Genomic DNA, 54,348 nt, shown 5'->3' with positions numbered 1-54,348 from the left:
ATGCACCCAACTCAGCGCCACCGCAGCCTGCAAAAAATAAACCGGACAGCAGGGCGTCAAGCCCGAGGGATTCACCCTACTGAGACGGGATCGCCTTCAGATAGGCGGCGATCGCATTGCGGTCTTCGGCGGTCAGGCGCGCCATGTTCTGCTGCACCTTGACCATGGAGCCGCCGACGCTGTCGAATTCCGGGGTGAAGCCGGTTTCCAGATAACCGGCAATATCGGCCGTCGTCCAGGCGCCGATGCTCTGAGAGCCGAGCGTGATATCGGGGATACGGCCCTCGCCTTCCGGGTTGGGGCCGCCGGCCAGCCATTTGTCTTTCAGGAAACCGCCGAGAGCATCGCGCGGGGTATGGCATTCGCCGCAATGGCCCGGCCCTTCCACCAGATATTGGCCGCGCAGCAATTCGGCATTGGCATTGGCAAGCTCGACGCGCGGCGGGGCGGAGGTGTCGAAATACAGGAACTTCCAGCCGCCGAGCGCCATGCGCAGGTTGAAGGGAAACGGCAGATCGTGATCCGGCGCGTCATTCTGGCTGGCCGGCAGGGTTTTCAGATAACCGAACAGGTCGTTGACATCCTTCTGCGTCATGCGCGCATAGGAAGCGTAAGGGAAGGACGGGTAAAGATGTTCGCCGTTCTTTCCCACCCCGCGCGTCATGGCATCGCCGAATTCCGCCAGCGTCCAGCTGCCGATGCCGTGCTGCGGATCAGAGGAAATATTGGGCACATGGAAGGTGCCGAAGGGACTTTTCAGCGGCTGCCCGCCGGCGAGCGTCCGCAACGCGTCACCCGTGGCATCCGGTGCGGCATGACAGCTTGCACAGCCACCCGCCCAGAACAGCGTTTCGCCATTGGCCAGATCCGGCTCGCCGAGGCTGACCCAATGGCTGGGCGCCTGACGCTGCGGCGCGGTGACCCAGGCGAAAATGCCATAGCCGGCAATGGCCGCGATCACGGCCCCGCCCACAAGCTTCGTCCAAATGGAAGACATACCCCTCTCCCCATTCCCACCCGAGTTGATCAGGTGTCTTTCAACGTGAAAAAACGCCGCCGGGAAGCGGCGTTTTGAAATTCGTGATTATTTCTTCAGACGATAGGTCTGGTGGCAGGTGCCGCAATCGGCGCCGAGCGTCTGCATGGCGGTGGTGACGCCCGCCTGATCGGTGGGGAGATTGGCAAGAACCGTATCGGCATCAGTACCGAGCTTGGCCGCCTTGGCCTTGAAGTCCTCGAAATTTTCCCAGATGGCCGGAGCCGCCGCGCTGCCAGTCTCGGTGCCGGCGGGGAACTGTTCGGGGAAAGCCTTGGCATTGGTGCTGATGGTCGTGACGGCAGCCTTGACGGCTTCGGCATCGAAGGGCTTCTGGCCCTTGGAGATGGCAGCGAGCGCACCCATGGAACCGCCAATCTGCTTCATCATGCCTTCGCGTTTTTCGACTTCGCCGGCAGCATAGACCGCTCCGGCGCAAAGACAGCCGAAAAGCATGGCCGCCGCGATGGTTTTCAGTTTCATACACTCTCTCCTTGATTCCGGCAGGTGCCGGACGCTTGATGGAACGGCGCGAGGATGCCCTTTCCGCATGGCGAAAAGAAGTCACATTGCGGTGAATTCCGCCGTGAAAACAGAAGTCTAGAGTATCAGGCCGAAAAGCATCTGACGGTTGTCCTACAAGACCCCGTGACAAAAAGACGGGCCTTGGCAGAGCATTCGTTGGTGTGCGGGGAATGGCCTCCCTGGAGCGGCAGTATCTGTTCCTCTTATTCGCCGAGGCTCCACGACAGGGCTTCCCAAAATGTCAGCAGAGCTGCGGCAACCAGCATGAAACCGGCAGCGCGACCGATGAAGATCGTGGCGCCGGGGGAAGACACCAGCCATTGCCGGCTTTTATCCGCCGTCAGCGCCAGCGCGCCATAAACGGTAAACTGCGTTGCCGCCACCATCGCGCCCATCACCAGCCCCTGCATCCAGATCGGACCATAGGCAGGTTTGAGAAATTGCGGGTAGACCGCCATCATGAACAGATAGGCTTTCGGGTTGGAAAGGCAGGTCAGCACCGCCCGCCAGAACGCTTTTTTCACCGAGGCGCTGGCCTGCGCCTCATCGCCATTCACGACGATTGCGCTGCGCATCAGGCCGATGCCGATCCAGACCATATAGGCAGCGCCGGCAATGAGAAGCGGCAGGAACAGCGACGGCATCCAGGTGGCGAGCAGGCCAACGCCAGCCGCGCCATAAAGCGAATGCACGATGCCGCCGGCGCTCATGCCGCTTGCGGCCGAAAGGCCGGTTTTCCTGCCGCCCGTCAGCGCACTTGCCAGCACGAACAGCATGTCCATGCCCGGCAGGATGATGATGCCGAACAGGAGTAGAAAGAAAAGCCAGAGATTTTCGGCGTAACTCATGTCAGTATCTCCCCAGACGGTTCACGGCACATTTAGAAATATGCATGTTTCTCAATGTGTTTTGCCGTTTATAGGAAAAGCCAACTGACAGCATTGTGTCAGTTGTCTTGAAAAAACGCCGGGAAAATGTCAATGCGCAAGGCGTCGAGACTGTTCGAGATCATCCAGATCCTGCGACTGGCGCGCCGGCCAGTCACGGCACAGACAATCGCCGACAAGCTGGAAGTGACGGCCCGTTCGGTCTATCGCGACATAGCCGCCCTTCAGACCATGCGGGTGCCCATCGAAGGCGAGCGCGGCGTCGGTTATATTCTGCGACCCGGCTTCAGCCTGCCGCCGCTGATGTTTTCCATCGAAGAGACCGAGGCAATCGTGCTGGCGCTCGCCATGGTTGGCCGCTCCAGTGATACCGAATTGCGGCAGGCAGCGAAAAAGGCCAGTGACAAGATTGCCGCTTCCCTGCCCGAACCCCTGTCCAAAACCCTGTCGGCCAATGCCCTGCATGCCTGGGGCAGCATCGCACCCGCGCCTGTCGGCATCGATCTTGCGACGGTCAGGCGTGCGGTGCGCGATGAAGAACGGCTCGAAATCAGCTATCGCGATGAAACCGGCACAGAGACCCGGCGGCAAATCCGGCCCATTGCCGTGATCTATTATTCGGAGACGGTGAATATCGTCGGCTGGTGCGAGTTACGGCAGGCGATCCGTAACTTCCGCTCGGACCGGGTCTTGACCTGCGAAAGCACCGGCAGCTTTTTCAAGCTGGAAGGTGAAAAGCTGCGGCAATTGTGGATGAGCGGCTGGCAGAACAACCAGCCGGGCATTCCATCCTCACAGCCGTAAGAGGCGATCCTCCTCGCGGCCGAAACCGCGAATGACGATCCGATCTTCGAAAACATCGGCGATGGCGAAAGTGTTCTGGTCGGGCGTATCCACCATGCCCTTGAAATTGACGAAGTGGGTGTTGCCCAGCACACCGTAATTGCCTTCGTGATTATGGCCATTGAACCATGCGACGGCTGAAGAATGGGCGCTGAGAAGATCGAGAATGCGGGGCGCGTCCCACATGTTGTGAGCGTTTTCTGGATAAAGCGGATAGTGGCACAGCACGACCACTTTTTCGCCGGCCGCGTCCGATTTTTGCAGGACGTTTCGCAGCCATTCGAATTGCTCGTCGCTGAGCGAGGCGTTCCAGTCCTGTGCATTGATCGCGCCCGCTTGCTGCAGGTGGTTCAGCCGCTCCTGCGCAAGTGCACGACGCGGATCGTCGAGCGGCGGGGCGAAGAGACTGACCTCGTTGCCATCGAGCACGGCGAAGCGGACATTGCCGATGGCGAAGTCATGCCAGGGCGTCGGCATGCCAAGGCGGGCATGGATGGCGGTCAGATGCTCCGGCGCGACTGAAAAATCATGATTACCCGGCAACAGGACCGAGGGATGGCGAAGCCCGTCATAAACGCTGAGGATGGCATCGAAATTGTCGAAACCGCGGTCGATGATGTCGCCAAGCGTCACCACGAAGGCGAGGTCCTCTTCGTTGAAGGCCGTGATCGCCTCGGAGAGCTTTTTCGGGCTTTCGGCATAATAGCGACCCATGTCCGGACGGGGATCGGCATTGGCATATTGGGGATCGGCGACGATGCCGAAGGAGAAGAGAGGCTTGCTTTTTTCACTCATGATGCGCCGCGATAAACCCGGCTGATGACAGGCTTGTGACATGTGGAAAACCAAAACCACAAAAACAAAACACCCGGCGTTACAGCCGGGTGTTCAATGAATGCTGGCGTAAACCTATCGTCGTCATGCTCGGGCCTGTCCCGAGCATCTGCTGAGGTCGCGGTCTATGCAATATCGGCAGATCCTCGGCACAAGGCCGAGGATGACGTCGCGCGTGCAGAAGCCGCCTTGACTGCCGGCAACCACGCTTTTTGCTACTTACTTGGCAGCGGCTTCGTAACGCTCCAGGACGTAGTCCCAGTTGATGAGGTTATCAACGAAGGCTTCGAGGTACTTCGGGCGCAGGTTGCGGTAGTCGATGTAGTAGGAATGTTCCCAGACGTCGACGCCGAGGATGGGATCAGCGCCATGAACCAGCGGGTTTTCGCCGTTCGGGGTCTTGGAGATTTCGAGCTTGCCGTTCTTGACGGAGAGCCATGCCCAGCCGGAGCCGAACTGGGTGGTGCCGGCAGCGATGAAGTCAGCCTTGAACTTGTCGTAGCCGCCGAGATCGGAAGCAATCGCCTGTTCCAGCTTGCCCGGCAGCTTGTTGCCGCCGCCGCCCTTCTTCATCCACTTCCAGAAATGGACGTGGTTGTAGTGCTGGGCAGCGTTGTTGAAGAGGCCGGCATTGGTGCCAAAGGACTTCTTCACGACTTCCTCGAGCGACAGGTCGGAAAGACCGGCTTCGGCAGCCAGCTTGTTACCGTTGTCGACATATGCCTTGTGGTGCTTGTCGTGATGGAACTCGAGCGTCTCGCGCGACATGTAAGGTGCAAGCGCGTCGTAGTCGTAGGGGAGTTCGGGAAGTTCGAAGGCCATGGTTTTTACTCCTTTTTGCAGCGGGTTACCGCTCCTAGAAACCGTGTGAGCGGACCATAGGAGCGAACCTCTGTTTGGGCAACCTGCGAAATATCAAAATGTTCCGACAAAAGAGAAAATTCGTCTCTAGCCGGCTGCCACCACATTTGTTTCACAACCCTGGCGTACCGTTTTCCACCCTATCGGTTCGCTTTTACCGAAAATGCAGGAAGGAAATTCCATGACGCGCTTCATCACCCGAAACATTCTCTTCTTCGCAGCCTTCGCATCCCTGGCACTCCCCGCCGCCGCATCATCGGATGATGCGTGGAAGGAATTCGTGGCGGATGTGCAGACCGCCTGCCTTGCGGGCGCCAAGGACATGATCGAGGATGCCAAGGCAGTGGTTGATCCCGTCGGCAGCGAGAATTACGGCCTTGCCATCCTTACCGGCAAGGCGAAAGGCGCGGATGCGACGGTCAGCCATATCTGCGTTTACGACAAGAAGACCAAGGCCGTGGAACTGGGCAGCGAACTGGCCGGCGATACGCTGAAGGTCGAAATCCCCGGCTCCACCAAGCCTTAATTCTTCCAGCGAGAGCGGGATTTCAGGCGAAACCCGCTCACGGTTTTCGCCATTCCGCCCTGACGACTCAGAAGCGCGGCGTGGTGTCACCCTCGCCCAGCGCACGCTGCATCAGCACCGTATCCAGCCATTGGCCGTGTTTCCAGCCGATGGATTTGAAGGTGCCGACATGCTCGAAACCGGCGGCACGGTGCACGCCGATCGAGGCGGCATTGGCCGAATCGCCGATGACCGCGATCATCTGCCGGAAACCGCGCGAGGTCGCCTCCGCAATCAGCGCATCAAGCAGCTTGCGGCCGATGCCCATGCCTTTCATGGCCGGATCGACGTAAACGGAATTCTCGACCGCCGCGCCATAGGCCGGACGTGCGCGATAGGCGCCGGCATAGGCATATCCGGCTACCTTTCCGCCGACATCGGCGACGAGATAGGGATAGTTGCCCTCCACCAGAAGGCAACGGCGCTCGGCCATCGTCTCCACCGTTGGCGGATCGATCTCGAAGCTGGCGCGGCCATGAAGCACGGCGTCCCGGTAAATTTCGGTAATGGCTGGAATATCCGTCTCTTCACAGGGGCGGATGGTAAGGCTGGAAACGGTGGGAAGGGTCATTCTCTTGTCCTGCGGATCATTCACGCCATCATTGTGCATTGCGGCGCATCCAAAATAAAGATTATCTATCTTATACAAACGATAAGGTTTTCTTTGATGATGGACCTCGATCTGCGGCAGGTGCGCAGTTTCATGGATGTGGCTGATCTCGGCAGTTTTTCCGCCGCCGCCGACAAGGCTGGGCTAACGCAGCCGGCCATCAGCCTGCATATAAGGCTGCTCGAAAAGCAGCTTGGCGTGCGGCTGATCGAAAGGGTCGGCAGACGCGCGCAGCCGACGGCGGCGGGCCGGGATTTTCTCATCCATGCAAGGCGGATTGCGGAAGAAGTGGCGCATGCCATCGATACCGTCGCGCCGCATCGCAGCGGGGTGACGGGACGCCTGCGCATCGGCACGGGCGCCACCGCCTGCATCTACCTCCTGCCGCCGGTGCTGGGCCGCATCCGGCAGGCGATGCCAGGCATCGAAATCATCGTGCAGACCGGCAATACCCACGATATCTTGCGGCTTCTGGAGGCCAATACGATCGATGCGGCAGTGGTGGCCCTGCCCGCCAGCGGACGCAGCCTCGATATCCGCGATATTCATCTCGACGAACTGGTCGCGGTTTTCCCGCATGGCGCCGTCGCTGATGCAACGGCACTCACCGCCGAAACACTTTCGACGCGGCCACTGCTGCTTTACGAGGGCGGTAATACGCGCAGGCTGGTGGATCAATGGTTTTCGACGAGCGGCCGCACCGTGCAGCCCGCCATGGAACTGGGCAGCGTCGAGGCGATCAAGAAACTGGCGGGCGCGGGCCTTGGGCTTGCCATCGTGCCGCGCATGGCGATGGAGCACGAAGGGGCGGCGTCCGGGCTTGAATGGCGCTCTCTCGTCCCGCCGCTCGAAAGGCGGATCGCGCTGGCGATGAGACGCGACAAACATATGACCGCGCCGCTGCGGGCGCTTGCCGCTGCGCTGCCGGATGTGCGGAAACGATGAAGCCCGCACCTGTTGCGGATGCGGGCCCGGGCAGTTGAGGAGGACACTTTTCTTCCGTCATGCCGGACTTGATCCGGCATCCAGCCACGGCGCGTCTGCGCCGTGAAAGGACTCTCTCGCGATCAAGGACTTGATCGCATTGGGCCCCGGATCAAGTGGTGACGGCGGGTGGATGCCAGTTCCTCGCCATATCCAACGCTGGATCGCCTTCAGAACTCCGCCCAGTCATCACCCCTCACGGCCAGCGCCGCATTGCCGCGTGCGGCAACCGGGCGGGCCTTCAGAGCAGGATGGGCCGGAGCGGGATAGGCCGGAGTGCGGCCGGGGCTTGCGGCGCGCCGCATCTGCCTTGCCGTCTCATGCAAGGCGGAGGCCTGCTGGCCGAGCTGGAATTGCGAAAGCAGCGCCTGGAGATTGGCGCATTCCTGCGCCAGCCCCGCGCCGGCCGCGTTCATTTCCTCAACCATGGCGGCATTTTGCTGCGTGGCCTGATCCATGTGGTTGACGGCGGTATTCACCTCGGAAAGACCGGCCGACTGTTCCTGCGCCGCCGTGGCGATGGCGTCCATATGGGTGTTGACGGAAAGCACCAGCTGTTCGATCTCGGAAAGGCCGACGCCAGTATCGGCCACCAGCCTGACGCCCTCGCCCACGGCGATGGCGGAGGTGTTGATCAGCTGCTTGATTTCCTTGGCGGCATTGGCGGAACGCTGCGCCAGTTCGCGCACTTCCTGCGCCACCACGGCAAAGCCCTTGCCGGCATCACCCGCCCGCGCCGCCTCAACGCCGGCATTCAGCGCCAGAAGGTTGGTCTGGAAAGCAATCTCGTCGATAACACCGATGATCTGGCCGATCTGGCGCGAGGAATGCTCGATGCGTTCCATGGCGGAGACGGCATCGCGCACCACCTTGCCGGAAAGATCAGCCTTGGTACGCGCATCGCGCACCGTGTCGCGTGCATCGCTGGCCCGCTTGGAGGTGGCGGTGACATTGGCTGTGATTTCCTCGAGCGCGGCGGCGGTCTCTTCCAGAGACGCGGCCTGCTGCTCGGTGCGGCGGGACAGATCGTCGGAGGCGGACGAAACCTCATGCGCGCCGCCGTTCACCGTCTGGACGGAGTGGCCGACGCTTGTCAGCGCCTCCCGCAGCTGGTGGACGGAGCTGTTGAAATCATGCCGCAGCGCCTCGAATTGCGGCGCGAACGGCGTAGCGATCTCGCAGACCATATCACCGGAGGCGAGCCGGCGAAGGCCGCCGGCCAGCGAGCCGGTCGCCTGATTGAGCCGTTCCTCGGCCTCGGCTTCGGCGCGCTGCTGCAATTCGACGCGGTCGCGCTCGGCCTTGTCGCGATTGGCGTCCGCCTGCATCTCCAGCTCGCGGTTGCGAATGGCCGCCTCGCGGAAGATTTCCACCGCGCGGGCCATTTCGCCGATTTCGTCGCTGCGTCTGGAGCCGGATACATCGACGGTCAGGTTGCCGGTGGACAATTCCATCATCGCTTTGGTCAACCGGCTGATCGGGCGGGTGACGCGGCCGATGATGACGGCAAGGCAGAGAATGCAGACCCCAAGCGTGAGGATGAAAGCCGCGAGATAGATCATCGCGCCGATGAAGGCCTGCTGCTTGGCCTTTTCAGCGCTTGCATTGAGAACCTCCATCGCCTCGGAGGCGATTTTCGCGACCGTATCGAGGCTGGCCGTGACCGTATTGCGCCACGTATCGATGGTGAAGGACGGCGTGCGGCCGTTATTCAGATCATCGACAAGCTTGGCGCGCTGCGTGACGAAATCGCCCTTGAAATAGGTCCGGTCGGCAGTGGCGTAGATATCCTTCAGGGCTTGCGGCGTTGATTCATGCGCGACGAGTTCGCCGGTGGCTTTCCACGCAAAGGCCGCGCCGGCATCGAAATTGCCGAGCTGCTGGATCTCCTGCGGGGTCAGCGGCCGCTGCTGGGCGACGACCGCATTGATGACGACGGTGGCGCTACCGCCGAGCGCGCGCGCCGACCAGCCATAGGATCTGAGCTGTATGAGACCGGTCAGGCTCTGGTCCAGCGAGCGAACCTCTCCCTCCACCGCGGTCGATCCCGTCTCAAGTGCGGTCAGGAAATCCTGGCCGAGCGCCAGCACAGTCTTGTCCAGCCCGTTTTCGCGACGGTCGAGCGGCAGGGTAACGTTGGCGTCGACCTTTTTGCGCAATTCCTGAAATTGCGTGTAGATATCCTTCACGCGGGCAAGCGGCGCCTGAAGGCCAGCCTGATCAAGTGCGGCAGACTGTTCGAGGAAGGCGCTCATCGCCGCATCCACCTTCTGGCGCGATGCCTGCACGCTGGCGATGGTATTGGCGGTCTTCGCCGGATCGACGGTCAGCGCCGAGGCACTGTTGCCGCGTTCGCTGCGGAAATTCAGCAGGGCGTTAAACAGCAGCCTGTCGAGCGAAACGAGCTGCGCGACGTCCGAAAACGTGCGGGCGCGATGAACGGATTGCCACATGGCGTTGCCGACAAAACCCGCAAGTGCGATGCCGACAACCAGAAAAAAACCCACAAGTATATTGCGTATGCTGAAAAACATTGGTGGCCCCCATAGCCTAAATCGATAATGCCGCAGACTACAGGGTGGTTTTCTAAAATTGGATTAAATTGCCCCTTAATTTTCAGGGTAAATATCGCAAGGCAAAATAAAAGCCGCGACGGTTATGGACCCATCGCGGCTTCTGAAAACAGGACTTTCTGAAGGCTCAGACGTCGGTGCCGAGACGCGCCCAGTCCATGTAAAGATCGAGCGCCTTGCGCGCCACGGGTCCGGCCTGCAATTCCCGGTCATCGAGCTTCACGACCGGCGATACTTTCGAATAATTGCCCGAGCAGAAGATTTCATCGGCCTCGCGGAAATCCTCGACCGACAAGGTCGCCTCACGCACATCGAAACCGGCCTGGCGCAGCAGGCCGATCACCCGCGAACGGGTGATGCCGGCAAGGAAAGTGCGGTTCGGAACGGGGGTGAGGACGACGCCGTCCTTGACCATGAAGATGTTGGCGGAGGCCGACTCGGCAACATTGCCGTTCATGTCGCGCATGAGGGCGTTGTCGAAGCCGCGCGAACGGGCTTCCAGAATGGCGCGGCCGCTATTGGGGTAAAGGCTGCCGGCCTTGGCGTCTGTCATCGCGGTTTCCGGCGAAGGACGGCGCAGCGGCGAGACGGTGAGCGTCAGCGGCTTGCCGGCATCCATCGGCGCTTCGAAAAGGCAGAGCGCAAAACGGGTGGAACTGGCATCCGGCGCCACGACGCTGCCGGGCATGCCGTGTTCGGCCCAATACATCGGCTTGATATAGATCGCCATCTTGCCGTCGAATTTCTTGACGCCTTCCAGCGCCAGGGTCTCGATCTCTTCCGCCGTCATGGTCGGCTTCATGCCCATATTGACGGCCGAGCGGTTGACGCGCTGGCAATGCAGATCGAGATCGGGCGCCACGCCATCGAACCAGCGCGCGCCGTCAAACACCGTGGAGGCCAGCCACATGGCATGCGAGGTCGGGCCGATGAGCGGCGGATTGCCGGGCAGCCATTGACCGTCAACATAGGTCCAGGTGGTTGATCGGGGTGCGGTATCGACGCTCATGATGGTCTCCTGTCTCAAGCGTTTCGTTCGGTAAAAACGCTCCGTCTTTTTTGTTCTGATGCATTGCCGGATGAAGAAGCTCTCAATCGGACATGTGCTGAAAATCGGCCGGAGTGAATGCTTCTCGCCTGATGAGGTCAAGTTTTAATTGCCGCGATTTCAGATTTTGATGGAAAATAACAAAGCGACACCCCGGGAAAGATGTTTTATGAGGCGAAACAAAAGGTTGGTGAATAGGTTCATCACAATAATTCATGCATCGGATGATGGCGGCGCTATTTCGCCCGTGCGATGCTCACGGTCTTACAGCTCTCTTGCAGGAGGAAATCATGGCATGGTCCGCCCAGCAATATCTGAAATTCGAAGATGAGCGGACACGTCCCGCCCGGGACCTTCTGGCGCAGGTGCCGCTGGAGCGGGTGCTGAACGGCTATGATCTCGGCTGCGGGCCGGGCAATTCCACCGAGCTTCTGACCGACCGTTTTGGCGTCAATGTCATCACCGGCATCGACAGCGACGACGACATGCTGGAAAAGGCCGCGGACCGGCTGCCGAATACACGTTTCGGCAAGGCCGATCTTGCCCAGTGGAAGCCGGCGCAGAAGGCGGACCTGCTTTACGCCAATGCCGTGTTCCAGTGGGTGCCGGATCATCTCACCGTTCTTTCGCAATTGATGGACCAGCTGGAAAGCGGCGGGGTTCTGGCCGTGCAAATGCCTGACAATCTGCAGGAACCGACGCATCGCGCCATGGAAGACACCGGCGCCAACGGCTCCTGGAAAGACACATTTGCCGATGGCAGGCTGCGGCGCAAACCCCTGCCCGCGCCATCCGACTATTTCAACGCACTGGCGCCGAAAGCCGCCCGTGTGGATGTGTGGCACACCATCTACAATCACCCGATGAAGGATGCGGAAAGCATCGTCGAATGGGTCAAGGGCACCGGGCTTCGCCCCTATCTCACCGCCGCCGGCGAGGAAAACCACGAAGCCTTCCTCGCCGACTACACGCGGCGCATCGAGGCGGCCTATCCGCCGATGGCGGACGGACGTCTGCTTCTGCGCTTTCCAAGGCTGTTTGTGGTTGCGGTGAAGAAGTAACGTTAGCCCGCGAAGGCATAGACCCTGAGACGGTGGTTGTCGGGGTCGGTGGCCGTAAAGGTATAGCCGAATTCCATTTTTGCGGGCTGCTGCAGCATGGCGACGCCTCTTGCCTGCCAGCCGGCGAAAGTCTCATCCACCTGAGCGTCGGTTTCGACACGGAAGGCAAGCTCGCCGCCACCGCCCGTCGCCGCTGCCTTCGGCTCCACCGTGTGGCGCGACCAGAGGCCGAGCTTCATGCCGTTCTGAAGCACGAAAAGCGAGAATGTGGGCGAGGATTCGACCGGCTCCGTACCCAGCAGGGTTTTGTAAAACTGCGTGCTTGCCGGCGGGTTATCGACATAGAGGATGGTGAAATCGGGGTGGGTCATGGTCGTTCTCCTGTGTTGCGGATGAACGATGTCTAGACCCGCCTGCTGTCAGTTTTTGTCAGCATGATCCCGCCGCCGCTGTTTTTCGCGCTCGCGCCATTCTTTCAGCAAAGCCTGCCGGCGGCGGGGATAGCGGCTGTCCAGAGGGCGGAAAGTTTCGATGCGATCGGCCCGGAAACTGCGAAAATCCTGCCGCGTCTCACACCATGCCAGCACCACCCGCACCAGATCGAAAAATGCGAGTGCGAAAGGCCAGATCACCCGCTCCGTCAACTCTCCCCTTTCGTCACGATAGGTTATCACGACCTTGCTCTCCTTGCGGATCGTATCGCGAATTTCGGCGAGATCGACGCGGATGGTTGCCATGGCTTGCCCGGGGCCGATGAGCAGCGTGGAATTGTCGAGTTCTTCGCGCAGGGCATCGGGAAGCACGGCGGCGATCTTGACGAGCGCAGCGCGGGCGGCCTCGGCCAGCCCTGCATCGGCACGACCCGCCACCCAGCGCGAACCCAGCACCAGCGCCTCGATTTCCTGCCCGGAGAACATCAGCGGCGGCAAAAGGAAGCCGGGGCGCAGCACATAACCCACGCCGGCCTCGCCCTCGATATCCGCGCCCTGCGCCTGAAGCGTCGCTATATCGCGGTAGAGCGTGCGCAGGCTGACGCCGGTCTGCGTGGCAAGGGCCGCACCGCTGACCGGCATGCGGTGGGAGCGAAGGATCTGCAACAGATCAAGCAGCCGTTCTGAGCGTGACATGCGACATTTCCTTCCATCCGCCCATTCGGATCGTGCCGCCGACATTCGCCGACGCGACCCGAGGGGTAACTCCGCCCGCTGCCGGGCGCAACCGCGCAAAAAGGAGTGGACAAGCCCGACGTGCCATCATGTAAATATGTGCGGGGATTTTCGCGTTCCCGCCACCATCACAGGCATTTTGAGTCTCCACCATGATCGTTCGTCCAAAACCGAACCTGCTGCAACTTTTCACCATCCTGCGCGGCTCCATCGTCGTCCGCATCTTTCCGCAGGTGCTTGCCGTTTTCCTGCTGTCGACGCTGGTTGTCTGGGCGCACAAGGTCCGGCCGGATCTGGTGCAGGCGCTGAACGGCGCGCCATTTTCGCTGCTCGGTATTGCGCTTTCGGTGTTCCTCGGCTTTCGCGCCAATGCCTGTTACGACCGCTGGTGGGAGGCCCGCAAGCAATGGGGCGCGCTGATGACCGTGGCGCGCACGCTGGCACGCCAGAGCACCATGCTCGAGAGCCGGCAGGATGTCGCCGGTCCCGTTGCCCGCCGGCGGATCATCGATCTCGCAATTGCCTTCTGCCATGCGCTGGTCTCGCATCTGCGCCCCGGTGACGCAACCGCCACCGCAGCCCGCCTCATTCCCGATGACATTTCGCAGACCTATGCCCGCAGCCGCAACAAGCCGGACATGCTGTTGCGCGAAATATCCGGCGCCTTCGTTTCCGCCAATGCGAAGGGGCAGATCAGCGATATACAGTTGCAGATGCTGGATGCCACCGTGCAGCAGATGACGGCCGCACAGGCCGCGTGCGAGCGTATTCGCCATACGCCTGTTCCCTTCGGTTATTCGCTGCTGCTTCACCGCACCGCGCATCTCTTCTGCCTGCTTTTACCGTTCGGTTTCACGGATCTGCTCGGCTGGGCCACGCCTTTCACCAGCACGCTCATCGCTTATACATTTTTCGGTCTCGATGCGCTGTCCGACGAGCTGGAAGACCCCTTCGGCTCCGGCTTCAATGCGCTGCCGATCAATGCGCTTGCCACCACCATCGAAATCAATCTGCGCGAGGCGATGGGCGAGACCGATCTGCCGGCCGACCCGCGCCCGGTGGATTACGTGCTGATGTGATATCGTCCCGCCGGGTTGAAACCGATTGCGCGGACACCAGTTAATGAAAGACGGCTTCCCCGCCCGGCCTCCCCCGCCGGCCATGTTTTCAGCAAACAGGAGAGACATCCATGTATGACGTCAGCGCGAATGGCGCGAATATTCCCGCCCTCGGTTTCGGCACCTTCCGCATTCCGGAAGACGATATCAGGCGCATTCTGCCGGAAGCGCTGAAACTCGGCTTCCGCCATGTGGATACCGCCCAGATCTACAAGAATGAGGGGGCCGTCGGTGAGGTCATCGCGCAATCGGGCATTTCCCGGCATGATATCTTCCTGACCACCAAGGTCTGGGTGGACCGTTACCGTCACGACGATTTTCTCGCCTCCGTCGATGAAAGCCTTGCGAAACTGAAGACCGACCATGTCGATCTGCTGCTGCTGCACTGGCCGAAAAGCGATGTGCCGCTTGCCGAGCGCATGGGCGCGCTGAATGCGGTGCGCAAGGCCGGCAAGGCGCGCAATATCGGCATTTCCAACTTCAACGTGGCGCTGACTGACGAGGCAGTGAAACTGTCCGATACGCCGCTTGCCACCAACCAGATCGAATATCACCCCTATCTCGACCAGACGAAGGTGATTTCGGCCGCGCGCAAGCACGGAATGTCGGTGACGGCCTATTATCTGATGGCCGATGGCAAGGTGCCGAACGATCCCGTTCTGAAGGATATCGGCGCGAAACACGGCAAGACCGCCGCGCAGGTGACCCTGCGTTGGGCGGTGCAGCAGCCGGATATCGTGGCGCTTTCCAAGACGGCGACGGAAAGCCGCCTGAAAGAGAATTTCGATATTTTCGACTTCGCGCTGTCGGAAGAGGAAATGCGGGCGATCCACGCGCTTGCCAAGCCGAATGGCCGCATCGTCAGCCCCGGCCACCTCGCGCCCGACTGGGACGACTGAGGCGACGGGGCCATTCGGTCCCGTTTATCGCTCGGTCAGGGCCAGCTTCGCACCCAGCGCCACGAAAGCGGCTGCGAAGCTGCGCCGCAGCCAGGCGAGGACCGCCGGGCGTGACACCACCTGCCGCCGGACCGAGGCGGCAAAGCAGCCATAAAGCGCAAAGACCAGAAATGTCATGGCCATGAAGATCAACCCGAGATCGACCATGCGCCATGTCGGCAAAGCCTCATCCGGCGCGATGAACTGCGGCAGGAAGGCAAAAAAGAAGATCGACAGTTTCGGGTTCAGCAGATTGATGAGGATCGCCTCGCCGATGACGCGGGTGGCCTTCTGGGGCTCCCTCGTATCGTCGATCTTCAGCGCACCGTCTTCCCGCAGCGTGTTCCACGCCATGTAGAGAAGATAGGCGACCCCCAGATATTTGACGATACCGAAGGCCAGCGCACTGGTGTGCAGTATGGCGGCAAGGCCGGTGATGGCGGCGAGCAGATGTGGCACGATGCCAAGCGTGCAGCCGAAGGCCGCGATGACGCTCGCCCTCGCCCCCTGCGAAAGACCGGCGGCCAGCGTGTAGACCACGCCGGTTCCGGGAGACGCGGCGACGATGAAAGATGTGATGAGGAATTCGGGTGTCATGGTGCGGGTGTGTCCTGTGGGTGGAGGACAGGAGCATGATGGTGCGTGGGGTGCGCGTCTTGGATGAAATTGCAGCACAGAGGCTCGAAGGCTCGCGCCGAAGTGGCGAGTCACAGTACCGGCCAGCCCACTCCATCCTCATTCCTGTGCTTGTCACAGGAATCCAGTCGACGCGCGTCTGCGCGGCGGGAGGACTCTTTTCAGCCCAAGGACTTGGGCTGGCTGGATTCCTGTGACAAGCACAGGAATGAGGGCGGAGAAAGCATCTACGAAAGCGCCGCCCGATAAACCGCCGGCGTCACCCCGAATTGCCGCACGAAGAACCGGTTCAGATGGCTCTGATCGGCAAAACCGGCGATGAAGGCCGCCTCGGCGGGCGGGGTGCCGCTGGCCAGCGCATGGCGTGCCACATGCACGCGACGCTGGAGAAGATAGCTGTGCGGGGTCAGGCCCGTCGCCCTGGCGAAAGCCCGCAGGAAGCGGAACTGGCTCATGCCTGCCTCGCTCGCCAGATCGGCAAGGCGGAACGACCGGGAGGGCTCGTCATCGATGCTGCTTTTCGCCCGCCTTATATTCTCGGATGCGGCGATTTCGTCGGGCTTCGCCGCCGTCTCCATCGCAGCCGCCAGAAGCATCAGCAAGGTCTCATCACTATCAAGGGTTTCGCCCGGCCGTTCCTTCGTAGTGACGGCAGAAAAGACAGCGTTGAACCGCTCCGCCAAAGGCCTTGCATCAACGGGATAGGCGAATTCGAAAGAACCTCGATCCTTCTCGCCGATATCGGCAATGGCGTCACGAACGATATTGATATCGAGATAGAGCATCCGCCAGGCGCGGCCGCCCTCCCCGAGCGGAATGCCATCATGCACCTCGCCCGGATTGACGGTGATGAGATGGCCGGCGCCCGCCTCCACCATGCCACGACCGGAAAGCGATTTCTGCGCGCCGCGCTCGATGAGACCGATGCCGAACTGGTCGTGCATATGGCGCGGAAAGGAACGATCGCTATCCGCCACCACGGCGGCAACACCGGGCATGCTGGTTTTCGGCATCAGGAACTGGCCTTGGGCCATGAAAGCGCGCGCTCCGCGGATAAGAGCGCGACGCTATCACAGGATGCCCCGATGCGACAGACGCCGCCGTTTACGGATGCATATGGTTGATCATGGCGAAGACCTGATCGAAATTACCGTTCTGCGCGGCGAAACGCAGCGGCTTGCAGCGATCCACCACAACTTCCTTCTCATCCGGGCGATTTTCAAGAATATCCATCACCTCGGAAATGAAGGCGTCGAGCGGCATGGCCCTTTCATCACTCGCCTGCCCCTCGCCCATTAGTGTCGTCTGCACATAGGGCGGCACGATTTCGATGACCTCCACCGGCGTCTCCTTCAGCTGCTCGCGCAGCGCAACCGAATAGGCATGGATGGCCGATTTGGTGGCGCTGTAGGTGGGGGTCAGCACCATGGGCACGAAGGCCAAACCGGAGGACACCGTCAGCACCGTAGCGGTGGGTTGCTTGAGGAAATGCGGCAAAAGCGCCGCCGTGAGGCGAATGGGCGCGAGAAGATTGGTGGCAATGGTTTCTTCGGCCGTGTCGAGATAATCCGGTGCTGCGGCGATGTCTTCCGGCCGCATGATGCCGGCATTGTTGATGACGGCGTTGAGGGCCGGATGGGCATTTACCAGCGCCTCGGCGAAAGCGCGGATGCCTGCGGCGTCGGTCGCGTCCATCACCATCGAGGCCATGCCGGGATTGGCAGCCGTCACCTCGTTGAGCACGGCCTGGCGGCGGCCGGAAATGATGACCCGGTTGCCGGCCTTATGAAACGCCTCCGCCAGCGCCCGGCCGATGCCGGAACCGCCGCCGGTGATGAGAATGGTGTTGCCGGTGATTTTCATTGCAGCATCCTTTGCTTGTTGGCTGAAAGGAAGTTAGCTATGATACTCTCCAATCGAAAGTAGGCACCCAGAAGATTTATACTTACCCAAAGGAGAGTGTAAGATGAAACGGCACGCCGCCGATCCGACCATTGAGAGCCGGCGCAAGGTTCCGCCGCCCACGGATACCAATCCGGTCATCGAGGCGCTGGTTCAGGACATTATCGCCAAGGTGGCGGACAAATGGACGATGCTCATTCTGGAAGTGCTGGAAGAGCACGGCACGCTGCGTTTCACACAGATTGGCAAACATGTGGGCAGCATCAGCCAGAAGATGCTGACAAAAACGCTGAGACAGATGGAAAGCGACGGGCTGGTGCGCCGCACCGTGCATCCCGTCATTCCGCCGCATGTGGATTATGATCTCACCCATCTCGGCCGCACGCTGGGCAGCGCCTTTTGCGGCGTGTGGATCTGGGCGGAAACGCACCATGCGGACATAGAAGAGGCGCGGCGGCGGTTCAAAGAACAGCCGCCGCGCCCCGCAATGGATTAATATCGCCTTACGCGAACTGGCTAAGGCCCGGAACCGAGGCAATCACCTGGTCAACGGTCTCATCGCCCGCGTGCTGACGGGCAACGGCGATGGTTTCCTTGGCCAGCGTGGAAATCTCGCTCATGCCGATACCCTGGCTCATCAACTGCTGGCCAAGACCCATGATGCCGCCGCCGCCGATCGCGCTCATCAGTCCGCCCAGCAGACCGCCGCCGCCATTACCGGTACCCTCACCGTTATATTGCGCCACGAGATCACTGGCGCCCGGAATGGCTTCGATCATCTTGGCGATCGGGCCGTCGGCCGCCTCGCGCTGGAGAAAACCGAGAATCATGCCGACGGCCTTTTCAGCCAATTGAGGGTCGATACCCGCCTTTGCGGCGATCTGATCAACGATTTCGTTCATTCTTGCCTCCTGTTGAAAAACGACGCCAACATCGAATAACTGACGTTAACGTCAACGTAAAACAATCTCATGCCGCATTCAAGCGGCCACGGATAGGTGCGGCAACTTTCATCAAGCGCTTTTTATTCATCGCCATCAAGCAGTTGTTGCGCCTTGAAACTGTCCTTATAAGATCATCACAACCAAACTATGAAAAGGCCGCGTTTACCATCAGCGGTCAAGGCACGCTCGTTACGCTTTTAATTCGGACATGACTTTTGTGAAATCCATGGTGATTTAAGGGTCATGCATCAGCCGCAGGAGAAATTGGTCGATGTTGCAGGACGGACAGCTCTATATCGGGACCAGCCGCAATCCGGATGACAGCCTGAACAAGGGCGAATATCTGGAACTGAAATTCGGCAACCGCCATGGTCTCATCACCGGCGCGACGGGAACGGGCAAGACCGTGACGTTGCAGGTTCTCGCCGAAGGCTATTCGAAGGCCGGCGTTCCGGTGTTCTGCGCCGATATCAAGGGCGACCTTTCCGGCATCGCGGCCGAGGGCGAGGCGAAAGACTGGGTGCAGAAACGCGCCGAGCAGATTGGCTTTACAGATTTCTCCTATGGAAAATCGCCTGTCATCTTCTGGGATCTCTACGGCGAAAAAGGCCATCGCGTGCGCGCCACCATCGCCGAAATGGGACCGCTGCTGCTTGCCCGACTGATGGACGCATCGGAAGCGCAGGAAGGCGTGCTCAACATCGCCTTCAAGATCGCCGATCAGGGCGGGCTGCCGCTGCTCGATCTGAAAGACCTGCAATCGCTGCTGAATTATATGGGCGAAAACGCGTCGGCGCTTTCCAACCAGTTCGGCCTGATTTCCAAGGCCTCGGTCGGCTCACTGCAACGCGGGCTGCTGGTTCTCGAACAGCAGGGCGCCGCAAATTTCTTCGGCGAGCCGGCATTGAAGATTGCCGACATCATGCGCGTCGGCGCGGATGGCCGCGGCACGGTTTCGGTTCTTGCGGCTGACCGGCTGATGATGAACCCGCGCCTTTACGCCACCTTCCTGCTCTGGATGCTTTCGGAACTGTTTGAGGAACTGCCTGAGGTGGGCGACCCGGAAAAGCCGCGTCTGGTGTTCTTCTTCGACGAGGCACATCTGCTGTTCAACGATGCGCCGAAGGTGCTGGTCGAGCGCGTGGAACAGGTGGTGCGCCTCATCCGCTCCAAGGGCGTGGGTGTCTATTTCGTGACGCAGAACCCGCTCGACGTGCCGGAAACCGTTCTTGCCCAGCTCGGCAACCGTGTGCAGCATGCGCTTCGCGCCTATACGCCGCGCGAGCAGAAGGCCGTGCGCACCGCCGCCGACACCTTCCGCCAGAACCCGGCCTTCAACACCGCCGACACCATCACCACGCTTGGCACGGGTGAGGCGTTGATTTCCACCCTGCATGACAAGGGCGCGCCTTCCATCGTGGAACGCACCCTCGTACGCCCGCCCTCCGGCCGCGTCGGGCCGCTCACCGATGCGGAACGCAAGTCGCTGATCGATCTCAGCCCCTTCGCCGGCCAATATGACAAGGATATCGACCGGGAATCCGCCTTCGAAATCCTCGCTGCCCGCGCCCAGAAGGCGGCGGAAGCCGAAGCCGCCAAGCGCGCGGAAGAGGAAAATGCCGCCAACCAGTCCGACAACGCTTCCGGACGCTGGCGCCTGCCGGGCTTCGGCGACGAGGAGCCCGCACCGGCCTCGACCGGCTCGCGCAATGGTGGCACCCGCAAGACCGGCTACCAGCGCGAAACGGTGATCGAGGCGGCGATGAAAAGTGCCGCCCGTTCTGTTGCGACATCCGTAGGGCGGGCGATCGTGCGCGGGATTTTGGGTAGTTTGAAGCGGTAACGGCTAAAGCGGCTTGGCGTCGACAAGCTCGATCTTGAGTTTTTTACCGACTGAGCGGGCCGCTCGCTCGAGCGTATCGAGCGAGACGGCAACATTGTGAGGATCGAGTATTCTTTCGACCTGGGTGCGGCTGGTACCCATTCTCGCAGCCATTTCGGACTTGGTGAGCGATTGTTTCTTTCTGGCCTCTTCGATCTGCCATGCCAAAACTCGCTTGATCGCCTCGCCATAAATCTCCTCTTTTTCGCCGAGCTCATCAAGGAAATCTTCAAGGGTACCGCCGACAGAAGGTTTCGCATCGCTCATTTCTTTTTCCCTTTATCGATCTTTTTCAGTCGCTTGGATCGCTCCTGATGTTCTTTCCAACGCTTGATCGCCAGTTTGATCGCGTCCTGTTGGCCATCCTTGCCCTCTTCCCCGTGAAGCAGGAGCATTATCCCACCATCAACTCCGAAATAGGTTCTGGCTTCAACACCTCCATTTTTGATGCTGGAACGGACCTCGCGAACACCATCCCTGATCGGCTTGCAGGTAGGCATTCCAATTGGCCAACCGAACTCGACCGTCGCAATGTCCGAGCCGATCGTGCGGCGGTCATTCCTATCGAGTGAGATAAGCCAGTCTTTAACAGGCTCCACTCCCTCATCCGTCGCGAAGAATTTCGCCACGATGCGCTTCATGTAAAATCCTTGTACCGTATAAGGTTCAATTTGACAAAGTAATTATTTCGGAAACATGTAATCGCGGTTTCAGCCGCGCCTCTCTTATAGGCTGTGAACTTACCTGCTGACCGCGACAATCTGACGAGTTGAATGTCTTTTTTGGTGGTAGTCACCAGATAGTTCCGAGAATTTCTCCGCCGCCCCGCCCCATCATCCCGGCCGCCCGCAAAACCCATTGCCTCCCGCCACCACCGCTGCTAATCATCAAGCGGTTCAACCCGTATCAAGAAAGGAGGCTTCGCATGGATATTTCCTGCTTCTGGCGTTACCGCCAGATCCGCCACCTTTCTGCCCTGCAGATGCGTTTGCAGGGCTGACCGGAACTTCCAAGACTCTGGTTTGCCCAAAAGGCCGCGCGGAACGCAGCTCGTCTGCCATTGCGCATGTTTTCATGACGGATCATCTCGACCGAACAACCCTGCCCGCATGTGGCAGCCAGCTTCGTTGATGATCCGTTTCGCCAGAGATCCACCATGACCCTTATCACGCTTCGAAACCTCGGAATCATTCTGGGCAAGCCGCTTTTTTCCGGTCTCAGCCTCACCATCCATGCGGGAGACCGCATCGGCATTGTCGCGGCGAATGGCTGCGGCAAATCCACCCTGCTCAATTACCTTGCTGGCGAACTGGATGCCAGCAGCGGCGACATCACCCGGTTACGCGGGTTGACGCAGTCCATCGTCCACCAGCATCTGCCCCCGGCCCTTCTCACGCGGACAATGCGGGATGCGGTGTTATCCGCCCTGCCAGCGGATGTAATCGACAGCGACAGCTGGCGCGCCGACATCATCCTCGATGAGATGGCTGTGCCGGAAAGCTATCGCCATCGCTCCCTGCAACAGCTGAGCGGTGGCTGGCAGCGGCTTGCCATGCTGGCGCGGGCATGGATCACCGAGCCGGACTTATTGCTGCTCGATGAGCCGACCAACCATCTCGACCTTGAAAAAATCAAGGTGCTGGAGGGTTTTCTGCAACAATTGCCCCGCGATACGGCGGTGGTCATTGTCAGCCATGACCGCGCCTTTCTCGACAATGTCACCAAAGCCACGCTGTTCCTGCGGCCGGAAAATTCCTCGCTCTTCCGGTTGCCCTATGGGCATGCGCGAAGGGCGCTCGAAGAGGAGGATGCCGCCGATGGACGGCGTTTCGAGCGCGACATGAAGACCGTGCAGCAATTGCGCCGGCAGGCGGCGAAGCTCAACAATATCGGCATCAATTCGGGCAGCGATCTTCTGACCATCAAGACCAAGCAATTGCGGGAGCGCGCCGAAAAGCTGGAGGAAAAAGCGCGGCCCGCCCATCAGGATCGATCTGCCGGAAAGATCCAGCTTGTCAATCGCGGCACACACGCCAAGGTACTGGTGACGCTGGAGGATATTCCCGTCTCGACACCGGATGGCACCTTGCTGTTCCGCACCGGCCGGCAATTCATCCGCCAGGGCGACCGCATCGTCATTCTCGGCCATAACGGCGTCGGCAAGACGCGGCTGATCTCGCTTCTAAAGGCGGCAATAAGGGCTGACGAGCAGGTGGCGGAGGGCATCAAGGCCACCCCCTCGCTGGTGGCGGGATATGTCGACCAGTCGCTCGCCGAAATCGATGATGCCAGCACGCCGCTGACGCTCATCACACACCGCTTCGACATAGGCGACCAGCGCGCGCACGGCTTGCTCGCCGGTGCAGGCATCGACATGGAAATGCAGAAACGTCGCATCGCGACGCTTTCCGGCGGGCAGAAGGCGCGGCTTGCCATGCTGGCGCTGCGCCTGACCGAGCCAAATTTCTACCTGCTGGACGAGCCGACCAACCACCTCGACATTGAGGGGCAGGAAGCGCTGGAGGCGGAAATTACCGGCCGTCAGGCGAGTTGCGTGCTCGTCTCGCACGACCGGAGTTTCGTGCGGGCGGTCGGAACACGTTTCTGGCTGATCGACAAACGCCGGCTGGTGGAAGTCGAAGATGCGGAAGCGTTTTTCGCTTCGGCATGAGTGTTCTCAAACGAAGGCCCCTCCCGCCAATCCAGTGGCGGGAGGGGCATGATTTTTACTTCTTCTGCGACACGAGCGAGAAGAAGGCGCCCTGCGGGTCCTGGCAATTGACGATCCAGCTCTCACCGGGAACCTCCATCGGACCGTTGACGACCTTGCCGCCGCCGGCGCTGACGCGGGTGATGGCGGCATCAATGCCTTCGACATTGAAGTAATAACCCCAGTAGCAGTCGGGCGCCTGCGGCATACGTTTCATCATGCCGCCGATGGCCTTGCCGTTATGGGCGAAGATGCGATACGGCCCCATTTCGCCCATGTCGAAATCATGGTCCTTGGTCCAGCCGAACACCTCGCCATAAAAGGCGGTAGCTCCATCCACATCGCCCGTCATCAGCTCATGCCAGCCGACATGGCCGGGCAGGTTTTGCGCGTCTTCGGGAAAACCGCCGCTTTCCATCGGCAGTGGCGTCATGATGCACAGAACCGCACCATAGGGGTCCGCCACCACAGCAAACCGGCCGATTTCAGGAATATCCTGCGGCTGGCGCATGACGGAGCCGCCCTTTTCCTCGAAAAGCTTAGCCGAGGCATCAACATCGTCAACGTCGACATAAGCGGTCCAGTTCGGCGGAATGCCCTGACCCTTAAGTTCCTCGGTCAGCTCCATGACACCGCCCATACCTTTGCCATTGGCTTCCAGCACCAGATAGGGCATTTCCGGCGAACCGAAATCCTTGGTCTGCCAGCCAACGACATGGCCATAAAAGCGGGCGGCCGCTTCCATGTCAGGCGTCATCAGTTCAACCCAGATGAATTTTCCATGTGTATCGGACATCTTCGTCTCCTCTGGAGGTTTGGGCGTCTATATTTGATTGGGTGATCCCGCCCGCCGCGGGGCGCGGCGGCGCTGGTCTTTGCGGCTCGTTCCGGCAGGGCCTTACCCCTTGCGGCGGAATTCCGATGTCATGAAGGTCTTGAATGTGCCATCCGGCTGGCGGACGCTGCCGGAAAAGCTGCGGTGATTGTCGTCATGCAGCACCAGCACATCGCGATAGGTATCGATGCGGCCGGAACCGTCAAAGGCGGGGCCTTCGGCTTCCAGTGTCAGGGTCTTGCCGTCCTCTTCCAGCCAGCCCCTGTAGACCCAGAGATAGGTCATCATCGACCCTATCCAGCTTCCGACGAAATTGCCCTTGGCCGGGTCGAAACCGACCGTGATCACGGCTGTCATCTCGTCACCGTCGGGCATCTTGCCTGTGCCCTCGCCGACGATCCACAGCCCTCCGATGGAGCGGACCGTCTCGGTGAATCGCTGCGACGGGTCGTCGGCGTCATAATTCTCATGGCCGGAACTGGCGGTCATGACCCAGTCACCAACGATTCTCGACAGGAATTCATGTTCCTTCTGCGGCTTGGCGCTTTGCATTTCCATTATTGTCTCCTCCTCGTCCGTCCGTTTCAGTGGCAGCAGGCTGCAGCTTTCGGCGCGTCCTCATATTGATCGTGCCGGCGCACCCAATCCATTACGCCGTCTTCATTACGGCCTTTTGGCACCAGATCGAGCAGCATCAGCGTACCGAGCGCCTGCTCCATGCCGCGGGCATAGGCCGAGTAAGTGTGATAAATCTTGCCATCTTCGCCTTTGGCGAAAATGCTGACGCCGTGCAGATCCTTCAGGTCGCCCATCGGTTCGATTTCACGGTAATTATAGGTGATGGCCCCGCCCTTGATATCCTCATCACGGAAGGAAGCCTGATAATCATAGTTGAAATCGCTGTCCGCTGCGGAAACCCACGGGAACTTCCAGCCCATGCGGTGTCTATAGGCTTCGATCTTTTCAAGCGGCGCGCGGGAGACCGCGACAAAACCCGCATCGCCATGTTTCAGATGGATCATCGCGCCATCGACATGGTCGGCGAAAAAGGAACAGCCGGTGCAGCCCTCCTCCCAGTCAGGCGCCAGCATGAAGTGGTAAACGATGAGCTGGCTGCAATCGCCGAACAGTTCCTTCAGCGATTTCGGGCCGGAAGGCGCATCGAAAATATAGTCCTTCGTCACCTCTTCCCAGGGCAATGCGCGCCGCGCCTCGTTCAGCCGGTCACGGGCGCGGGTCAGTTCCTTTTCCTTCACCAGCAGATCGCGGCGAGCCGCAAGCCACTCTTCATTCGAAACAACAGGATGAGACATGATCTTTCCTCCTTGGATCCGTCTTTCACCACGGCGCCACTCCGCTCCACCGGAGGACACCGCCTATTTCTGCATTGAAAGTCAGTTAAACCATCAGCGGAGCATCAAGTTCCGCTTGACTAATTAGGTTGATATCAACATATTTATCGCATGTCAAACGCCAGCGTGATTCCTTTTTCGACAACTCTTTTCGTGCGGGACGCCTGTCTTTGCCTGCACGCGCAGCGCGCTGCACGGGCCTTGGCGCGGCTGTTCGACAATGCGCTGAAGCCTGTTGGCATCAATAATGGCCAGTTTTCCCTGCTGATGTCGCTGAACCGGCCGGAGCCGCCGCCGATGGGGCCGGTCGCCCATCTTCTGGCCATGGACCGGACGACGCTGACGGCGGCATTGAAGCCGCTGGAACGGCGCGGGCTGGTCAGCATCGAACAGGACCCGAAAGACAGGCGCGGCAAGCGGCTGCGGCTGACGGCGGATGGCATGGCCGTGCTTGCGGCGGCCTTTCCCATCTGGGAACAGACTCATGCGGAAATCGAAGCGAAAATCGGCAGTGGCGACCCCGACCGGCTGCGTCGCGATCTTATCGATCTCGGCTGACAGCACGACGGCATGACGCCACTTTTATCGGCCAGAATGTCATCGGGCCGTCGTGCTGGAAAACGAAACTACGGACGAAACTACCCCGAAAACGCAATCCAGGAGGAAAAATCATGCGTGCAATCGTTTTTGTAAAAGCCACCAAGAGCAGCGAAGATGGCGTCATGCCCACGACTGAACTCATGGCGGCAATGGGAAAATTCAACGAGGAACTGGTCAATGCCGGCATCATGCAGTCCGGCGACGGGCTGCACCCCTCCTCCAAGGGCAAGAGGGTTGTTTTTGATGGCGACAGCCGAACTGTCGTTGATGGCCCCTTCCCGCACACCAACGAGCTGGTTGCCGGCTTCTGGCTGTGGACTGTGAAGGACATGGATGAAGCGGTGGCATGGGTGAAACGCTGCCCCAACCCAATGTTGGAGCGCAGCGAAATTGAAATCCGTCCGCTGTTCGAAATGGAAGACTTTGGCGATGTCGTAACGCCGGAAATCGCAGCGCATGTGGAAGAGCTGCGCGCCCGTGTGGGCAAGCAGTAGCGGGACTCATGCTTACGGCCGGGTCTGAACCGGCCGAGGGGATGCCGCTTGTTTCTTCTCCCCGCCGGGGAGAAGTCCGCGGCAGCGGGATGAGGGGGCAAGCTCTCCGTAAATCTCTACCACCGTTGCCCCCTCATCCGACCCTTCGGGCCACCTTCTCCCCGCCGGGGAGAAGAGAAACAGAGCGCCACCTCACCCCAGGAGGCCGGCCAGACGCGGGTCATTGGCAAAATCCGAGACAAAAAAGCCCGTCCGGCGCATCGGGAATTCGCACAAGGCCTGCACCCCGGTTTTCGACAAGTGAATGCGCCAGCTCATCCGCTCTACCGGCGTTTTGGCCGCAAAGGCCTTTGGCGACAAAATTGCGATGTTAAGGCCACCTGCGGGATCGCGCACCGAGCGGTAGAGTATCGCCTCAACCTTTGCTTCACGCGCCTGCTCCGCCAAGGCCTGACACGGCTCGTAATTCGTAAGATCGGTCCACAGCGCTTCGTTACGGCTCAGCTCCGGTTTCGTCAGGTCAAGTGCGGCATCCGTGGCGACACGGGCGGCGAAGGCGGAATATTCGGCAGGATTGGCGGGCAGCGGCGTGCCCGGCGATTCGGCATAAAACAGCAGCCGGTAAAAGGCCATTTCGGCAAGCGCCGTCTCCACCTTTGCCGCGGCGTAATAAACACCCTCGGTGAAACCCGCACGGCGAAAACGCGAGCCGTGCGGATAGGCTGCGCCATAACGGAAAGGCGTGGCGAGAAGATAATCGAGACCGGCGCATTCGGGCGGAAACGGCCGCTTGCTCGTCTCGAGAATATCTTCCAGCAGCGATTGCTCCTCCACCGTATCCACCAGCTTCATGGTGGAAACCTGATGCTGCGCTTCCACCAGCCGCCAGTATTTTCCCGATGCGGCGCGTTTTTCAGACAGGAGCGCGTCGGGCGTCCAGATAGGAGAGGACATCGATCAATCCGGTAATGGTGGTCAGCTTTTCGGCAGGTACGGCGTTCAGCGCCGTATTGTGATTACGCAGCCAGTTTTTCGCAACGGTCTCGTCACCGCCGGCAATCGCGTCCAGCGAGCGGAAAACCCGGACCAGCAGCACCGCCAGTTCGAAGGACTTGGCGCCCGGCTCCAGCAGGAAATCCAGCCTCTTCATGCGCGACACGGTGGGGGCGGAAACGCCGAGAATATCCGCCGTGCGGGCGGCATTCAGGCCCAGCCGCTCGGCAGCGGCAATAACGGCCTTGGTGACGACCCTGCCCTGCGCTGCAGGATCCATGGCAGTCTTGGCGTGAATATTCATGGCGCACATCCTTTCCTCAGAAAGAATATAGCATATTTATTTCCACGAACAAGAAGGCCGGGATAAACCCGGCCCACTTTTTGATAGCGGCAATATCAGGCCACAGAAACCGGCACTTCCGTAGAAGTGCGCATGGCGTGGCTATAAGGGCAAACAATATGGGCGGCGGCGACCAGTTCTTCTGCCTTTTCGCGCTCCAGGCCGGGAATGTTGACCTTCAGCGACACTTCAATGCCGAAGCCGGTGCCGTCTTCGCGCGGGCCGATGCCGACAGTTGCCGTCACAGTGGTGTCTTCCGGGATCTTTACCTTCTGCTTGCCGGCAACCGCCTTCAGCGCGCCGAGGAAGCAGGCCGAATAACCGGCGGCGAAAAGCTGCTCCGGGTTGGTGCCGCGGGCACCGTCACCGCCCAGTTCCTTCGGAACGGTCAGCGTTACGTCGAGAACGCCGTCTTCCGACTTGGCGTTACCTGCACGGCCACCGGTGGCGGATGCTTTGGTCGTGTAGAGAATAGGCATGGCATTTACTCCCTTCGGGTTGGTGTTGAGTGGTTTATAGCGAACAATTAAATTGTGCGCAATATGATTTTGCACATTGAATGAAATTTTGTTTTTTGCGATAGTTTTCACGAAATTTCGCCGCACATCCATGTGGCAGGAACCGAAAGCGGGGGCCGATTGTTCCCTCCCCGGTTTTATTTTGGAGCAGGACTATGGGCGCAGAGGGCAACGACACGAAGATGGAAAGCCTGTTGAGGCTGGACCAGCAGATATGCTTTGCCCTTTATGGCGCAGCGCACGCTTTCACACGCGCCTATAAACCGCTGCTCGACCCTATCGGACTGACCTATCCGCAATATCTGGTCATGATGGCGCTCTGGGAAAAGCAGACCTCCACCGTCAAGGCGCTGGGCGAAATGCTGGGGCTGGATTCCGGCACGCTGTCACCGCTGCTGAAAAGGCTCGAACATGCAGGGCTGATAACCCGCAAACGCGGCACGGTGGACGAGCGGCAGGTGCTGGTGGCCTTAACGCCAAAGGGCGCCGACCTCAAAAAGGAGGGCGTGAAGATCATGGCCGCAATCGGCGGCGCCACCGGCTGCGAGCTGGAGGAACTGGCGCAGTTGCGGGACCGGGTTAACGCGTTGAAGGATGGTCTTTCGAAGTCCTAACGCCCCTTGAAATCCAGGGGGTGTTGAAGTATTTATTTACCAATTCCCGATAAAGTTGCATTTATATTTTATGCAGCTAAAATGACTTTTAGCTGCGTTTCCAGCCTCGGAAGCCGGTGAAGGACTTTTGCGGCAGATTTCAAAAGGCATGCGATGACTTTGATCTCTGCGAATTCAATGGCGCTGACCATTCTTAAACAAACTTTTTCGGCCCCAAAAATATCAGGCAACGACGCCGCGACCACGATCCTCGGAATGGTAGCCGGAAGCCAGCAAAAAACTGCGCAAGCCATCGAAACGATTTCGACGCTCGCTTCGCAGGCTACCAAAGCAAAGCTGGAAACCGTCGCAAAAAAAGAAACCGTCTCCGCCGCCATTCCGCAGGCGACGATGAGCGCTATGAACGCCGCAGCCACGAATATGATGTCGTCCTACTATGTCAATCCGATTGAGCGGACAGTGGAGAATGCGGAATTCCTCGTAACCGACCTGATCACAAGAGCTGCGAGGGCCAGTCCCCGCTATGTACCTGAAATTATTGTGCTGCCGCGTGACGAATATAATGCGCAGTATGCTGAATGGGGCGCAAAACGCATCGCGAATGGTGAAGACGAAGCTCTGGTTAAAAAGCAAGTCGAATATTTCACCAGCGACAAGAGTTATAACGGAAAAGTTGAAATTGCAGAGCTTAATAACTCCCTTAACGGAAGTTATTGCGAGGTGTCACGTCACGATATGTATTACAGCGAGAAAGCTTTAAAAGAATTTTTCGGCTCCGCCATAACTCTTAAATTTGGGGAAAACGGCCAAGTGTCCGTAACACCAGGCATTCTATATTATAATAATGGACAGAAAATGATCGCGTATAAAGAAAACGGTGAACTGGAAATATTTGACACAAATGGAAATATGACGAAAAAATATACGAAACCCGAACTGGTTTAGTACGATCAGTAAAAGGCTCCGCCGCAATTGCGACGGAGCCCGCCTTGATCATGCATAAGCGCCAAATTCGAACATTGAACTGTTGAGTGACGCTGCGGGGACGCCCTCAACGATAATCTCCAAACCTTCTACGCTTATATTCGCATATCCATTTGCTTGATCGACAATTGTAAAATCAGAAAAATCGTCCGCGATTTCGGTAGTGAAGCGCAGGCGATCTATTCCCACTTCAAAATCTTTAATTGTGTCCTGTACACCTTTGACCGCAAAGTAGAATGTATCTTCGCCAAGGTCTCCCCAAAGAAGATTTGTTCCTTCTCCACCTTCGATTATATCGTTTCCTATCCCCCCGTTGAGAAGATCGTTTCCTACCCCACCGTGCAACTGGTCATTTCCCACATCGCCAGACAACTGGTCGGAACCTTCTCCACCAATGAGCTTGTCGTCACCGGTTCCTCCGAAAAGCTTATCGGTGCCCTCTCCACCGCTAAGCTGGTCGTTTCCGGGTCCGCCATAAAGATTGTCATCGCCCGCGTCACCGGACAGATTGTCGTTACCGCCCTGACCATCCAGATAGTCATTGCCGGTGCCGCCGAACAGCCAGTCATTGCCAGCGGCATTCAATTGCGCCGGCCAGGGATTTACCGCGGTCGTATCACCGTACAACGTGTCGTCTCCGGCGTTGCCAAAGAGCAGATCGTCACCGCCGTCGCCTTCGATCCTTTCCCCAAGCTGACTACCGACGAATATATTACTGTTCTCGCGGCCATAGATCGTCACGCCGGGCGACATGTATGTGACGCTCGAAAAATCTGCCATTCCAGCGAAATAGACTGGTTTTACCGGCCAGGAGGTGGCGCCGTTAAACTCGATACGTTCCACGCTGTCCAAGCCATTGTGGTCGATCATCACGGCAGTCCAGGAGTAGTAATACTTCGGAGCGACGTAAATGGTGTCTACACCCGCGCCACCGATAAACTTCTCCCATCCGTTTCGAACACCACCCAGAGTGCCGGTCTCGCTGCCGCCAAGCTGAAATACGTCGTTTCGCGCCACGCCATAGCGATCACCGTAAAAGATTTCGTAAGGACTTGTACCTACCTGCCAACTATTTGAGAGATAAAGAGTCATGCCATTCACTCCTCGATTAACGACAGAGATATTAGGATGATTTAAAATATGGGAAATTCATTTCCGTAAAAACAATGAATAACCCGCGCTTATTATAATAAAAAATCAATATGAGTCACGATATTTTTAAATATACTATGGAATTGAATGTTAATATTAAAAACAATATTGATATATTAGAAATAAATAATGGCCACAACACGCTTCGTGTTGCAGCCATTACTCGTCAATTCACTTACCGGACACCTTCTTAATGCGTCCGGTTAGACCTACTGCCAAACCACCACACGCGCCTTCTGCGGCACGCGGTCATAGAGGTCGATGACGTCCTGGTTCATCAGGCGCACGCAGCCGGAAGAGACGGCCTTGCCGATGGAGTTCCATTCCGGCGAACCGTGCAGGCGGTAAAGCGTGTCCTTGCCGTTCTGGAAGATATAGAGCGCGCGGGCGCCGAGCGGGTTCTTCAGGCCCGGCGGCATGCCGCCATTCTTGGACGAATATTTGACCAGTTCCGGCTGGCGGGCGACCATTTCGTCCGGCGGGGTCCATTTCGGCCATTTCTGACGCCACTGGATGACGCCTTCACCCGACCAGGCGAAACCGTCGCGGCCGATGCCGACGCCGTAACGCATGGCGCTGCCGCCCTGCTCCACAACGTAGAGGAAGCGCGAGCGCGTATCCACGACGACGGTGCCGGGGCGCTCGCCGGTCGGGTCGACGACCCGCTGGCGATAATAACGCCGGTCGATTTTCTGATAGGGGACAGCGGGAATGACGTAACCGCCATCTTCAACCGAGCCGTACATGACGGCCAGTTCCGCATCGCTGACGCCGGGCGAGAACATCTGGCGGAAATCGCTGCCGATGGCGCTCGCCTGCTGGCGGATCGCGTCTCCCGTGCCGGATGAGGCGCAGCCCGCCAGAAGCGAAGCGGAGGAGATGCCGAGAAGGGAAAGAAAGGTGCGTCTGGAAAGATCTGTGTCGGTGCTTGTCATAAGGCCGGTTTGTCCCACATTTCGAACGGCTATATCGCCGTTGTACGTCATTTGTTCCGTATCATGCGTATTGCGAAAATAGTTAACCGACCGCTAAAAGCCAGTCACAAGGCGCCGGAGGATTGGAGCCCGCATCTCTTTCTTTTAGAACGTGGTCAGATAACCACAATCTGCGCCCCTTTGGGCACACGCTCGTAAAGATCGATGACATCCTGGTTGAGCATGCGCACGCAGCCGGAGGACGTCGCCTTGCCAACGGACTGCCAGTCCGGCGTGCCGTGCACACGGTAAAGCGTGTCCTTGCCGTCCTTGAAAATATAAAGCGCACGCGCGCCGAGCGGATTGTTGAGACCCGGCGTCATTCCGCCATTGGCCGCCGAGATGGAGGTGAGTTCCGGCTGGCGCCTGACCATTTCGTCCGGCGGTGTCCAGCGCGGCCATTTCGCCTTCCACTGGATCTTGCCGCGGCCCGACCATGCATAACCATCGCGCCCGAGACCGACGCCGTAACGGATCGCCTTGCCGCCCGGCTGCACCAGATAGAGGAAATGCTGTTTGGTATCGACGATGATGGTGCCGGGCGCTTCCGCCGTCTGATAGCTGACTTCCTGCCGCAGATAACGCGGGTCGATGCGCCCATAAGGAATGGCGGGCAGTGAACGGTCCTCGTCGCGGATCGGGCCATACATGACCCGATGCAGCGGATTGGAAACCGGCAGGCCATAGGTCACCATGCGATCCGGGGCGAGCGGTGCGGCCTGCCCCTGCACCTGCGGCGCGCTCAGGCCCTGTCCGCGCACCGGCGGGCCGTATTCCTGATGGAAGCGGGTTCTGAACAGATCCGGCGGGCGCGTCGAAAGCTGGCCCGGCTGCGGCGGCAATTCCGGCTGACGGTTTGAGCTGACGGAATTGAAGTTGAAGACCGGCGCCGTTTCCCGCACGAAGACATCCGGATCCATCCGGGTCGTATCCGTCACAAAAAGGCAGCCGCTCAGCAGCGGCAGAGCCGCAAGACCCGCAAGAGAGGCCGCCCGGCGGCAGTGTTTCATAAAGAGTGCTGTCATCTGAACCGCTTCATGGAATCCAATATGCCGCCATGATGAACCGCGCGGCTGGCGCGAAGCTGGTGTGAACTTTTCAAAAAAAATCGGGAAATTGCATTTTTGCCCTTGAACCTCTAGTTGCTAGAGGTGCCAGATTGGCTGTCGACTGGAATTCAGGAGCGAAAACCATGAATATTTCGACACGCGGCAATCTGAACGGGGAATCAGGAGACCTGACCTTCACGGTCGGCGGCATGGATTGCGGCAGCTGTGCGGCAAAGATCGAAACCGCGCTTTCCCGCCTGCCCGGCGTTGCCGACGTCAAGGTGTCCGTTGCACGCGAAAGGTTGAACCTGTCGCTGGCGGAAGACAAAACGTCGATTGCAAAAATCGAGGATACGCTGCGCAAACTCGGCTTCAAACCCGCTTTGCTGCCGCAGGAGAAGGCTCCGCGCGAAAAGATCGCAGCGGAACCTCACGACCATGAGCATGACCACGACCATTCATCGTGCGGAGGTCACCACCCTGCGGAAGCCGCCCCCAGCGTTGAGCAGAACAACGCCCTGACATTTTCGGTGGGTGGCATGGATTGCGGCAGCTGCGCCGCGAAGATCGAAACCGCACTTGGCCGCCTGCCCGGTGTTGCCGACGTCAAGGTATCGGTTGCGCGGGAAAGGTTGAACCTTTCGCTTGCCGAGAACACAACCCCCACCGCAAAAATCGAGGATACGCTGCGCAAGCTCGGTTTCAAACCCGCCTTGCTGGCGCAAGACAAATCGGCGCGAGGCAAGATGGAAGATGACGGGCACGACCACGGGTCCTGCAACGGTGATCATGATCATTCAGGCCATGATCACTCGGGCCATGATCACTCGGGCCATGACCATTCCGGGCACGATCATGCGGACCATGACCACGCCAATTGCAGCGGTCACAACCATGATCACGCCGGGCATTCGCATGCAAAGGCACAGCCCGCGGCCGTGACGCCAAGCGCCGAGGTGGGACACGCCCATGGCGCGGACGAAAAGGGTGCATGGTGGCGCACGGCGAAGGCGCGCAACACTTTCACCGGCACCATTCTGGTCGCGGTCGCCTATGCGGCGGAACTCACCTTTCCGGCCTGGGGCGGTTATGCCTTTATCGTCGCCACGCTGGTGACGCTGTTTCCGATTGCGCGCAATGCCTTCAACGCCGCCCGTTTCGGCGCGGTCTTCACCATCGAAATGCTGATGACCATTGCCGCCATCGGCGCGATCTTCATCGGCGAGGCGGAAGAAGCCGCCATCGTCGTTCTGCTCTTTTCCATCGGCGAATTGCTTGAAGGCTTTGCGGCCGCACGCGCCCGTTCGGGCATCAAGGCGCTTGGCTCCCTGCTGCCGAAAACAGCGCTGGTCGAGGAAAACGGTACGCTCCGTCAGATGCCTGCCGATCAGGTGCGCATCGGCCAGGTGGTCGTGGCCCGCCCCGGTGACCGCATCGCCGCCGATGGCGTGGTGATGGAGGGCGAATCGAGTGTCGACGAATCGCCGATGACCGGCGAAAGCATCCCGGTCGCCAAGGAAAAAGGCGCCCGCGTTTTTGCCGGTTCGATCAACCATGACGGCTCGCTGCGCATCCGCGTTGACCGCGCGCCGGAAGACAACACCATTGCCCGCATCATCACGCTTGTCGAAGAAGCGCAGGACGCGCGCGCGCCGACTGAGCGCTTCATCCAGAATTTCTCGCGTTATTACATGCCGCTGATCGTGGCGATCTCCGTGCTCACCATCATCGTGCCGCCGCTTGCCGGTCTCGGTGACTGGGATACCTGGATTTACCGCGGTCTCGCCTTGCTGCTGATCGGTTGCCCCTGTGCGCTGGTCATCTCCGTTCCCGCGGCCATCGCCTCCAGCCTTTCGGCTGCGGCACGCCATGGCATGCTGGTGAAGGGCGGCGCCGTCATCGAAATGCTGGCGCGCACCGAAACCGTCGCCTTCGACAAAACGGGCACGCTGACGCTCGGCGAACCTGTGGTGACCGACGTGGTGGCGCTTGACGGCAACGAGGCCGGACTGATTGCCGAAGCCGCAACCATCGAGCATGAATCGAGCCATCCGCTTGCCAGAGCCATCGTCAACCATGCCGAAAAGGCCGGCGTGAAGCCCCTGCCCGGCTCCAACATCAAGGCAATTTCCGGTCGCGGCATGCAGGGCAATGTCGGTGGAAAAGACCTGTTCATCGGCGCGCCGCGCTTTGCAACCGAAGTCGGCACCCTCTCGAAGGAACTGGCCGACCGCATCACCGCGCTTGAGAGCGAAGGCAAGACGGTGGCCGTGGTCATGGCCGGCGGTGCCGCAAGCGGCCTCTTCGCCATGCGCGACGAACCGCGCAAGGATGCGGCTGAAGGCATCAAGGCGCTGAAGGAAATGGGCATTTCCTCGCTGATGCTGTCGGGCGACAATGCCCGCACGGCGCGTGCCATCGGCAACAAGCTGGGTCTTGAAGCACGCGGCGAACTCCTGCCGCAGAACAAGGTCGAGGAAATCCGCAAGCTTGCCGCAAAGAAGACCGTGGTGATGGTGGGTGACGGCATCAACGATGCACCGGCGCTTGCCGCCGCCAGCGTCGGCGTGGCCATCGGCTCCGGCACTGACGTGGCGATGGAAGCGGCCGATGCGGCTCTGATGCGCAACAATGTCGGCGATGCCGCCCGCCTCATCGGCCTGTCACGAGCCACCATGAGCAACATCCGCCAAAACGTGGCGATCTCGCTCGGCCTCAAGGCCGTGTTTCTGGTCACGACCGTCACCGGTCTGTCCGGCCTGTGGCTGGCGGTGTTTGCCGACACCGGCGCGACGGTGCTGGTGACTGCCAACGCCATGCGGCTGCTTGGTTACTTCAACAACAGAACCTCCGCATAAATCCTGTCGAAACCGGCCAGGCCTCGTCATTTGGGGCCGGCCGGCCTTACTTGCTGCTTATTGACAAACTAATTGCGTACAATAAATACCGCGTACCGCCGTTCCCACGCGCGTGACAATCGATTCCACACGCAGGAGCGCTGAACTTGGCAAAGCATGGCTATAACCGCATTGCGTATCGTGCGATCAAAGTCGGCGGAAATATCGTCAAGGTTATCTTTTCCGTCGATTTGTTTCTCCGGCCGGGCAGAAGAAAAACGCTTCCCGATCATCGGCCTGCGCGACGGCAGCCGAAATCGGAAAAAGCCATTCCGCGCATCATCTGGCAGACGAATTATTCCAACCGCGTCACGATGCCAATCTATGCGAACTTCCTGTTCAACCGGTGGCTGACTCCGGAATTCGAATATCGTTACCATGATGACGAGGCGTGCCAGGCCTATATCGACCGCCATTTTCCCGGACGTTACGCCGATGCCTTCCGCCGGTTGCAAGTCGGCGCAGCCAAGGCGGATTTCTGGCGTATTCTGGTCCTTCTACAGGATGGCGGCATCTATCTTGATATCGATTCGAATTTCGCAGCGCGCCCGGAAGATGCGATCAGCCCAGACGAAGAAGCCGTTTTCATCGCCATGAAAGACGGCGAAGTGACGAATTATTTCATGGCCTCCAGACCCGGTCATCCGGCGCTGAAGCTAATAGCCGATCGTATCGCCCAGAATATCGAAGAAGGCACACTCGTCAGCGTCTATGACATGACCGGCCCGACGGTGGTGCATGCCGTGGTCAAGGAACTCGGACTGCCTGTTCGCAATTACAGGGAGATGTGTACCCAAGGACAATTCACCAACAAGCGCGCCCAGTATGCCGACAAGAAAGATGGCGCGTGGTGGGCGGAGCAAGCCAAGACATCCATCGTAAAGGGCTGAAGGCTACGCCCTATAATCGGGATTTTTCAACCGAACTGATTAAAAAAACGGATGCTTTCCGCAACCGCGCCCGGGACCACGCCATTGTGGGTGCCGGGCAGCAGTTTTTTATCAACCTTGAACCCGGACATCAGGGCACGATCCACAAAAAGCTGGTGATCGGCGTCAAAAGGCCGCTCCTCATCGCCGCGCAGCAACAGGGCCGGACATTTGAGGCTGGGGCCGAAACAGACTGAGGAGCGCATGATGAATTCGCGCTCGTCGGTTTCGTCGAAACAGATCTCGTCCGAATAACGGTTGAAATAACGCCATGAATTGACGCCCGCCGACATGGGTGCGGCCGCACGGAATTTGCGGCTCATGGCGGCGAGCAATGTCAGCGTGCCGCCATTGGAATGGCCGGCAATGAAGAAGCGCTTTTTATCGACGCCGGGCAGGTTTTCCAGATAGGTTGCCGCCGCCAGCGCATCCGCCGTTTCATTGTAGAAACCGGAATAATTGCCACTCTGGCCGTTCTCGCCCCGGAAAGACGGCAGCAGCACGACAAAACCAGCCTCCCAATAGGGCTTCATCAGCGCCCAGTGGCCGTCTCCCGTGGCATTGCCGCCATGGAGGAAAAGCACTGCCGGCTTTGGTGTCCTGGAGGGCTGAAAGTGGGAGAGCCAGGCGACAAGCTCGATGGAACCATCAGGCCCGCCGGGATAGGTGACGCGTTCCGCGCCGGGCGGTGTGCCAAGCGCCGAGGATTTTTCCGGCGCGGCCATCTTGCGCAGCAGGTGGGTGTGAAAATGTTGGCGGGCCTCCGCGTAATCCTGTCTTTCGAGCGGCAGAACCTCAGGGGCGACAATGCCGGCTTTCGCACCCTGCGGCAGAAGCGTTGCCACAGACAGGCCCATGGCGCCGGCAAGCAGGCCGCGCCGTGTCAGGCCCTGGCATATCACGCCGCTCTCTTCCTGTCCGAAGGCTGAGGAAAGAAAGCGTTTATCGGCCATGGGTGCACTCTGAGTACGGGGATGGAGATATTAGCAGTTCAGCACTGCGGCGGGAGACTGTCCAATCACGGATTCGCGAATGACAACAATGTATTCGCAGCATTCATGGCAATTTCTGGACGGCCACCCTACCCTTCCGCGCCATCGATCATCGCCACCAGTGTCGAAAGCCGATCCGCCTCGGCCGGCAGCTTGTCGGCCCTCAGCCGCGCAATGCGCGGAAACCGCATGGCGACGCCGGATTTGTGGCGGGTGGAGCGGTTGATGCCCTCGAAGGCCACCTCCAGCACGAAACCGAAATCGGGCGTGGCACGCACCGCCCGCACCGGGCCGAAACGCTCGACGGTATTGTCGCGCACGAACTTGTCCAGCACTTCGAGTTCCGCGTCTGTGAAGCCGAAATAGGCCTTGCCCACGGGAACGAGCTGTTCGCCATCCTCGCCTTCCGCCCACACACCAAAGGTGAAATCGGAATAATAGCTCGATCTTTTGCCATGGCCGCGCTGCGCATACATCATGACCGCGTCGATATTGTAAGGGTCACGTTTCCACTTGAACCATGGCCCCTTGGCGCGGCCTGCCTGATAAGCGCTGTCGCGGCGCTTGATCATCACACCCTCAATCACCGGATCGGGCGGCGCGGCGCGCAGCCTGTCGAGCTCGGTCCAGCTGGAAAAACCAATCAGTGGCGATAGATCGAAGCGGTCATGCGGGGCATGCTCGATGATGTCAGACAGCCGGCCGCGACGCTCCAGATAGCTCTGCGCGCGGATATCTCTCTCGCCATCGAACAGCAGATCGTAGGCGCGGATGAAGGCGGGGTAGTCGTCCAGCATCTTTGCCGTCACCGTCTTGCGGTTCAGGCGCTGCTGCAAATCCGAGAAGGTGCGGGTGAGATTGTTGGAGCGCGCGGTGCCGCCAATCAGCAATTCACCATCCATCACGCCTTCGAAATCAAGCGCATCGAGTACATCCGGGAATGCCCCGGAAATATCGTCGCCGGAGCGGGAGTAAAGCTTTCGCGTCTCCCCGGCGCGGGATAGCTGCACGCGAATGCCGTCCCATTTCCATTCGGCGGCATAATCGGCCGGGTCTAAGCCATCGAGATCGCCATCGGCCACCGGTGTGGCCAGCATCACCGAATGGAAAATGGCGGGCGTGGCCAGCACCGGCCGGTCCGACTTGCCCTCCAGCCACGCAAAAAGCGAGGTGTAGGGCGGCGTCAGACCGTGCCAGAGGGTTTCGATTTCGGTGATGTCTTTTCCCGCAAAATCCGCCAGTGCCTGCCGCGCCAGCCGCGCCGAAACGCCGATGCGCAGGCTGCCAGTGGCGAGTTTGAGGAAGGCGAAACGTGAAGAGGTATCGAGCCGGTCGAGCAGATCGCGCACTGCGCCGCGCACCTCGGTGCGCCCCAGTGAATTCATCAATGTGACGACTTCGCCGAGTCGCGGATCCTGCGCCTCGGAATCGTCAGAACCGCCGATATTACCCCAGACCAGCGAGATGGTTTCGGCCAGGTCGCCGACATAATCGTAGGAGTAGCGAAACAGCACTTCGTCCATGCGCTCCAGCACAAGTTCGCGCAACAGGGCCGGTTTGACGCTTTTAAGGTCCAGCGTGCCGGCAATCGCCGCCAGCCCGTAACCTCGATCGGGATCGGGCGTATCGCGGAAATAATCGGTGAGAAGCTTGAGCTTGCCGTTGCGCGAGGGGGTGAGGACAAGGCGGTCGAGAAGCGTGGCGAAGGCTTTCATCTCAATCCCCCTCGTCTTCGTAACCGACCAGATGCAGCGGCTTGGCGGCGATGCCCTGCAATTCGCACCAGCGCACCAGCGCCTCTTCGCGGCCATGGGTGACCCAGACGGCTTGAGGGCCGATTTCCTTGATGGTTTCCAGGAGTTCCGGCCAGTCGCAATGGTCTGATATGACCAGCGGCAATTCCACTCCGCCCTGCTTCGCCCGTTGCCGCACCATCATCCAGCCGGATGCGAAGGCGATCAACGGCTCGTTGAAGCGCCGCGCCCAGCGTTCCTGAAAGGCCGAGGGTGGGCCGACGACGATCGCGCCCTTGAAAGCGGCGGGGGTACTTTTTTCCAGTGTCGCGGGCCTGAGATCGCCGAGATCAATGCCCTGCGAGACATAATAATCGCAGAGCCTCGCCAGCGCGCCGTGGATGTAGACCGGCTCGGCATAACCATTGTCGCGCAATAGCCGGATAACGCGTTGCGCCTTGCCGAGCGAATAGGCGCCGACCAGATGGGTGCGTTCGGGAAATTGTTTGATGGAGGTGAGCAGCTTGGCCGTTTCCACACGTGGCAGCGGATGGTGAAACACCGGCAGACCGAAGGTGGCCTCGGTGATGAAGACATCGCAAGGCACCGTCTCGAACGGCGCACAGGTGGGATCGATGCCGCGCTTGTAATCACCGGACGCGACAATGCGCATGCCGTTCATCTCCACGGAGATTTGCGCCGAGCCCAGCACATGGCCAGCCGGGTGGAACCCGACAGTGACGCCGTTCACCGCCACCGTTTCACCGAATGCCACTGCCTGCTCGCTGCCGCAGAAATCCTCGCCGTAACGGATACGCATGATATCGAGCGTCTGCCGCGTGGCCAGCACCGCGCCATGGCCGGCACGGGCGTGATCGGAATGGCCGTGGGTGATGAGCGCCCGCGCCACGGGGCGCACGGGATCGATATAAAAATCGCCCGCCGGGCAATAAAGCCCCTTCGGCGTTGAGTTCAACAGCTGTTCCGGCTTCATATTCATTGAGATAGGGCCGCCCGCGCGAATGTAAAGTGCTGCGAGCATAACGCGGAACGGGCGTAAAATTTCCCGCAGGGGTGTTTTTGTTTTGCCGTCACCTCCCTGTCATTTCGGTTTTGAGCCGGGGCTGTATCGAGTTGTGACCGCAGTTCGCACACAAGATCAGCGTAAGACCGGCTTAGAGGACAATCATGAGATTTGAGCTTGCGGGAATGTATCCATTCGGATACATTTTATGATGAATAGTTTCGAGAAATCGGCAGAGTTCGACGAATGGCTGAAGACTTTGAAAGATCGCACCGGAAAGGTGCGGATTCTTCATCGCCTCACGGCAGCCGCGCATGGGAATTTCGGCGATTGTGCGCCGGTGGGTGCAGGCGTTTCAGAAATGCGTATCCACTATGGTCCGGGTTATCGGGTCTATTTCAAGCGCATTGGCAAGAGGGTTTATTTCCTGCTGGTCGGCGGGAATAAATCTTCGCAGAAGCGGGACATAAAGCGCGCAATCGAGATGGCGCAAACAATAGAAGGGGATGGCAATGACGGAATTTAGCAAATTCGATGTGTCGGACTATCTGGATAGCGATGAAGCCATGATCGAATATTTGGCAGTGGCGATGGAAGACGAAAACCCCGATGTGTTCATTGCCGCCCTTGGCGCAGTCGCAAGAGCTCGCGGAATGTCGCATGTCGCGGATGTGTCGGGTCTCGGCCGGGAAAGTCTCTATAAAGCGCTTAAACCCGGTTCGAAGCTCCGCTACGAGACCGTGCAGAAAGTCCTGCATGCGCTGGGCTTCCGGCTAGCCGTCGAAAAATCATTGGACGCCGCGTAAGGCCGGCGTTTACGCGGCGGCCTTCACCACCCTACTCCCCCGCTGCTTCAGCCGGCTTCGCCTCAACCGCGGCCGGCAGGCGCACCGGCTTCAGCATCAACGCTGCCGCAAGGCCGATGGCAGCGGTTGCGGCGGCCGCGAAGAATAGCGGCGTAAAGGCATCCGAATAAAGCGAGGCAACGGCGGCCTGTGAGGCGGCGGGCAGTTCGGCGAGCATTTTCGGCGTCAGTTCCTCTATTCTGCCGACACCGGGGATATTGACCGCCACGCCCTTGAGGCTGGAGGTGACGATCGCGCCATAGACCGAGATGGCGATGGCGGCACCACCCATGCGGGTCAGCGTCACCGCGCCGCTCGCCGCACCGATATCCGCCTTGGGCGCGGAATTCTGCACACCGATGATCGGCGCCTGCTGGCCGAGGCCAACGGCGAAACCCTGCACCAGCATCAGTGCCGCAATCAGCGCCAGCGGCGTGCCCGCATGCATTTGCGTGAACAGCAGCATGGCGACGAGATTGATGGTGAGCCCCGCCACCGAGAAGGGCTTGTAGACACCGGTGATCGAAATCAACCGTCCTGCCGAAAGCGAGCCCATGACGATGCCGCCGGTGACCGCGATGAAGAACAGGCCGGCATGGGAGGGGGAAAGGCCGGTCGTGGTCTGCAGGAACAGGGCGTAATAATTGACCATGCCGATGCCGATGCCGCCGCTGGTCAGCGAGACGATCATGAGCAACGGAAAGGTGCTGTCCTTGAAGAGCCTCAGCGGCACCACGGGCTCCGGCGCGCGGCGCTCCACCTGTACCCACAGGAAAGCGGCGATGACGGCGAAGGCGATGATGCCGAGGCTCGGGCCTGCGATCAGCGAGCCGAACAATTCGCTGCTGTCAGCCCAGAAGACGACGCTGGCAATGGTGGCCGCCAGCAGAACCGCACCGAGATAATCGATCTTCGGCTGGCGCGCCGGGCGGCGGTAAGGCAGCATCAGCGCCAGACCGGCGATGACGATAATGCCGAGCGGCAGGTTGATGAGGAAGATCGACCGCCAGCCGAACAGGTCACTCATCGTGCCGCCGAGGATCGGGCCGACACTGCCTGACGCCATGATGGTGAGGCTGGAATAGCTCTGGTAGCGGGCGCGTTCACGCGGCTCGAACAGATCCGCATTGACGGAGAAGATCGACACCATGATGCCGCCGCCGCCAAGCCCCTGCAGCACGCGGGCGGCAATCAGGCTATCCATCGACCAGGCCAGACCGCAGGCGAGCGAACCCAGCGTGAAGATGACCACCGCCGCGATCATCACATATTTGCGCCCGAACAGATCGCCGAGCTTGCCATAGACAGGCATGACCGCGCTGGTTGCCAGAAGATAGGCGGAGCCGATCCAGCCGAAACGTTCCAGCGCGCCAAATTCGCCGACGATGGTGGGCAGCGCTGTCGATACGATCTGGTTGTCGAGCGTGGCCATGAACATGGCCAGCATCAGAAATAGGAAAACGATGAGCCTGCGCCGATGATCCGACACAAGCGGCGCCACGGGGGCTGCGGACATATCCATGAAAAATCTCGTTGAGTTCCGGCATATTTATTGCGACAATTTGTGTGCTATCAGCATATATATGTCAATGGCAAGTTTTTGACATCCATGCTATTCGCGCTAAATGTGATCGCGAACGCGCAAGAAGAGGAACGGCTGAGAGTGGCGACTGAGGAAAACTGGAACGAAGATTTGCCCGAGGACATCAAGCGGATCGGCAATACGATGACGCGCATGCGCATCATGATCGGCCGCCGCATCATCGGCCGCATGGCGCTTGCCAAGCTCGCTCCGGGTCTCGAACTCTCGCATATCGACGTTCTGGATATTCTGCGCCGCTCCGAAGGTGATGTCACCGTGGGCGCGATTGCCGAGGGCATGCGCATCGATCCCTCACGCGGCAGCCGCGTGGTGGCGGATATGGTGGGGCGCGGCCTGTTGAAACGCGGCGTCTCGCAGGAAGACGGCCGCCGCAGCATCGTCGAAATCACACCGCTCGGCACCAGCCTGCTGCAGGAAATGCGCCGCACCAAGATGAGCGTCATCGAGGATGTGATGGACGGTTGGCCGGCGGAGGATGTGGAGACTTTCGCCCGCCTCTTCGAGCGGTTCATCGACCGTTTCGAATACCGGCTGTCGCCGGATACGGACTTGCTGACGGATCAGAAAAAATCATAGTTGCCCCTGATATCTGCAACTTCACTTTAAAGCGGCGAGACCGTAACGTGCCGCCATCGAACAGGTTCAAGGGGTAATTTCGATGTTGACGATTTACGGTGTCTACCGGTCCCGCGCCACGCGCACGCTGTGGCTTGCGGGTGAACTGGGCATAGAATTCAAGCACGTGCCCGTGATACAGGCCCGCCGCCTTGCCGATCCGCTGGCAGCGGATGCGCCGCTCAACACGCTGTCTCCAGCATTTCTCGCCGTCAACCCGATGGGCACCATTCCCTGCATCGAGGACGACGGCATGGTGCTTTATGAATCCATGGCCATCAATCTTTACCTCGCCCGCAAATATGGCGGGCCGCTCGCCCCGGTCGATCTGAAGGAAGATGCGGCGATGCTGCAATGGTCTTTCTTTGCCGCGACCGAGATCGAAACCAATTCGCTGAAGATTTCTTCCGCCATCGCCGAGGGCCTGTCGGAAAGCGACAGCGGCAAAGCGGTGATCGATGTTGCCGCCCGCCTGCTGAAACGCCCGTTCCGGGTGCTGGAGCAGCATCTTTCCCGCCATGACTATCTGGTGGGCGATCGTTTCACCGTCGCCGATCTCAATGCGGCGGAAATCGTCCGTTATGCGCAGGGCCACCAGCCGCTGTTTGATGCCCATCCGGCGGTGAAAGCCTGGCTCACCCGCTGCCAGACGCGCACGGCGTTCAAGACGATGTGGGATACGCGCGCGGCCGAGGCGGCTTGACACGAGCTTTGGGCGCGGACTGGAGACGTCCCTCCGTACTCAACGTCATCCCCGGGCTTGTCCCGAGGATCCAACCACGTCAAATAAAATCAATACGTTGCAGATCCTCGGGACGAGCCCGAGGATGACGACAGTAACTATTGACCCCTCTCGCTCGCCAGCGCCCGCTGTACCGCCGGGCGGTCGTTCATGCGGCGGAAGTGGTCGTGCACTTTCGGGAACCGGGCAATATCCACGCCGTCGCTTTCCAGCCAGCCGGACATGACGAAAAGATAGGGATCGGCCACCGAATAGGCCGTGCCCAGAACCCACGGGCCGTGCAATAGGCCGTGCTCGATCAGTTCGAAGCACTCGCCCATGGTCTGCGGCACCTTCGCCTTCATATCCGCCAGCGAACTATCGTCGTTCGCCCAGCGGCTGCCGCGCCGGCCATGGGCGTGCGCGACATGTACGGTAGAGGAAATGAAGGCGTTGAAGGACTGCATGACGGCAAATTCGAAGGGATCGTCAAGCGGTGCGAGCTTCTTCTCCGGAGCCATCTGGGCGATGAAGGCGAGGATGGCCGGGGTCTCGGTCAGCACCCCGCTTGCGGTGGCGAGCGCCGGTACGCGGCCTTTCGGATTGATCTTCAGAAATGTCTCGGAGCGCTGTTCGCCCTCGGCGAAATTGACGCGGTGGGCCGTATAGGGCAGGCCGGATTCCTCAAGCACGATATGGCTGGCGCGCGAGCAGGAGCCGGGGGAAAAAAACAGGGTGAACATGGATATGCGACCTCCAGTGCAATGAAGGCGTCCACCCTCGTGCGGACGCCGCGCCTTACGCTCGGCCAGAGACGGCCATCACGCGCAGGGCAAGCCATCATCGTGCCGGCAACCGGCGGCGTCAAAGCTTTTATCGCATTTTTGACGCCGGATTTTACAGCCCGACGACTCTGACGTCGCCGACGTGGATGCCGTTCCAATTGCGCATCTGCCGGTTGGCCATGCCTGTCAGAGCCTGCTGCTCGGCGCTGCCCTCATCGAAATAGCGGGCGAGCAATGCCGAGACCATGGCTTCGGCCGCGCGCGTGGTGCCGTCTTCGCATTTCACCGCCATGGCAATACCCTTTTCCGGCAGGGCCGCCACGAAGACACCTTCAGCGCCGGTTTTGGCGAAAATCCTGCCCGGTGCGATCTGCATCAGCTTCGTGCAGGCGCGGCCGGTGCCTGCCACGTAAAACGGTTCCGCCATGCAGGCCTCGATGAGACGACGCGAGGCTTTGGCGCGGCCCGCTTCCAGCCCCGTGCCCGTCGCCATCCTGGCGAAACCATGCGCCAGCCCCGTGAGCGGCACCGCATAGGTGGGGATGGAGCAACCATCGACGCCGCAATTGTCATGGCCGAGCGTCGCCCCCGTCAGGCTGGCCATGGTGGCGCGGATTTCCTGCTGCAACGGGTGATCATAACCGACATAGCCCTTGGGGTCAGTGCCCGTGTGGCAGCAGGCGCAGATGAAGCCGGAATGTTTGCCGGAGCAATTATTGTGCAGCGCAGTCGGTTTTTCCAACGTGCGCGCCTGATGGATGATGGTTTTCTGGTCGGATGACCAGTGCGCGCCGCATTCCAGCGTCTCCACATCCCGCCCCGCTCTGGCCAGCATGGAAGCGGCAAGCGCTGCGTGCTCATCTTCACCGGAGTGGGAGGAACAGGCAAGCGCCAGTTCGCGATTGCCGAAACCATAGGCATCCGCCGCGCCGCTTTCCACCAGCGGCAGCGCCTGCATGGCCTTGCAGGCGGAACGCGGGAAGATGCCGCGCTCGACGTCACCTGCGGAAAACACAACGCCGCCATCACCATCCACCACCACGGCGAGGCCCTGATGCCGGCTTTCGACGAGGTTTCCCCTGGTGACTTCGACGGTAACGGAATTGTTCATGTTCGCAGCCTCAAAAAGTTCTGATTTTATGTCGTTGATACCGCAATTGATTTTTCGATGCACGGGGCTACCAGTGAAATTTGCAAAACGTCTGCTGCTGGCGATTGCCATAATCTATCTGCTTCCCGCTCTGGCATCGGCCGGCTTGTGGGCGATGCGGGATCATCCGCAGGGCTGGCGCGATGCCCGCTGGTCTTCCTCCGGCACCCTTCCGCTAGCCGGAGCCGACAAGCAGGCTGCGATTTACGTGTTTTCCGCCATGACCGGCGGCTTCAAGGGCTCCGTCGCCAGCCATGCCTGGATTGTGCTCAAAAAGCCGGGTGCGACGGCCTATGATCGCTACGACAAGGTGGGTTGGGGAACGCCCATCCGCCGCAATGGCTATGCGGCGGATGCCTATTGGTATTCCAACACGCCGCGCGAGGTGGTGGCCATTCACGGCGCGGCGGCGGAAAAGCTGATCCCCAAGATCGAGCAGGCAATTGCCGATTATCCCTATGGCAAGCCGGGCGGCTATCGCATCTATCCCGGCCCCAACTCCAACACCTTCGTCGCGCATGTGCTGCGCAGCGTACCGGAACTCGGCGTAGTCCTGCCGCCTGACGCGGTGGGACGTGATTACTTGCCGAACGGCGCGTTTTATCATGTTGCCGACGACTGGAAGGATGCGAGCGTTTCGCTGGGCGGATTGTTCGGTATTTCGGCGGGAACGCGCAGCGGTTTCGAGATCAATTTTCTCGGTCTGGTCGCGGGTATCGATTTCAGCCGACCGGGCGTTAAAATACCCGGACTTGGGTATTTCGGGGTGGCCGGCGCACGCGTCTGACGCCATCAGGCATCGGTGGCGTGACTTGCCCTTTTTGCGCGGATGGCCTGGGCGATGAAAACGCGCGACAGGCCGTGATACAGCGGCTCCCGGGAGAACAGGCGGGAGGTCAGATATCCCAGCATCGATGCCACCATGATGGGGATGACGCCTTCATGATTGCCGGTCATTTCGAGGATGATGACAAAAGCCGTCATCGGCGCCTGCACCACGCCGGCGAAATATCCTGCCATGCCGACGATCGCGCCGAGGCCGATGCTGGTGCCGAGCAGAGCGGCCATGGTGCTGCCGAAACCGGCACCCACGGACAGGGAGGGCGCGAAGATGCCGCCGGGAATACCCGACATCATCGCAAGAAAGGTCGCCGCCAGCTTTTCGATGAAGAAGAAGGTCGGAGCGGCTTGCCCCTCAATCGCCGCACGGGCCTGTTCGTAGCCGGTTCCAAAGGTCGCGCCACCCGTTGCAATACCGATGACGGCCGAAGCGAGGCCACAGGCGGCAGCAACCGCCAGCATTCGTTTTAACGGCATGGCCTGCGCGAAACGCCGGATGCGGGCGGACAGTCGCAACGCCCCGGCGCTGAAGAGCGCGCCGAAAGCGCCGCCGCCAATGCCGCAGATCAGCACCAGAAGCCAGTCTGCTGTCGTTTTCGCCAGAACGGAACTCGTACCGAAATATGTGTAGCTGCCGACCAGCGCCAGCGAAGCAAGGCCGGACAGGATGACGGCGGTGAGAACGAGACCATTGGCGCGGGATTCGTAGGTTTTACTCATTTCCTCGATGGCAAAGACGATGCCTGCCAGCGGCGTATTGAAGGCGGCCGCGATGCCCGCCGCCGATCCGGCGAGGATGAGACCCTTCGCCTGCGCCATACCGCCCCAGCGGGCAGCCTGCAGCATGATCGAGGCACCCACCTGAACGGTCGGCCCCTCACGCCCGATCGAGGCGCCGGACAAAAGACCCGCCACCGTCAGCACCACTTTGCCGAAAGCGAGCTTCAGCGACAGAAGCCGCGAACGATCCGCATCATCACGCAGATGCCGCGCGGCGATCGCCTGCGGAATACCGCTGCCACCGGCATTGGGGAAAACCGTCAATGCCAGCCAGGCGCAGAGCGTGAAACCGAGTGGTGTTATGATGAGCGGCAACAGGAACGCCCACGGCCCCGAAGAAGTGGCCGCGAAGAAAAGATGCTGGGCGCGATCCGCCGCCCATGCAAAACTGACGCTGATGACGCCCACCGCAAGCGCGCCGATCCAGAAAACCGCCCGCGGTTTCCAAGCCCGCCACGACCCCCAGACAACACGGGAACGGCGGAGCATCTTCAGCTTCTTGTAATCGACGGGCATGGCGGTCCAGATCGGTGATTTTGCATTCTTCAGGCGGGACGCCCGTTTATCGACCTCTCGGGCAGGGATTGCAAGTTTCGCATTTGACATAGCGTCATAACCGGCTCATTCTAAGCATCGCAATTGCAACGCATGGAGGTGCAACATGAAAACGGCGACATTGCCCTCGCTTCGGGTAACGGCGGATTTTCGCGAGGCGGCGGAAAGCGTGCTGAAGGACGGCGAAACGCTCTCTTCCTTCGTTGAGGATTCCGTGCGCAGGGAAGTGGAAATCCGCAAATCGCAGGCGGATTTTATTGCACGCGGGCTGGCCGCGCGTGAAGAATCGAAGAAAACGGGTGTTTATCACAGAGCGGAAGATGTGCTTGCCGAACTGAAAATTATGCTTGACGCAAAGCTCACTGAAGACGACGACAAGTGACATATCAGGTTTTTCTCGCCGACAGAGCACGCGACAACATAACGCGTCTATATGCTCATCTCCTTCGCCAGGACAAACATGCGGCGAAGCGAGCTTACAGGGCAATCGAAAAGGGGATCGCCGCACTTGCGGACTTTCCAATGAGTTGCAGAAAAGTTGATGCGGAAAGCCCGTTTCTGCGGGAATTTCTCATCCCGTTTGGGTCTTCGGGTTATGTCATTCTCTTTGAAATAGAGAATGCCGAGAAAGTAACAATCCTCGCGATCCGCCACCAGCGCGAGGATGACTACCACTGATCCTCACCGGTCGCTGACGGCCGCGCGCGGGTTCGTCCAAGGTTCCTGATTGGAACGCGGCAGCGGGGTCTTGCCGAGAATATGATCGGCCGCCTTTTCACCGGTCATGATCGACGGGCCGTTCAGGTTGCCATAGGTCACATGCGGGAAGATCGAGCTGTCGGCAACCCTCAATCCCTCAACGCCGATCACCCGGCATTCGGGATCGACCACGGCCATCGGGTCGTCCCTGTCGCCCATCCGGCAGGTGCCGCAGGGGTGATAGGCGCTTTCAAGATGTTCCCGCAAAAAGGCGTCGATCTCATCGTCGCTCGCCACTTTTTCACCCGGCTGGATTTCCGGTCCGCGAAAATCGTCAAAGGCTTTCTGGCTGAAGATTTCACGCGTCAGGCGCACGCAATGGCGGAACTTCTCCCAGTCTTCCGGGTGGCTCATATAATTGAAACGAATGACGGGGTCGTCCTTCGGATCGGCGGAGCGGAGCGTGACGTTGCCGCGTGATTTTGACAGGTTATAGCCGACATGCACTTGAAAACCATGGCTTTTCGCGGCCGCCTTGCCGTCATAGGAAATGGCGACGGGCAGGAAATGATACTGGATATCAGGCTGCTTCAGGCCCGGTGCGGAGCGCAGGAAGGCGCAGGCCTCGAACTGGTTGGAGGCGCCGAGCCCGCCTTTCGACAGCAGCCATTGCGCACCGGCCACTCCCTGCCAGAACCATGGCAGCCAGGAATATAGCGAGACGGGCTTGGTGGAGACCTGCTGGAAATAGAACTCCATATGGTCCTGGAGGTTTGCGCCGACACCCGGACGATCCGCCTTCACCTCGATGCCCATCTCAGCCAGATGCGCGGCGGGGCCGATGCCCGAAAGCATCAGCAGTTTCGGCGAATTGAAGGAGGAGGCGGAAACGATGACTTCGCGATTGGCCTTGATGGTTTCGACCACGCCCTTGCGCTCGATCTCGACACCCACGGCGCGGCCGTTCTCGATGACGATCTTGCGGGCGAAACCGCTAACCAGCGTGACATTGCCGCGCTTCAGCGCCGGCCGCAGATAGGCGTTGGCGGCGGACCAGCGACGGCCGTTGTGGATGGTCTGCTCCATAAGGCCGAAACCTTCCTGCTTGGAGCCGTTATAGTCGTCCGTCAGTTCGAAGCCCGCCTGTGCGCCGGCCTGAATGAAGGCATGGAACAGAGGATTATTCACCGGCCCGCGCTGCACATGCAGCGGCCCATCCGTGCCACGCCATCCCTCCTCGCCGCCATGGCTGTGTTCCATGCGCTTGAAATAGGGCAGCACATCCGCATAGGCCCAGCCATGCGCGCCAAGCTCTTCCCAGCGGTTGAAATCCTCCGCATGGCCGCGCACATAAACGAGGCCGTTGATGGAAGACGAACCGCCGATGACTTTTCCGCGCGGCGCCGTAATTCTGCGGTTGTCGAGGTTCGGCTCGGGCTCGGAGAGATAACCCCAATTATAGCGCTTCATGCTCATCGGCCATGCGAGTGCGGCCGGCATCTGGATGAAGGGGCCGAAATCCGATCCACCGGCCTCGATGACAATCACCGAATAACGGCCGTCTTCGGACAGGCGGTAGGCGATGGCGGAACCTGCGGAGCCGGAGCCGACGATGATGTAATCTGCTTGCATGATCTGCTCTCTCCGATGAGCGTTGGTTCCGATTGATTGCTGGCGGGTGGGGCTTCACCCCCCTCTGCCCTGCCGGGCATCTCCCCCTCAAGGGGGGAGATCGATCTGCGGCGAGGTTTCGCCCATCTCAATGTTTGCGAATGAGGTGGCGGTAGCGCCTCCTGCCGATCTCCCCCCTTGAGGGGGAGATGCCCGGCAGGGCAGAGGGGGGTAAGCCTCACCCGCCAACCGTCAATAAGGCGCGTCCACCTTCCCCGTGCTCACATAAACCGTCTTCAACTCGCTATAATGCTCCAGCGCCGCCGCCGAATTCTCCCGCCCGAAGCCGGATTGTTTCGAGCCGCCAAACGGGATTTCCACCGGGCAGAGATTGTACGTATTGATCCACAGCGTACCGGCCTCCAGCCCATCCACCACACGGTGGGCGCGGGCAAGGTCGGCGGTAAAGACGCCGCCGGCCAGCCCGAATTCCGTGGCGTTGGCGCGGGCGAGAACCTCGTCCTCATCGTCGAAATCCAGAACACACATGACAGGGCCGAAGATTTCTTCGCGGGCAATGGTCATGTTGTCGGTCACATCGGCAAACACGGTCGGCTGCACGTAAGCGCCCTCACCCGCAACATTGTTGGGAATGCCGCCACCGGTGACGAGTGTTGCGCCTTCCGCCTTGCCCTTTTCGATATAGGCGAGAACCTTCTCCTGCTGGGCTTTGGAGACCAGCGGGCCGAGATGGGTGGCATAGTCGAGCGGATCGCCGAGGATCATCGCCTCGGTGCGGCGCTTCAGGTTTTCGAGGAAGCGGTCCTTGGCCTTTTTCTGCACGAAGACGCGCGTGCCATTGGAGCAGACCTGCCCTGAGGAATAAAAATTCCCGAGCATCGCACCGCCGACCGCGCTTTCGATATCGGCATCGTCGAAGACGATCAGCGGCGACTTGCCGCCGAGTTCCATCGTCACGTGCTTCAGATGCCCGGCAGCGGCGGCGGCCACCTTGCGGCCGGTCGGCACCGAGCCGGTGAGCGAGACCTTGGCGACATCGGGGTGATTGACCAATAACGGGCCAGTATCGCGATCACCCTGAATGACGTTGAACAGGCCCTTGGGCAGTCCCGCCTCGATGAGGATTTCGGCAATCTTCAAGGCGCCGAGCGGGGTGTTTTCCGAGGGTTTGAAGACCATGGCGTTGCCGGCGACAAGCGCAGGGGCCGCCTTCCAGCAGGCGATCTGCTGCGGATAGTTCCAGGCGCCGATACCGACGCAGACGCCGAGCGGCACGCGTTTGGTATAGGCGAAATCGCCACCAAGCGGGATGTAATCGCCGTTCAGTGCCGAAGGTGCGATGCCGCCGAAAAATTCGAAGGCATCCGCACCTGATGTCGGGTCGGCGACGATGGTTTCCTGAATGGGCTTGCCGGTATCCAGCGTCTCGAGCGTCGAAAGCGCGTCGTTGCGTTCACGCATGATATCGGCGGCGCGCTTGAGGATACGGCCACGGGCCATGGGGCTCATCGCCGCCCATTCCTTCTGGGCGCGTTTGGCCGAGGCGATGGCGCGCTCGACAATCGCCGGGGTTGCCGCATGCAGCCTTGCGATGACCTCACCGGTGGCCGGAAAGATGCTTTCGAAAAGGGTGCCGGTATTGTCTTCGACATAGTCGCCGTCGATAAAATGCGAAGCTTTGGGCTGCGCCTTAAGCGGCGTCGCAATGGTCATGTCAAAGTCTCCTTAAAGAACGCGGATGGACGGCCTAGGGCGCTGTCCATCGGGATAGGGTTTGAGCTGCATGTCGAAATAATCCTCGACAAGCGCCGGCGCGGAAGCGAGGCCGAGCGGGGCTGAATGCAGGCTGTGTCTGATATAAAGCCCGTCGATGAGGGCCGCCGCCCCCTCCGCAATGCGTGCGGCATCATCGGGCGGGCAGAGCCGGTTGAGGCTTGCCATGAGGTTGGAGCGCAGGCGGCGGGAATAAATCACCAGCAGCCGCCGGGTTTCCTCCGAACGCTGCGCCTCGACATAAAAGGCAAGCCATGCCGCCACCGTTTCCGGCGTGAACTGATCGCTCTGGAAGGAGACATGCACGATGGCACTCAGCCTTTCACGCGGACCGGAAGCGCGGGTCAGCGCGGCGACGGCATCGCGCCTGAGGTCGCGCAGCAGGCTGCGGATGGTTTCGAGAAGAAGCTGCTGCTTGCTGCCGAAATAATGATGCGCAAGGGCCGCCGACACGCCCGCTTCCCGGGCGATGTCAGACATCGTCACATTCAGCGAACCATGGTGGCCGATGGTGCGCAGCGCCGCATCAACAAGCGCCTTGCGGCGCAGAGGCTCCATTCCGATCTTGGGCATAATCGTCTCCTTGACGGATGGCAAATTATTCTTGATTGATCAATCAATCAATAAAAAATGCGCCATTTCATGTCGCGGATTTGCGATGGATCATATTTTCCATCGCCCTGTTCCGATAATCTCATCAATGCCGAGCAGCGTTATGAACCCGCCGCTGCTGCGCGGCTCGCATCCGCTCACTTCCCCTCCTCACAGGGGAAAAACTAAACCGTGATATACTGCGAATTGGGAATGAAACGCGTTTCGTGCTAATATGAGAAGTGATACAAATTTCGCTGGAAGCGGCGCCAGACGAAAAACGATAAAAACGCCCGCCATAGACCACGACGGTACCCGGTCCGCAAACTGGACATCAAAGGTTCGATCGCAGTGTTTAAAGAAGGGAGTGATATCATGCCAATGGTAACAGTATCGATTTCCCCGGAACAGGCAGCAAGAATGCGCGAGGCCGTGAATTGCGGCGCTTACGCATCCGGCAGCGAGGTCGTCAGGGCCGCGCTGCGGCTATGGGCGGCCTCTGCACAGCACAACACGGAAACAAGCCCTGCCGCCCCTGTCGAAGCGGACCGGGAACGCATGAATGTTGCGGAACTCTACGCCGCTCACACCGGGCACGCACGCCGGGCCTGATGCTTGCCCGACAACCCCGCATATTGAGGGGGCTGTGATAAAACGTTCATCAAAGCTTCACAGTCGTGAAAGCTTTTGTTGACCTGTCATCTGCAATTGTTCGCCGTAAAAGAAGCGGCCCCTTTATGGCGCATTTTCGCGCCATGCAATCAAGGAGCCGGCCAATTGCGGAGAACGAAATGCAGGCCGTCACGATGGAGAATGATGTCATAAGGCGATTTGCCTCCGGGCACATGTTTCCCATGGCGAAGCTTGTACTTGAAACCGCGTTTCAGCCGATTGTCGAGGCGACGACGGGCACGATTTTCGGTTATGAATCGCTGATGCGCGGCCATGACCGGCTCGGTTTTTCCAATCCGCTGGCGCTTCTCGACCAGGCTGCTGCCGACGGCGAACTGAAGGCTTTCGAGCAGATGCTGGCAAGCCGCGCGCTGGCAAAGTTCTCCACCCTTCCCGACTTTTCCTCCACCACGCTGTTCCTCAATCTCGATGTGCGGCTGATCCCGCATGGCGACGCCATTCTCGACAAGCTCGTCGGCCA

59 protein-coding genes (1 of these 59 running past the window's edge) are annotated in these 54,348 nt (G+C 59.8%); 24 read left to right on the top strand and 35 right to left on the bottom strand.

All coding sequences use genetic code 11. From position 1 onward, the window contains the following. Positions 1 to 76: 76 nt before the first annotated feature. The 3 genes from AKG12_RS02650 to AKG12_RS02640 form a co-directional block, all read right to left on the bottom strand. Positions 77 to 997, bottom strand: a complete 921-nt coding sequence (locus tag AKG12_RS02650) for a cytochrome c (protein ID WP_052817535.1) — start codon at positions 995 to 997, stop codon at positions 77 to 79. An 87-nt stretch (positions 998 to 1,084) separates the two neighbouring features. Beyond that, the gene (locus AKG12_RS02645; protein WP_052817533.1) at positions 1,085 to 1,519 is read right to left on the bottom strand and encodes a c-type cytochrome; all 435 of its coding nucleotides are present in this window, start codon (positions 1,517 to 1,519) and stop codon (positions 1,085 to 1,087) included. A gap of 245 nt (positions 1,520 to 1,764) precedes the next feature. After that, positions 1,765 to 2,409, bottom strand: a complete 645-nt coding sequence (locus AKG12_RS02640; RefSeq protein ID WP_052817530.1) for a LysE family translocator — start codon at positions 2,407 to 2,409, stop codon at positions 1,765 to 1,767. Between the two features lie 132 nt (positions 2,410 to 2,541). Here AKG12_RS02640 and AKG12_RS02635 point away from each other — a divergent pair, with 132 nt between their 5' ends. Continuing rightward, entirely contained in the window at positions 2,542 to 3,252 is a 711-nt protein-coding gene (locus AKG12_RS02635) for a helix-turn-helix transcriptional regulator (protein WP_052817528.1), read from the top strand. On the opposite strand, the gene AKG12_RS02630 is transcribed toward AKG12_RS02635, so the two are convergent. Then, positions 3,241 to 4,086, bottom strand: a complete 846-nt coding sequence (locus AKG12_RS02630; protein WP_052817526.1) for a metallophosphoesterase — start codon at positions 4,084 to 4,086, stop codon at positions 3,241 to 3,243. The genes AKG12_RS02635 and AKG12_RS02630 overlap by 12 nt on opposite strands. 258 nt (positions 4,087 to 4,344) lie before the next feature. Continuing rightward, positions 4,345 to 4,947 carry a superoxide dismutase gene (locus AKG12_RS02625; RefSeq protein WP_046798591.1) on the bottom strand — a complete coding sequence of 201 codons (603 nt, stop codon included), beginning with the start codon at positions 4,945 to 4,947 and terminating at the stop codon, positions 4,345 to 4,347. Positions 4,948 to 5,167: 220 nt separating this feature from the next. Between AKG12_RS02625 and AKG12_RS02620 the strand changes: the two genes are divergently transcribed. Continuing rightward, positions 5,168 to 5,512, top strand: coding sequence for a hypothetical protein (locus AKG12_RS02620; RefSeq protein WP_052817524.1), 345 nt, complete (start codon positions 5,168 to 5,170; stop codon positions 5,510 to 5,512). 67 nt (positions 5,513 to 5,579) lie between these two features. Here AKG12_RS02620 and AKG12_RS02615 read toward each other — a convergent pair whose 3' ends face one another. Then, positions 5,580 to 6,122 (bottom strand): GNAT family N-acetyltransferase, encoded by a 543-nt coding sequence (locus AKG12_RS02615; RefSeq protein ID WP_052817889.1) that lies wholly within the window; start codon positions 6,120 to 6,122, stop codon positions 5,580 to 5,582. 96 nt (positions 6,123 to 6,218) lie between these two features. On the opposite strand from AKG12_RS02615, the gene AKG12_RS02610 reads away from it, so the two are divergent. After that, entirely contained in the window at positions 6,219 to 7,106 is an 888-nt protein-coding gene (locus AKG12_RS02610; protein WP_052817522.1) for a LysR family transcriptional regulator, read from the top strand. A gap of 209 nt (positions 7,107 to 7,315) precedes the next feature. Here the strand turns inward: AKG12_RS02610 and AKG12_RS02605 are convergent, their stop codons facing one another. Beyond that, positions 7,316 to 9,679, bottom strand: coding sequence for a methyl-accepting chemotaxis protein (locus AKG12_RS02605; protein ID WP_052817520.1), 2,364 nt, complete (start codon positions 9,677 to 9,679; stop codon positions 7,316 to 7,318). A 166-nt stretch (positions 9,680 to 9,845) separates the two neighbouring features. After that, positions 9,846 to 10,727: a branched-chain amino acid aminotransferase gene (locus tag AKG12_RS02600; protein WP_052817518.1), complete on the bottom strand. Its 882-nt coding sequence runs from the start codon at positions 10,725 to 10,727 to the stop codon at positions 9,846 to 9,848. Positions 10,728 to 11,056: 329 nt separating this feature from the next. Here AKG12_RS02600 and tam point away from each other — a divergent pair, with 329 nt between their 5' ends. Continuing rightward, entirely contained in the window at positions 11,057 to 11,827 is a 771-nt protein-coding gene (gene tam, locus AKG12_RS02595) for a trans-aconitate 2-methyltransferase (RefSeq protein ID WP_052817516.1), read from the top strand. 2 nt (positions 11,828 to 11,829) lie between these two features. Here the strand turns inward: tam and AKG12_RS02590 are convergent, their stop codons facing one another. Further along, positions 11,830 to 12,198, bottom strand: coding sequence for a VOC family protein (locus AKG12_RS02590; protein ID WP_052817514.1), 369 nt, complete (start codon positions 12,196 to 12,198; stop codon positions 11,830 to 11,832). A 48-nt stretch (positions 12,199 to 12,246) separates the two neighbouring features. Continuing rightward, positions 12,247 to 12,954: a helix-turn-helix transcriptional regulator gene (locus tag AKG12_RS02585; protein ID WP_052817512.1), complete on the bottom strand. Its 708-nt coding sequence runs from the start codon at positions 12,952 to 12,954 to the stop codon at positions 12,247 to 12,249. A 191-nt stretch (positions 12,955 to 13,145) separates the two neighbouring features. On the opposite strand from AKG12_RS02585, the gene AKG12_RS02580 reads away from it, so the two are divergent. Both AKG12_RS02580 and AKG12_RS02575 read left to right on the top strand, forming a co-directional pair. After that, on the top strand, positions 13,146 to 14,072 hold the full coding sequence (locus AKG12_RS02580) for a bestrophin family protein (protein ID WP_052817510.1): 927 nt from the start codon (positions 13,146 to 13,148) through the stop codon (positions 14,070 to 14,072). 110 nt (positions 14,073 to 14,182) lie between these two features. Continuing rightward, positions 14,183 to 15,010 (top strand): aldo/keto reductase, encoded by an 828-nt coding sequence (locus AKG12_RS02575; protein WP_052817508.1) that lies wholly within the window; start codon positions 14,183 to 14,185, stop codon positions 15,008 to 15,010. Between the two features lie 24 nt (positions 15,011 to 15,034). On the opposite strand, the gene AKG12_RS02570 is transcribed toward AKG12_RS02575, so the two are convergent. The 3 genes from AKG12_RS02570 to AKG12_RS02555 all read right to left on the bottom strand — a co-directional run bounded on the left by AKG12_RS02570 (position 15,035) and on the right by AKG12_RS02555 (position 17,548). After that, positions 15,035 to 15,646 (bottom strand): LysE family translocator, encoded by a 612-nt coding sequence (locus AKG12_RS02570; RefSeq protein ID WP_052817506.1) that lies wholly within the window; start codon positions 15,644 to 15,646, stop codon positions 15,035 to 15,037. A 266-nt stretch (positions 15,647 to 15,912) separates the two neighbouring features. Then, a complete protein-coding gene (locus AKG12_RS02560; protein WP_052817502.1) occupies positions 15,913 to 16,719 on the bottom strand; it encodes an AraC family transcriptional regulator in 807 nt (268 codons plus the stop codon). A gap of 70 nt (positions 16,720 to 16,789) precedes the next feature. Beyond that, the gene (locus AKG12_RS02555; protein ID WP_052817500.1) at positions 16,790 to 17,548 is read right to left on the bottom strand and encodes an SDR family oxidoreductase; all 759 of its coding nucleotides are present in this window, start codon (positions 17,546 to 17,548) and stop codon (positions 16,790 to 16,792) included. Positions 17,549 to 17,651: 103 nt separating this feature from the next. On the opposite strand from AKG12_RS02555, the gene AKG12_RS02550 reads away from it, so the two are divergent. Further along, positions 17,652 to 18,083 carry a winged helix-turn-helix transcriptional regulator gene (locus AKG12_RS02550; protein ID WP_052817498.1) on the top strand — a complete coding sequence of 144 codons (432 nt, stop codon included), beginning with the start codon at positions 17,652 to 17,654 and terminating at the stop codon, positions 18,081 to 18,083. A gap of 7 nt (positions 18,084 to 18,090) precedes the next feature. On the opposite strand, the gene AKG12_RS02545 is transcribed toward AKG12_RS02550, so the two are convergent. Next, entirely contained in the window at positions 18,091 to 18,489 is a 399-nt protein-coding gene (locus tag AKG12_RS02545) for a DUF937 domain-containing protein (RefSeq protein WP_046798576.1), read from the bottom strand. Between the two features lie 313 nt (positions 18,490 to 18,802). Here AKG12_RS02545 and AKG12_RS02535 point away from each other — a divergent pair, with 313 nt between their 5' ends. After that, a complete protein-coding gene (locus AKG12_RS02535) occupies positions 18,803 to 20,374 on the top strand; it encodes a helicase HerA-like C-terminal domain-containing protein (protein ID WP_046798575.1) in 1,572 nt (523 codons plus the stop codon). Between the two features lie 3 nt (positions 20,375 to 20,377). On the opposite strand, the gene AKG12_RS02530 is transcribed toward AKG12_RS02535, so the two are convergent. Both AKG12_RS02530 and AKG12_RS02525 read right to left on the bottom strand, forming a co-directional pair. Continuing rightward, the gene (locus tag AKG12_RS02530; RefSeq protein ID WP_052817496.1) at positions 20,378 to 20,680 is read right to left on the bottom strand and encodes a helix-turn-helix domain-containing protein; all 303 of its coding nucleotides are present in this window, start codon (positions 20,678 to 20,680) and stop codon (positions 20,378 to 20,380) included. Continuing rightward, positions 20,677 to 21,054, bottom strand: coding sequence for a type II toxin-antitoxin system RelE/ParE family toxin (locus AKG12_RS02525; protein WP_052817494.1), 378 nt, complete (start codon positions 21,052 to 21,054; stop codon positions 20,677 to 20,679). Before AKG12_RS02525 ends, AKG12_RS02530 begins: the two co-directional genes overlap by 4 nt. Positions 21,055 to 21,569: 515 nt before the next feature. On the opposite strand from AKG12_RS02525, the gene AKG12_RS02520 reads away from it, so the two are divergent. Then, a complete protein-coding gene (locus tag AKG12_RS02520; protein WP_052817492.1) occupies positions 21,570 to 23,084 on the top strand; it encodes an ABC-F family ATP-binding cassette domain-containing protein in 1,515 nt (504 codons plus the stop codon). Between the two features lie 55 nt (positions 23,085 to 23,139). Here the strand turns inward: AKG12_RS02520 and AKG12_RS02515 are convergent, their stop codons facing one another. The 3 genes from AKG12_RS02515 to AKG12_RS02505 form a co-directional block, all read right to left on the bottom strand. Further along, positions 23,140 to 23,919, bottom strand: a complete 780-nt coding sequence (locus AKG12_RS02515; protein WP_046798573.1) for a VOC family protein — start codon at positions 23,917 to 23,919, stop codon at positions 23,140 to 23,142. 102 nt (positions 23,920 to 24,021) lie between these two features. Continuing rightward, a complete protein-coding gene (locus AKG12_RS02510) occupies positions 24,022 to 24,516 on the bottom strand; it encodes a DUF1579 domain-containing protein (protein WP_046798572.1) in 495 nt (164 codons plus the stop codon). Positions 24,517 to 24,542: 26 nt separating this feature from the next. Then, on the bottom strand, positions 24,543 to 25,271 hold the full coding sequence (locus AKG12_RS02505; protein WP_046798571.1) for a DUF899 domain-containing protein: 729 nt from the start codon (positions 25,269 to 25,271) through the stop codon (positions 24,543 to 24,545). 150 nt (positions 25,272 to 25,421) lie between these two features. On the opposite strand from AKG12_RS02505, the gene AKG12_RS02500 reads away from it, so the two are divergent. After that, complete coding sequence (locus AKG12_RS02500) at positions 25,422 to 25,868, top strand: MarR family winged helix-turn-helix transcriptional regulator (RefSeq protein WP_046798570.1); 447 nt, start codon at positions 25,422 to 25,424, stop codon at positions 25,866 to 25,868. Between the two features lie 113 nt (positions 25,869 to 25,981). Beyond that, positions 25,982 to 26,404 (top strand): YciI family protein, encoded by a 423-nt coding sequence (locus tag AKG12_RS02495; RefSeq protein WP_046798569.1) that lies wholly within the window; start codon positions 25,982 to 25,984, stop codon positions 26,402 to 26,404. Between the two features lie 192 nt (positions 26,405 to 26,596). Here the strand turns inward: AKG12_RS02495 and AKG12_RS02490 are convergent, their stop codons facing one another. From AKG12_RS02490 to AKG12_RS02480, 3 genes are all read right to left on the bottom strand, one after another. Beyond that, the gene (locus AKG12_RS02490) at positions 26,597 to 27,358 is read right to left on the bottom strand and encodes an RES family NAD+ phosphorylase (protein ID WP_052817490.1); all 762 of its coding nucleotides are present in this window, start codon (positions 27,356 to 27,358) and stop codon (positions 26,597 to 26,599) included. Continuing rightward, positions 27,318 to 27,701, bottom strand: a complete 384-nt coding sequence (locus tag AKG12_RS02485) for an MbcA/ParS/Xre antitoxin family protein (RefSeq protein WP_046798939.1) — start codon at positions 27,699 to 27,701, stop codon at positions 27,318 to 27,320. Before AKG12_RS02485 ends, AKG12_RS02490 begins: the two co-directional genes overlap by 41 nt. Positions 27,702 to 27,796: 95 nt before the next feature. Then, entirely contained in the window at positions 27,797 to 28,219 is a 423-nt protein-coding gene (locus tag AKG12_RS02480; protein ID WP_003511906.1) for an organic hydroperoxide resistance protein, read from the bottom strand. 194 nt (positions 28,220 to 28,413) lie between these two features. Here AKG12_RS02480 and AKG12_RS02475 point away from each other — a divergent pair, with 194 nt between their 5' ends. Together AKG12_RS02475 and AKG12_RS02470 are read left to right on the top strand one after the other, a co-directional pair. Then, on the top strand, positions 28,414 to 28,872 hold the full coding sequence (locus tag AKG12_RS02475; RefSeq protein WP_046798567.1) for a MarR family winged helix-turn-helix transcriptional regulator: 459 nt from the start codon (positions 28,414 to 28,416) through the stop codon (positions 28,870 to 28,872). 177 nt (positions 28,873 to 29,049) lie between these two features. Then, the gene (locus AKG12_RS02470) at positions 29,050 to 29,817 is read left to right on the top strand and encodes a hypothetical protein (RefSeq protein WP_052817488.1); all 768 of its coding nucleotides are present in this window, start codon (positions 29,050 to 29,052) and stop codon (positions 29,815 to 29,817) included. Between the two features lie 48 nt (positions 29,818 to 29,865). Here AKG12_RS02470 and AKG12_RS02465 read toward each other — a convergent pair whose 3' ends face one another. From AKG12_RS02465 to AKG12_RS02455, 3 genes are all read right to left on the bottom strand, one after another. Next, positions 29,866 to 30,948, bottom strand: coding sequence for a calcium-binding protein (locus AKG12_RS02465; RefSeq protein ID WP_052817486.1), 1,083 nt, complete (start codon positions 30,946 to 30,948; stop codon positions 29,866 to 29,868). A 269-nt stretch (positions 30,949 to 31,217) separates the two neighbouring features. Further along, positions 31,218 to 31,943: a L,D-transpeptidase gene (locus AKG12_RS02460; protein WP_003494344.1), complete on the bottom strand. Its 726-nt coding sequence runs from the start codon at positions 31,941 to 31,943 to the stop codon at positions 31,218 to 31,220. Positions 31,944 to 32,098: 155 nt separating this feature from the next. Continuing rightward, entirely contained in the window at positions 32,099 to 33,007 is a 909-nt protein-coding gene (locus tag AKG12_RS02455; RefSeq protein WP_052817484.1) for a L,D-transpeptidase, read from the bottom strand. A 167-nt stretch (positions 33,008 to 33,174) separates the two neighbouring features. On the opposite strand from AKG12_RS02455, the gene AKG12_RS02450 reads away from it, so the two are divergent. Beyond that, positions 33,175 to 35,889 carry a heavy metal translocating P-type ATPase gene (locus AKG12_RS02450; protein WP_052817482.1) on the top strand — a complete coding sequence of 905 codons (2,715 nt, stop codon included), beginning with the start codon at positions 33,175 to 33,177 and terminating at the stop codon, positions 35,887 to 35,889. Between the two features lie 146 nt (positions 35,890 to 36,035). Next, the gene (locus AKG12_RS02445; protein WP_052817480.1) at positions 36,036 to 36,818 is read left to right on the top strand and encodes a glycosyltransferase family 32 protein; all 783 of its coding nucleotides are present in this window, start codon (positions 36,036 to 36,038) and stop codon (positions 36,816 to 36,818) included. Between the two features lie 26 nt (positions 36,819 to 36,844). Here the strand turns inward: AKG12_RS02445 and AKG12_RS02440 are convergent, their stop codons facing one another. From AKG12_RS02440 to AKG12_RS02430, 3 genes are all read right to left on the bottom strand, one after another. Next, positions 36,845 to 37,810 carry an alpha/beta hydrolase family protein gene (locus AKG12_RS02440; RefSeq protein ID WP_052817478.1) on the bottom strand — a complete coding sequence of 322 codons (966 nt, stop codon included), beginning with the start codon at positions 37,808 to 37,810 and terminating at the stop codon, positions 36,845 to 36,847. Between the two features lie 128 nt (positions 37,811 to 37,938). Beyond that, entirely contained in the window at positions 37,939 to 39,564 is a 1,626-nt protein-coding gene (locus AKG12_RS02435) for a cisplatin damage response ATP-dependent DNA ligase (RefSeq protein ID WP_046798562.1), read from the bottom strand. A 1-nt stretch (position 39,565) separates the two neighbouring features. Then, a complete protein-coding gene (locus tag AKG12_RS02430) occupies positions 39,566 to 40,576 on the bottom strand; it encodes a ligase-associated DNA damage response exonuclease (protein WP_052817886.1) in 1,011 nt (336 codons plus the stop codon). Between the two features lie 238 nt (positions 40,577 to 40,814). Between AKG12_RS02430 and AKG12_RS02425 the strand changes: the two genes are divergently transcribed. Then, entirely contained in the window at positions 40,815 to 41,132 is a 318-nt protein-coding gene (locus tag AKG12_RS02425; protein ID WP_309581397.1) for a type II toxin-antitoxin system RelE/ParE family toxin, read from the top strand. Continuing rightward, positions 41,113 to 41,412 carry an addiction module antidote protein gene (locus AKG12_RS02420; protein ID WP_197283291.1) on the top strand — a complete coding sequence of 100 codons (300 nt, stop codon included), beginning with the start codon at positions 41,113 to 41,115 and terminating at the stop codon, positions 41,410 to 41,412. Before AKG12_RS02425 ends, AKG12_RS02420 begins: the two co-directional genes overlap by 20 nt. A gap of 31 nt (positions 41,413 to 41,443) precedes the next feature. Here the strand turns inward: AKG12_RS02420 and AKG12_RS02415 are convergent, their stop codons facing one another. After that, the gene (locus AKG12_RS02415; protein WP_052817476.1) at positions 41,444 to 42,973 is read right to left on the bottom strand and encodes an MDR family MFS transporter; all 1,530 of its coding nucleotides are present in this window, start codon (positions 42,971 to 42,973) and stop codon (positions 41,444 to 41,446) included. Positions 42,974 to 43,114: 141 nt separating this feature from the next. Between AKG12_RS02415 and AKG12_RS02410 the strand changes: the two genes are divergently transcribed. Further along, positions 43,115 to 43,630, top strand: a complete 516-nt coding sequence (locus AKG12_RS02410) for a MarR family winged helix-turn-helix transcriptional regulator (RefSeq protein ID WP_046798935.1) — start codon at positions 43,115 to 43,117, stop codon at positions 43,628 to 43,630. An 82-nt stretch (positions 43,631 to 43,712) separates the two neighbouring features. Continuing rightward, positions 43,713 to 44,372: a glutathione S-transferase family protein gene (locus AKG12_RS02405; RefSeq protein ID WP_052817474.1), complete on the top strand. Its 660-nt coding sequence runs from the start codon at positions 43,713 to 43,715 to the stop codon at positions 44,370 to 44,372. 137 nt (positions 44,373 to 44,509) lie between these two features. Here AKG12_RS02405 and AKG12_RS02400 read toward each other — a convergent pair whose 3' ends face one another. Beyond that, a complete protein-coding gene (locus tag AKG12_RS02400) occupies positions 44,510 to 45,133 on the bottom strand; it encodes a glutathione S-transferase family protein (RefSeq protein ID WP_046798558.1) in 624 nt (207 codons plus the stop codon). A gap of 154 nt (positions 45,134 to 45,287) precedes the next feature. Continuing rightward, positions 45,288 to 46,286, bottom strand: coding sequence for an asparaginase (locus tag AKG12_RS02395; RefSeq protein ID WP_052817880.1), 999 nt, complete (start codon positions 46,284 to 46,286; stop codon positions 45,288 to 45,290). Between the two features lie 73 nt (positions 46,287 to 46,359). Here AKG12_RS02395 and AKG12_RS02390 point away from each other — a divergent pair, with 73 nt between their 5' ends. Further along, on the top strand, positions 46,360 to 47,112 hold the full coding sequence (locus AKG12_RS02390) for a DUF3750 domain-containing protein (protein ID WP_046798557.1): 753 nt from the start codon (positions 46,360 to 46,362) through the stop codon (positions 47,110 to 47,112). A 5-nt stretch (positions 47,113 to 47,117) separates the two neighbouring features. Here the strand turns inward: AKG12_RS02390 and AKG12_RS02385 are convergent, their stop codons facing one another. Then, on the bottom strand, positions 47,118 to 48,461 hold the full coding sequence (locus tag AKG12_RS02385) for a chloride channel protein (protein ID WP_052817876.1): 1,344 nt from the start codon (positions 48,459 to 48,461) through the stop codon (positions 47,118 to 47,120). 145 nt (positions 48,462 to 48,606) lie between these two features. On the opposite strand from AKG12_RS02385, the gene AKG12_RS02380 reads away from it, so the two are divergent. Further along, positions 48,607 to 48,882, top strand: coding sequence for a YlcI/YnfO family protein (locus AKG12_RS02380; protein WP_046798556.1), 276 nt, complete (start codon positions 48,607 to 48,609; stop codon positions 48,880 to 48,882). After that, on the top strand, positions 48,879 to 49,178 hold the full coding sequence (locus AKG12_RS02375; protein ID WP_046798555.1) for a type II toxin-antitoxin system RelE/ParE family toxin: 300 nt from the start codon (positions 48,879 to 48,881) through the stop codon (positions 49,176 to 49,178). The genes AKG12_RS02380 and AKG12_RS02375 overlap by 4 nt, the downstream gene beginning before the upstream one ends. A gap of 3 nt (positions 49,179 to 49,181) precedes the next feature. Here AKG12_RS02375 and betA read toward each other — a convergent pair whose 3' ends face one another. The 3 genes from betA to betI form a co-directional block, all read right to left on the bottom strand. Continuing rightward, a complete protein-coding gene (betA, locus tag AKG12_RS02370) occupies positions 49,182 to 50,831 on the bottom strand; it encodes a choline dehydrogenase (RefSeq protein WP_052817472.1) in 1,650 nt (549 codons plus the stop codon). A 231-nt stretch (positions 50,832 to 51,062) separates the two neighbouring features. Then, the gene (gene betB / locus AKG12_RS02365; protein WP_052817470.1) at positions 51,063 to 52,544 is read right to left on the bottom strand and encodes a betaine-aldehyde dehydrogenase; all 1,482 of its coding nucleotides are present in this window, start codon (positions 52,542 to 52,544) and stop codon (positions 51,063 to 51,065) included. A 12-nt stretch (positions 52,545 to 52,556) separates the two neighbouring features. After that, positions 52,557 to 53,177 carry a transcriptional regulator BetI gene (betI, locus tag AKG12_RS02360; RefSeq protein WP_046798552.1) on the bottom strand — a complete coding sequence of 207 codons (621 nt, stop codon included), beginning with the start codon at positions 53,175 to 53,177 and terminating at the stop codon, positions 52,557 to 52,559. A 393-nt stretch (positions 53,178 to 53,570) separates the two neighbouring features. On the opposite strand from betI, the gene AKG12_RS02355 reads away from it, so the two are divergent. Continuing rightward, the gene (locus AKG12_RS02355) at positions 53,571 to 53,807 is read left to right on the top strand and encodes a ribbon-helix-helix domain-containing protein (RefSeq protein ID WP_046798932.1); all 237 of its coding nucleotides are present in this window, start codon (positions 53,571 to 53,573) and stop codon (positions 53,805 to 53,807) included. A gap of 179 nt (positions 53,808 to 53,986) precedes the next feature. After that, on the top strand, positions 53,987 to 54,348 hold the 5' end (the start) of the coding sequence (locus AKG12_RS02350) for a GGDEF domain-containing protein (RefSeq protein ID WP_052817468.1). Its footprint extends 1,441 nt past the window's final position; only the first 362 of its 1,803 coding nucleotides appear in the window; it begins with the start codon at positions 53,987 to 53,989; its stop codon lies beyond the right edge, outside the window.

Source organism: Agrobacterium sp. SUL3 (assembly GCF_001263295.1).
GTDB lineage: Bacteria > Pseudomonadota > Alphaproteobacteria > Rhizobiales > Rhizobiaceae > Agrobacterium > Agrobacterium tomkonis.
This window is presented reverse-complemented; position numbering and strand designations above follow the sequence as displayed.

Excerpts from the sequence above, each read along its gene's own strand:
- AKG12_RS02460 (WP_003494344.1), bottom strand. The coding sequence starts at position 31,943 with ATGACAAGCACCGACACAGATCTTTCCAGACGCACCTTTCTTTCCCTT.
- AKG12_RS02435 (WP_046798562.1), bottom strand. The coding sequence starts at position 39,564 with ATGAAAGCCTTCGCCACGCTTCTCGACCGCCTTGTCCTCACCCCCTCG.
- AKG12_RS02620 (WP_052817524.1), top strand. The coding sequence starts at position 5,168 with ATGACGCGCTTCATCACCCGAAACATTCTCTTCTTCGCAGCCTTCGCA.
- AKG12_RS02570 (WP_052817506.1), bottom strand. The coding sequence starts at position 15,646 with ATGACACCCGAATTCCTCATCACATCTTTCATCGTCGCCGCGTCTCCC.
- AKG12_RS02560 (WP_052817502.1), bottom strand. The coding sequence starts at position 16,719 with ATGGCCCAAGGCCAGTTCCTGATGCCGAAAACCAGCATGCCCGGTGTT.
- AKG12_RS02485 (WP_046798939.1), bottom strand. The coding sequence starts at position 27,701 with ATGAATATTCACGCCAAGACTGCCATGGATCCTGCAGCGCAGGGCAGG.
- AKG12_RS02425 (WP_309581397.1), top strand. The coding sequence starts at position 40,815 with ATGATGAATAGTTTCGAGAAATCGGCAGAGTTCGACGAATGGCTGAAG.
- AKG12_RS02525 (WP_052817494.1), bottom strand. The coding sequence starts at position 21,054 with ATGAAGCGCATCGTGGCGAAATTCTTCGCGACGGATGAGGGAGTGGAG.
- AKG12_RS02500 (WP_046798570.1), top strand. The coding sequence starts at position 25,422 with ATGTCAAACGCCAGCGTGATTCCTTTTTCGACAACTCTTTTCGTGCGG.
- AKG12_RS02400 (WP_046798558.1), bottom strand. The coding sequence starts at position 45,133 with ATGTTCACCCTGTTTTTTTCCCCCGGCTCCTGCTCGCGCGCCAGCCAT.
- AKG12_RS02465 (WP_052817486.1), bottom strand. The coding sequence starts at position 30,948 with ATGACTCTTTATCTCTCAAATAGTTGGCAGGTAGGTACAAGTCCTTAC.
- AKG12_RS02450 (WP_052817482.1), top strand. The coding sequence starts at position 33,175 with ATGAATATTTCGACACGCGGCAATCTGAACGGGGAATCAGGAGACCTG.
- AKG12_RS02405 (WP_052817474.1), top strand. The coding sequence starts at position 43,713 with ATGTTGACGATTTACGGTGTCTACCGGTCCCGCGCCACGCGCACGCTG.
- AKG12_RS02555 (WP_052817500.1), bottom strand. The coding sequence starts at position 17,548 with ATGAAAATCACCGGCAACACCATTCTCATCACCGGCGGCGGTTCCGGC.
- AKG12_RS02490 (WP_052817490.1), bottom strand. The coding sequence starts at position 27,358 with ATGTCCTCTCCTATCTGGACGCCCGACGCGCTCCTGTCTGAAAAACGC.
- AKG12_RS02650 (WP_052817535.1), bottom strand. The coding sequence starts at position 997 with ATGTCTTCCATTTGGACGAAGCTTGTGGGCGGGGCCGTGATCGCGGCC.
- AKG12_RS02530 (WP_052817496.1), bottom strand. The coding sequence starts at position 20,680 with ATGAGCGATGCGAAACCTTCTGTCGGCGGTACCCTTGAAGATTTCCTT.
- AKG12_RS02640 (WP_052817530.1), bottom strand. The coding sequence starts at position 2,409 with ATGAGTTACGCCGAAAATCTCTGGCTTTTCTTTCTACTCCTGTTCGGC.
- AKG12_RS02415 (WP_052817476.1), bottom strand. The coding sequence starts at position 42,973 with ATGGATATGTCCGCAGCCCCCGTGGCGCCGCTTGTGTCGGATCATCGG.
- tam (WP_052817516.1), top strand. The coding sequence starts at position 11,057 with ATGGCATGGTCCGCCCAGCAATATCTGAAATTCGAAGATGAGCGGACA.
- AKG12_RS02430 (WP_052817886.1), bottom strand. The coding sequence starts at position 40,576 with ATGAAGCCGGAACAGCTGTTGAACTCAACGCCGAAGGGGCTTTATTGC.
- AKG12_RS02575 (WP_052817508.1), top strand. The coding sequence starts at position 14,183 with ATGTATGACGTCAGCGCGAATGGCGCGAATATTCCCGCCCTCGGTTTC.
- AKG12_RS02585 (WP_052817512.1), bottom strand. The coding sequence starts at position 12,954 with ATGTCACGCTCAGAACGGCTGCTTGATCTGTTGCAGATCCTTCGCTCC.
- AKG12_RS02510 (WP_046798572.1), bottom strand. The coding sequence starts at position 24,516 with ATGGAAATGCAAAGCGCCAAGCCGCAGAAGGAACATGAATTCCTGTCG.
- betI (WP_046798552.1), bottom strand. The coding sequence starts at position 53,177 with ATGCCCAAGATCGGAATGGAGCCTCTGCGCCGCAAGGCGCTTGTTGAT.
- AKG12_RS02535 (WP_046798575.1), top strand. The coding sequence starts at position 18,803 with ATGTTGCAGGACGGACAGCTCTATATCGGGACCAGCCGCAATCCGGAT.
- AKG12_RS02550 (WP_052817498.1), top strand. The coding sequence starts at position 17,652 with ATGAAACGGCACGCCGCCGATCCGACCATTGAGAGCCGGCGCAAGGTT.
- AKG12_RS02480 (WP_003511906.1), bottom strand. The coding sequence starts at position 28,219 with ATGCCTATTCTCTACACGACCAAAGCATCCGCCACCGGTGGCCGTGCA.
- AKG12_RS02475 (WP_046798567.1), top strand. The coding sequence starts at position 28,414 with ATGGGCGCAGAGGGCAACGACACGAAGATGGAAAGCCTGTTGAGGCTG.
- AKG12_RS02385 (WP_052817876.1), bottom strand. The coding sequence starts at position 48,461 with ATGCCCGTCGATTACAAGAAGCTGAAGATGCTCCGCCGTTCCCGTGTT.
- betB (WP_052817470.1), bottom strand. The coding sequence starts at position 52,544 with ATGACCATTGCGACGCCGCTTAAGGCGCAGCCCAAAGCTTCGCATTTT.
- AKG12_RS02610 (WP_052817522.1), top strand. The coding sequence starts at position 6,219 with ATGATGGACCTCGATCTGCGGCAGGTGCGCAGTTTCATGGATGTGGCT.
- AKG12_RS02625 (WP_046798591.1), bottom strand. The coding sequence starts at position 4,947 with ATGGCCTTCGAACTTCCCGAACTCCCCTACGACTACGACGCGCTTGCA.
- AKG12_RS02440 (WP_052817478.1), bottom strand. The coding sequence starts at position 37,810 with ATGGCCGATAAACGCTTTCTTTCCTCAGCCTTCGGACAGGAAGAGAGC.
- AKG12_RS02630 (WP_052817526.1), bottom strand. The coding sequence starts at position 4,086 with ATGAGTGAAAAAAGCAAGCCTCTCTTCTCCTTCGGCATCGTCGCCGAT.
- AKG12_RS02605 (WP_052817520.1), bottom strand. The coding sequence starts at position 9,679 with ATGTTTTTCAGCATACGCAATATACTTGTGGGTTTTTTTCTGGTTGTC.
- AKG12_RS02520 (WP_052817492.1), top strand. The coding sequence starts at position 21,570 with ATGACCCTTATCACGCTTCGAAACCTCGGAATCATTCTGGGCAAGCCG.
- AKG12_RS02355 (WP_046798932.1), top strand. The coding sequence starts at position 53,571 with ATGCCAATGGTAACAGTATCGATTTCCCCGGAACAGGCAGCAAGAATG.
- AKG12_RS02635 (WP_052817528.1), top strand. The coding sequence starts at position 2,542 with ATGCGCAAGGCGTCGAGACTGTTCGAGATCATCCAGATCCTGCGACTG.
- AKG12_RS02420 (WP_197283291.1), top strand. The coding sequence starts at position 41,113 with ATGGCAATGACGGAATTTAGCAAATTCGATGTGTCGGACTATCTGGAT.
- AKG12_RS02615 (WP_052817889.1), bottom strand. The coding sequence starts at position 6,122 with ATGACCCTTCCCACCGTTTCCAGCCTTACCATCCGCCCCTGTGAAGAG.
- AKG12_RS02380 (WP_046798556.1), top strand. The coding sequence starts at position 48,607 with ATGAAAACGGCGACATTGCCCTCGCTTCGGGTAACGGCGGATTTTCGC.
- AKG12_RS02645 (WP_052817533.1), bottom strand. The coding sequence starts at position 1,519 with ATGAAACTGAAAACCATCGCGGCGGCCATGCTTTTCGGCTGTCTTTGC.
- AKG12_RS02495 (WP_046798569.1), top strand. The coding sequence starts at position 25,982 with ATGCGTGCAATCGTTTTTGTAAAAGCCACCAAGAGCAGCGAAGATGGC.
- AKG12_RS02470 (WP_052817488.1), top strand. The coding sequence starts at position 29,050 with ATGGCGCTGACCATTCTTAAACAAACTTTTTCGGCCCCAAAAATATCA.
- AKG12_RS02545 (WP_046798576.1), bottom strand. The coding sequence starts at position 18,489 with ATGAACGAAATCGTTGATCAGATCGCCGCAAAGGCGGGTATCGACCCT.
- AKG12_RS02600 (WP_052817518.1), bottom strand. The coding sequence starts at position 10,727 with ATGAGCGTCGATACCGCACCCCGATCAACCACCTGGACCTATGTTGAC.
- AKG12_RS02455 (WP_052817484.1), bottom strand. The coding sequence starts at position 33,007 with ATGACAGCACTCTTTATGAAACACTGCCGCCGGGCGGCCTCTCTTGCG.
- AKG12_RS02505 (WP_046798571.1), bottom strand. The coding sequence starts at position 25,271 with ATGTCTCATCCTGTTGTTTCGAATGAAGAGTGGCTTGCGGCTCGCCGC.
- AKG12_RS02590 (WP_052817514.1), bottom strand. The coding sequence starts at position 12,198 with ATGACCCACCCCGATTTCACCATCCTCTATGTCGATAACCCGCCGGCA.
- AKG12_RS02580 (WP_052817510.1), top strand. The coding sequence starts at position 13,146 with ATGATCGTTCGTCCAAAACCGAACCTGCTGCAACTTTTCACCATCCTG.
- AKG12_RS02515 (WP_046798573.1), bottom strand. The coding sequence starts at position 23,919 with ATGTCCGATACACATGGAAAATTCATCTGGGTTGAACTGATGACGCCT.
- AKG12_RS02395 (WP_052817880.1), bottom strand. The coding sequence starts at position 46,286 with ATGAACAATTCCGTTACCGTCGAAGTCACCAGGGGAAACCTCGTCGAA.
- betA (WP_052817472.1), bottom strand. The coding sequence starts at position 50,831 with ATGCAAGCAGATTACATCATCGTCGGCTCCGGCTCCGCAGGTTCCGCC.